Source organism: Colwellia sp. MB02u-10 (assembly GCF_014077185.1).
Lineage (GTDB): Bacteria > Pseudomonadota > Gammaproteobacteria > Enterobacterales > Alteromonadaceae > Cognaticolwellia.
The window spans coordinates 57,672-111,113 of the sequence record NZ_JACGVK010000138.1 but is presented as its reverse complement, the minus strand read 5'-3'; the positions used below and the strand labels follow the sequence as shown (position 1 = coordinate 111,113).

53 protein-coding genes (1 of these 53 cut by a window edge) are annotated in these 53,442 nt (G+C 39.2%); 29 read left to right on the top strand and 24 right to left on the bottom strand.

Going from position 1 to position 53,442, the window contains the following annotated elements; translation table 11 throughout:
- Positions 1 to 446 precede the first annotated feature (446 nt).
- Entirely contained in the window at positions 447 to 992 is a 546-nt protein-coding gene (locus H4J59_RS17710; protein WP_182241310.1) for a gamma carbonic anhydrase family protein, read from the top strand.
- A gap of 9 nt (positions 993 to 1,001) precedes the next feature.
- Here H4J59_RS17710 and H4J59_RS17705 read toward each other — a convergent pair whose 3' ends face one another.
- From H4J59_RS17705 to H4J59_RS17680, 6 genes are all read right to left on the bottom strand, one after another.
- Positions 1,002 to 1,235: a hypothetical protein gene (locus H4J59_RS17705; RefSeq protein ID WP_182136183.1), complete on the bottom strand. Its 234-nt coding sequence runs from the start codon at positions 1,233 to 1,235 to the stop codon at positions 1,002 to 1,004.
- A 21-nt stretch (positions 1,236 to 1,256) separates the two neighbouring features.
- On the bottom strand, positions 1,257 to 2,069 hold the full coding sequence (gene aroE / locus H4J59_RS17700) for a shikimate dehydrogenase (RefSeq protein WP_182241309.1): 813 nt from the start codon (positions 2,067 to 2,069) through the stop codon (positions 1,257 to 1,259).
- A gap of 127 nt (positions 2,070 to 2,196) precedes the next feature.
- Entirely contained in the window at positions 2,197 to 2,859 is a 663-nt protein-coding gene (locus H4J59_RS17695) for an OmpW family protein (protein ID WP_182241308.1), read from the bottom strand.
- Positions 2,860 to 3,104: 245 nt separating this feature from the next.
- On the bottom strand, positions 3,105 to 4,010 hold the full coding sequence (gene hemF, locus H4J59_RS17690) for an oxygen-dependent coproporphyrinogen oxidase (RefSeq protein ID WP_182241307.1): 906 nt from the start codon (positions 4,008 to 4,010) through the stop codon (positions 3,105 to 3,107).
- Positions 4,007 to 4,552 carry a Sua5/YciO/YrdC/YwlC family protein gene (locus tag H4J59_RS17685; protein ID WP_182241306.1) on the bottom strand — a complete coding sequence of 182 codons (546 nt, stop codon included), beginning with the start codon at positions 4,550 to 4,552 and terminating at the stop codon, positions 4,007 to 4,009. Before H4J59_RS17685 ends, hemF begins: the two co-directional genes overlap by 4 nt.
- Positions 4,553 to 4,699: 147 nt before the next feature.
- Positions 4,700 to 6,331 (bottom strand): acyl-CoA synthetase, encoded by a 1,632-nt coding sequence (locus H4J59_RS17680; RefSeq protein ID WP_182241305.1) that lies wholly within the window; start codon positions 6,329 to 6,331, stop codon positions 4,700 to 4,702.
- A 301-nt stretch (positions 6,332 to 6,632) separates the two neighbouring features.
- Between H4J59_RS17680 and purE the strand changes: the two genes are divergently transcribed.
- Both purE and H4J59_RS17670 read left to right on the top strand, forming a co-directional pair.
- On the top strand, positions 6,633 to 7,115 hold the full coding sequence (gene purE / locus H4J59_RS17675) for a 5-(carboxyamino)imidazole ribonucleotide mutase (RefSeq protein ID WP_182241304.1): 483 nt from the start codon (positions 6,633 to 6,635) through the stop codon (positions 7,113 to 7,115).
- A 9-nt stretch (positions 7,116 to 7,124) separates the two neighbouring features.
- Complete coding sequence (locus H4J59_RS17670; protein WP_182241303.1) at positions 7,125 to 8,279, top strand: 5-(carboxyamino)imidazole ribonucleotide synthase; 1,155 nt, start codon at positions 7,125 to 7,127, stop codon at positions 8,277 to 8,279.
- A 103-nt stretch (positions 8,280 to 8,382) separates the two neighbouring features.
- Here H4J59_RS17670 and H4J59_RS17665 read toward each other — a convergent pair whose 3' ends face one another.
- The 4 genes from H4J59_RS17665 to H4J59_RS17650 form a co-directional block, all read right to left on the bottom strand.
- Complete coding sequence (locus H4J59_RS17665; protein ID WP_182241302.1) at positions 8,383 to 8,949, bottom strand: topoisomerase DNA-binding C4 zinc finger domain-containing protein; 567 nt, start codon at positions 8,947 to 8,949, stop codon at positions 8,383 to 8,385.
- Between the two features lie 96 nt (positions 8,950 to 9,045).
- Positions 9,046 to 9,519 (bottom strand): DUF494 family protein, encoded by a 474-nt coding sequence (locus H4J59_RS17660; RefSeq protein ID WP_182186669.1) that lies wholly within the window; start codon positions 9,517 to 9,519, stop codon positions 9,046 to 9,048.
- 2 nt (positions 9,520 to 9,521) lie between these two features.
- Positions 9,522 to 10,658: a DNA-processing protein DprA gene (gene dprA / locus H4J59_RS17655; RefSeq protein WP_310733221.1), complete on the bottom strand. Its 1,137-nt coding sequence runs from the start codon at positions 10,656 to 10,658 to the stop codon at positions 9,522 to 9,524.
- A gap of 33 nt (positions 10,659 to 10,691) precedes the next feature.
- Positions 10,692 to 11,780, bottom strand: a complete 1,089-nt coding sequence (locus H4J59_RS17650) for a LysM peptidoglycan-binding domain-containing protein (protein WP_182241301.1) — start codon at positions 11,778 to 11,780, stop codon at positions 10,692 to 10,694.
- A 116-nt stretch (positions 11,781 to 11,896) separates the two neighbouring features.
- On the opposite strand from H4J59_RS17650, the gene def reads away from it, so the two are divergent.
- From def to trkA, 4 genes are all read left to right on the top strand, one after another.
- Complete coding sequence (def, locus tag H4J59_RS17645; protein WP_182136195.1) at positions 11,897 to 12,412, top strand: peptide deformylase; 516 nt, start codon at positions 11,897 to 11,899, stop codon at positions 12,410 to 12,412.
- Between the two features lie 93 nt (positions 12,413 to 12,505).
- Positions 12,506 to 13,507, top strand: coding sequence for a methionyl-tRNA formyltransferase (fmt, locus tag H4J59_RS17640; RefSeq protein ID WP_182241300.1), 1,002 nt, complete (start codon positions 12,506 to 12,508; stop codon positions 13,505 to 13,507).
- 2 nt (positions 13,508 to 13,509) lie between these two features.
- Complete coding sequence (gene rsmB, locus H4J59_RS17635; protein WP_182241299.1) at positions 13,510 to 14,826, top strand: 16S rRNA (cytosine(967)-C(5))-methyltransferase RsmB; 1,317 nt, start codon at positions 13,510 to 13,512, stop codon at positions 14,824 to 14,826.
- Positions 14,827 to 14,850: 24 nt separating this feature from the next.
- On the top strand, positions 14,851 to 16,230 hold the full coding sequence (gene trkA, locus H4J59_RS17630) for a Trk system potassium transporter TrkA (RefSeq protein WP_182241298.1): 1,380 nt from the start codon (positions 14,851 to 14,853) through the stop codon (positions 16,228 to 16,230).
- 48 nt (positions 16,231 to 16,278) lie between these two features.
- Here the strand turns inward: trkA and H4J59_RS17625 are convergent, their stop codons facing one another.
- The 4 genes from H4J59_RS17625 to H4J59_RS17610 all read right to left on the bottom strand — a co-directional run bounded on the left by H4J59_RS17625 (position 16,279) and on the right by H4J59_RS17610 (position 21,702).
- Entirely contained in the window at positions 16,279 to 17,745 is a 1,467-nt protein-coding gene (locus tag H4J59_RS17625; protein ID WP_182241297.1) for a TrkH family potassium uptake protein, read from the bottom strand.
- Positions 17,746 to 17,754: 9 nt separating this feature from the next.
- Positions 17,755 to 18,378, bottom strand: a complete 624-nt coding sequence (locus tag H4J59_RS17620) for a YigZ family protein (protein WP_182241296.1) — start codon at positions 18,376 to 18,378, stop codon at positions 17,755 to 17,757.
- Between the two features lie 12 nt (positions 18,379 to 18,390).
- The gene (gene pepQ, locus H4J59_RS17615; RefSeq protein WP_182241295.1) at positions 18,391 to 19,710 is read right to left on the bottom strand and encodes a Xaa-Pro dipeptidase; all 1,320 of its coding nucleotides are present in this window, start codon (positions 19,708 to 19,710) and stop codon (positions 18,391 to 18,393) included.
- 72 nt (positions 19,711 to 19,782) lie between these two features.
- Positions 19,783 to 21,702: a transglycosylase SLT domain-containing protein gene (locus H4J59_RS17610; RefSeq protein ID WP_182241294.1), complete on the bottom strand. Its 1,920-nt coding sequence runs from the start codon at positions 21,700 to 21,702 to the stop codon at positions 19,783 to 19,785.
- A gap of 225 nt (positions 21,703 to 21,927) precedes the next feature.
- On the opposite strand from H4J59_RS17610, the gene tusA reads away from it, so the two are divergent.
- Positions 21,928 to 22,176 (top strand): sulfurtransferase TusA, encoded by a 249-nt coding sequence (gene tusA / locus H4J59_RS17605; RefSeq protein WP_182136202.1) that lies wholly within the window; start codon positions 21,928 to 21,930, stop codon positions 22,174 to 22,176.
- On the opposite strand, the gene H4J59_RS17600 is transcribed toward tusA, so the two are convergent.
- From H4J59_RS17600 to dnaA, 8 genes are all read right to left on the bottom strand, one after another.
- Positions 22,171 to 22,560 (bottom strand): EAL domain-containing protein, encoded by a 390-nt coding sequence (locus H4J59_RS17600; RefSeq protein WP_220469875.1) that lies wholly within the window; start codon positions 22,558 to 22,560, stop codon positions 22,171 to 22,173. The two genes, tusA and H4J59_RS17600, sit on opposite strands and share 6 nt — an antisense overlap.
- A gap of 66 nt (positions 22,561 to 22,626) precedes the next feature.
- Positions 22,627 to 24,063 carry a M28 family peptidase gene (locus H4J59_RS17595; protein WP_182241293.1) on the bottom strand — a complete coding sequence of 479 codons (1,437 nt, stop codon included), beginning with the start codon at positions 24,061 to 24,063 and terminating at the stop codon, positions 22,627 to 22,629.
- A gap of 637 nt (positions 24,064 to 24,700) precedes the next feature.
- Positions 24,701 to 26,767, bottom strand: coding sequence for a glycine--tRNA ligase subunit beta (glyS, locus tag H4J59_RS17590; RefSeq protein ID WP_182241292.1), 2,067 nt, complete (start codon positions 26,765 to 26,767; stop codon positions 24,701 to 24,703).
- Positions 26,767 to 27,717, bottom strand: coding sequence for a glycine--tRNA ligase subunit alpha (glyQ, locus tag H4J59_RS17585; RefSeq protein ID WP_182241291.1), 951 nt, complete (start codon positions 27,715 to 27,717; stop codon positions 26,767 to 26,769). The genes glyS and glyQ overlap by 1 nt, the downstream gene beginning before the upstream one ends.
- Positions 27,718 to 28,058: 341 nt before the next feature.
- A complete protein-coding gene (gene gyrB / locus H4J59_RS17580) occupies positions 28,059 to 30,503 on the bottom strand; it encodes a DNA topoisomerase (ATP-hydrolyzing) subunit B (protein ID WP_220469874.1) in 2,445 nt (814 codons plus the stop codon).
- A 10-nt stretch (positions 30,504 to 30,513) separates the two neighbouring features.
- A complete protein-coding gene (recF, locus tag H4J59_RS17575; RefSeq protein WP_182241290.1) occupies positions 30,514 to 31,611 on the bottom strand; it encodes a DNA replication/repair protein RecF in 1,098 nt (365 codons plus the stop codon).
- 15 nt (positions 31,612 to 31,626) lie between these two features.
- The gene (dnaN, locus tag H4J59_RS17570) at positions 31,627 to 32,730 is read right to left on the bottom strand and encodes a DNA polymerase III subunit beta (protein WP_182241289.1); all 1,104 of its coding nucleotides are present in this window, start codon (positions 32,728 to 32,730) and stop codon (positions 31,627 to 31,629) included.
- A gap of 28 nt (positions 32,731 to 32,758) precedes the next feature.
- Positions 32,759 to 34,120, bottom strand: a complete 1,362-nt coding sequence (dnaA, locus tag H4J59_RS17565; RefSeq protein ID WP_182241288.1) for a chromosomal replication initiator protein DnaA — start codon at positions 34,118 to 34,120, stop codon at positions 32,759 to 32,761.
- A 479-nt stretch (positions 34,121 to 34,599) separates the two neighbouring features.
- Here dnaA and rpmH point away from each other — a divergent pair, with 479 nt between their 5' ends.
- From rpmH to H4J59_RS17460, 21 genes are all read left to right on the top strand, one after another.
- Positions 34,600 to 34,734 (top strand): 50S ribosomal protein L34, encoded by a 135-nt coding sequence (rpmH, locus tag H4J59_RS17560; RefSeq protein WP_070375296.1) that lies wholly within the window; start codon positions 34,600 to 34,602, stop codon positions 34,732 to 34,734.
- A 74-nt stretch (positions 34,735 to 34,808) separates the two neighbouring features.
- Positions 34,809 to 35,132, top strand: a complete 324-nt coding sequence (gene rnpA, locus H4J59_RS17555) for a ribonuclease P protein component (RefSeq protein WP_404852034.1) — start codon at positions 34,809 to 34,811, stop codon at positions 35,130 to 35,132.
- A complete protein-coding gene (gene yidD, locus H4J59_RS17550) occupies positions 35,099 to 35,347 on the top strand; it encodes a membrane protein insertion efficiency factor YidD (protein WP_182186645.1) in 249 nt (82 codons plus the stop codon). The genes rnpA and yidD overlap by 34 nt, the downstream gene beginning before the upstream one ends.
- Before the next feature lie 6 nt (positions 35,348 to 35,353).
- Positions 35,354 to 36,994 (top strand): membrane protein insertase YidC, encoded by a 1,641-nt coding sequence (gene yidC, locus H4J59_RS17545; protein WP_182241287.1) that lies wholly within the window; start codon positions 35,354 to 35,356, stop codon positions 36,992 to 36,994.
- Positions 36,995 to 37,523: 529 nt separating this feature from the next.
- Entirely contained in the window at positions 37,524 to 38,909 is a 1,386-nt protein-coding gene (mnmE, locus tag H4J59_RS17540) for a tRNA uridine-5-carboxymethylaminomethyl(34) synthesis GTPase MnmE (RefSeq protein WP_182241286.1), read from the top strand.
- 185 nt (positions 38,910 to 39,094) lie between these two features.
- Complete coding sequence (gene mioC / locus H4J59_RS17535; RefSeq protein WP_182241285.1) at positions 39,095 to 39,538, top strand: FMN-binding protein MioC; 444 nt, start codon at positions 39,095 to 39,097, stop codon at positions 39,536 to 39,538.
- 409 nt (positions 39,539 to 39,947) lie between these two features.
- Positions 39,948 to 41,837, top strand: a complete 1,890-nt coding sequence (mnmG, locus tag H4J59_RS17530; protein WP_182241284.1) for a tRNA uridine-5-carboxymethylaminomethyl(34) synthesis enzyme MnmG — start codon at positions 39,948 to 39,950, stop codon at positions 41,835 to 41,837.
- Positions 41,838 to 41,867: 30 nt separating this feature from the next.
- Positions 41,868 to 42,494, top strand: a complete 627-nt coding sequence (rsmG, locus tag H4J59_RS17525) for a 16S rRNA (guanine(527)-N(7))-methyltransferase RsmG (RefSeq protein WP_182241283.1) — start codon at positions 41,868 to 41,870, stop codon at positions 42,492 to 42,494.
- A gap of 38 nt (positions 42,495 to 42,532) precedes the next feature.
- Positions 42,533 to 43,333, top strand: a complete 801-nt coding sequence (locus H4J59_RS17520; protein WP_182241282.1) for a ParA family protein — start codon at positions 42,533 to 42,535, stop codon at positions 43,331 to 43,333.
- Between the two features lie 14 nt (positions 43,334 to 43,347).
- Positions 43,348 to 44,238: a ParB/RepB/Spo0J family partition protein gene (locus H4J59_RS17515; RefSeq protein WP_182241281.1), complete on the top strand. Its 891-nt coding sequence runs from the start codon at positions 43,348 to 43,350 to the stop codon at positions 44,236 to 44,238.
- 360 nt (positions 44,239 to 44,598) lie between these two features.
- The gene (locus tag H4J59_RS17510; RefSeq protein ID WP_310733220.1) at positions 44,599 to 44,991 is read left to right on the top strand and encodes an ATP synthase subunit I; all 393 of its coding nucleotides are present in this window, start codon (positions 44,599 to 44,601) and stop codon (positions 44,989 to 44,991) included.
- A 17-nt stretch (positions 44,992 to 45,008) separates the two neighbouring features.
- Complete coding sequence (atpB, locus tag H4J59_RS17505) at positions 45,009 to 45,794, top strand: F0F1 ATP synthase subunit A (RefSeq protein ID WP_182241280.1); 786 nt, start codon at positions 45,009 to 45,011, stop codon at positions 45,792 to 45,794.
- A 47-nt stretch (positions 45,795 to 45,841) separates the two neighbouring features.
- Positions 45,842 to 46,069, top strand: coding sequence for a F0F1 ATP synthase subunit C (gene atpE, locus H4J59_RS17500; RefSeq protein WP_182192460.1), 228 nt, complete (start codon positions 45,842 to 45,844; stop codon positions 46,067 to 46,069).
- Positions 46,070 to 46,102: 33 nt separating this feature from the next.
- Complete coding sequence (atpF, locus tag H4J59_RS17495) at positions 46,103 to 46,573, top strand: F0F1 ATP synthase subunit B (protein WP_182241279.1); 471 nt, start codon at positions 46,103 to 46,105, stop codon at positions 46,571 to 46,573.
- A gap of 14 nt (positions 46,574 to 46,587) precedes the next feature.
- Positions 46,588 to 47,121: a F0F1 ATP synthase subunit delta gene (gene atpH, locus H4J59_RS17490; protein WP_182241278.1), complete on the top strand. Its 534-nt coding sequence runs from the start codon at positions 46,588 to 46,590 to the stop codon at positions 47,119 to 47,121.
- Between the two features lie 13 nt (positions 47,122 to 47,134).
- Positions 47,135 to 48,676 carry a F0F1 ATP synthase subunit alpha gene (gene atpA / locus H4J59_RS17485; protein WP_182192457.1) on the top strand — a complete coding sequence of 514 codons (1,542 nt, stop codon included), beginning with the start codon at positions 47,135 to 47,137 and terminating at the stop codon, positions 48,674 to 48,676.
- A gap of 27 nt (positions 48,677 to 48,703) precedes the next feature.
- Entirely contained in the window at positions 48,704 to 49,564 is an 861-nt protein-coding gene (gene atpG, locus H4J59_RS17480) for a F0F1 ATP synthase subunit gamma (protein ID WP_182136223.1), read from the top strand.
- A gap of 58 nt (positions 49,565 to 49,622) precedes the next feature.
- The gene (gene atpD / locus H4J59_RS17475) at positions 49,623 to 51,008 is read left to right on the top strand and encodes a F0F1 ATP synthase subunit beta (protein ID WP_146878249.1); all 1,386 of its coding nucleotides are present in this window, start codon (positions 49,623 to 49,625) and stop codon (positions 51,006 to 51,008) included.
- Between the two features lie 46 nt (positions 51,009 to 51,054).
- A complete protein-coding gene (locus H4J59_RS17470) occupies positions 51,055 to 51,474 on the top strand; it encodes a F0F1 ATP synthase subunit epsilon (RefSeq protein ID WP_182241277.1) in 420 nt (139 codons plus the stop codon).
- A 352-nt stretch (positions 51,475 to 51,826) separates the two neighbouring features.
- Positions 51,827 to 52,192: a hypothetical protein gene (locus tag H4J59_RS17465; protein ID WP_259369587.1), complete on the top strand. Its 366-nt coding sequence runs from the start codon at positions 51,827 to 51,829 to the stop codon at positions 52,190 to 52,192.
- Positions 52,193 to 52,244: 52 nt separating this feature from the next.
- The gene (locus H4J59_RS17460; protein WP_182241276.1) at positions 52,245 to 52,991 is read left to right on the top strand and encodes a complement resistance protein TraT; all 747 of its coding nucleotides are present in this window, start codon (positions 52,245 to 52,247) and stop codon (positions 52,989 to 52,991) included.
- Positions 52,992 to 53,130: 139 nt separating this feature from the next.
- On the opposite strand, the gene H4J59_RS17455 is transcribed toward H4J59_RS17460, so the two are convergent.
- Together H4J59_RS17455 and H4J59_RS17450 are read right to left on the bottom strand one after the other, a co-directional pair.
- Complete coding sequence (locus H4J59_RS17455) at positions 53,131 to 53,385, bottom strand: YdcH family protein (protein WP_182241275.1); 255 nt, start codon at positions 53,383 to 53,385, stop codon at positions 53,131 to 53,133.
- A gap of 11 nt (positions 53,386 to 53,396) precedes the next feature.
- Positions 53,397 to 53,442 carry the end of a TraR/DksA family transcriptional regulator gene (locus H4J59_RS17450; RefSeq protein ID WP_182241274.1) on the bottom strand. It continues 266 nt past the right edge of the window, so the window shows 46 of its 312 coding nt (coding positions 267-312); its start codon lies beyond the right edge, outside the window; its stop codon occupies positions 53,397 to 53,399.

The window sequence follows — 53,442 nt, the reverse complement described above, 5'->3', positions numbered from 1 at the left end:
AAGCGAGATGCGCATTCTACGCACCTGGGTTTTAATGTCAACGTTTTATTTGGTTTTTTTAAACTTTCTTTTCAGAAGATTCAAACTCACTTTTAAAACGTTAAGTTAACTTAATCAGCTTAGACCGATTTAGGTAACTCATTGAAACCGTTCGTTTGGGTTACCCCTTGGAACTGGAGCGCATTCTAGAGATTTCTGGCTTCACGTCAACCCTTAATTGCCATTAATTTACAAATAAAGGTTTGTTTGCTCTTTATTTATACAACCCTTGCTGTGACTGGGTTTTTAATGCTCGATACGCTGAAAAATCACCCAGTTACATTGTGTCTTTGAAGTAACTTTGTCTTAACCGCTAAGTACCGGGAGTGACTCAGTGCATTGAAAAATGCTGTTTAATAGCTTTTTTTGCTAAGATAGCTATATCAGTCATCTAAAATCTCTTATTTATGCATAAAAATAATTTTCGAAGCTATCATGGCATTACTCCTATATTAGGTAATGCAGTTTATGTTGATGAAACGGCCGTACTTGTTGGTGACATTACCTTAGGTGATGATACTAGTGTTTGGCCTTTAGTTGCCGCTAGAGGTGATGTGAACAAAATTACCATTGGCGCTCGCACTAATATACAAGACGGTACGGTTTTACATGTCACACGCAAAAGTACCGGTAATCCCAATGGTAACCCTTTAGTTATTGGTGACGATGTTACGGTTGGTCATAAGTGTATGTTACACGGATGTGCTTTGGGTAACCGAATACTGGTTGGTATGGGCGCTATTATTATGGATGGTGTTATTGTTGAGGATGATGTGTTTATCGGTGCGGGTAGTTTAGTGCCGCCAAACAAAACACTTAAAAGCGGCTACTTGTATGTTGGTAACCCAGTTAAACAAGCGAGAGAGTTAAAGCAGAGTGAAGCTGATTTTCTCAAACAGTCTGCAATAAACTATGTTGAATTAAAAGCTGAGTACTTAGCTGATAACCATTAACCTTTGAGGTTACTCCAACTCTATATGTATTTCATTACCTTCTGGCTCGTTTTCCTCGAGCCAGCTTTCTGTTACTTCTTCTAAATCAAATTTAGTGCCATCATCAATTTCGGTTAATTTCTTTAGCTGCATAGAATGAAAATATAACCTTATACGCTGTCCTGAAACTTGTCCGGTAAAAGACCAAGCATCATGCTGCTGATCAAAATGTAGATCATCATTAAATAAAATTGCTTGGTTCATCTTATGCTCGCTTCACTTTCATTACTTTAACTGAGCTCTTAAGGAGACAAGTACAGGCTCTACTGCTGGGCTAACGGCTCTCCACAAATGAAAGCTTGCCGCAGCCTGCCCCACTAACATGCCTAAGCCATCAATAATATGTTCAACACCTAGCTGTTTTGCTTGTTTTAAAAATGCGGTTGGCTCTTTGCCATAGACCATGTCATAACAAACTGTTGAACTTTTAATTGTGTGATCTGATATCGGTAAGCTATCGCCGGATAGACCTGCTGATGTGGCATTGATGATGATATCAAATGCTAAGTTATTGGTCTCTGCAAAAGTAATAGCATCAATAACGTCATTAGGATACTGGCTAGTAATGGCCTGTGCTTTACTTAATGTTCTATTGGCAATAGTTAATGATTGAGGAGACTGCTCTAATATTGACTGCACAACGCCCTTTGCAGCTCCGCCAGCACCGAGTAATAACACCTTACTATCTCGCAGTTGCACTTGATGCCTGAGTAAGTCACTAACTAAGCCGACACCATCTGTAGTATCACCATAAATAATTCCATTAGAAAAAATTAAGGTGTTCACTGCGCCAGCTAACTTGGCTCTTTCACTCAACTCATGACACAGGGCAAATGCTTGTTCTTTAAATGGTGCGGTGACATTGGCGCCTTTGCCATTGTTAGCCATTAATTTTTTTACAGCGCTGTCGAATTGATCTAATGCAACCAACTGACTTTGGTAGTTCATTGTTTGCTTTGACTGTAGCGCAAACTGTTGGTGAATAAAGGGAGATTTTGATTGAGCAATAGGATTACCAAATACGCGATACTGATCCATAAGATTACTAGCTTAAATGTTTAGCGGTAGACTACCCTAGTTGTTAAACAATGAAAACAAAAAAGCAGTCACTAGGTAACTGCTTTTTTCATCACTTTGGCCCGTGATGAATAAGGTTAAAGTCTCTTTAAAATGTATAAGCTAACATCAGTGAATAAACCATGGGGTCTATTTCAACTTCAGCACTGCCATTAACACTACCACCTACTTTAAAACTGGTATCCGTATTAATATCAATATAACGAGCGGAAGCATTTAATGACCAGTTTTTGTCAAGTTGGTAATCAGCACCAAATTGAACAGAAAGTCCGAAAGACCCGTCTAAGTCTAAATCACTAAAACCCGCCTCTTTATAAGTTGAAGAAAACTTCTCATCAAAGAAAATTGTATAGTTGATACCCGCACCCACATAGGGCTTAAACGCTGAGTTAGTATCAAAGTAATACAGTGCACTTAATGTCGGTGGTAAATGAGATATTTTACCAAGCGTTGTGGTTGCACCATCGGCATGCAGTTTTATGTCATGAGAAAACGGGGTTGAGGCTAAGAGTTCAATAGCCCAGTTTTTATCATAAAAATACACAAAATTAAAACCAAGCTGAGTATCACCATCCGCTGATACATCTAAACCTGAATCAGCGCCATCGAGGAACACGTTAGCTTTATTACTTGCAGGATCAACCATAGTGGCGCCACCACGAACGACAAAGTCGCCAGCTTGGTTAGCAAGTGCAAGTGGAGATAATGTAAGAGCGGAGAGGATTAGTCCATTAATTACTGAGGTTTTCATTAGAGCGTTACCTTTTATAAATAGAAAAAATATTGAATTTGTTCACTAAGGTAATTTTACGCGTGCATGGTTTTAAACAGTTTGATCTAGCTCAAGCTTTATCATAAACCCTAAAAAAATAGGCTTTAATTGTCTTGAAATTAAAAAACTTAATTTGGGTAACTTAACGTAGCAACCACACCTACAGCGAAATTTTCTGTTGATGTGGATTGCTAGGTTAATAAACAACAAGCGATAATGCTAGGTTATAACCAATCTTGCGGTACTAAATAGTCTTGTAGTGCTGCTTCTGGGCTGCCAGCTTCCGGCTGAAAATTATATTCCCAACGTGCCAGTGGCGGCATTGACATCAAAATGGATTCTGTTCTGCCACCTGATTGCAAACCAAATAAGGTGCCGCGATCAAAAACTAAATTAAATTCAACGTAGCGGCCACGACGATAAAGTTGAAATTGACGATGGTTATCATCAAAGGGCGTTGCTTTACGCTTTTCTATTAAAGGTATGTAAGCATCAAGAAAGCCTTTTCCAACTGCTTTCATATAATCAAAGCAATTATCGAATTCCCATTTATTAAGATCATCAAAAAATAAGCCACCAACGCCACGAGTTTCATTGCGGTGTTTTAAATAGAAGTATTCATCACACCACTTTTTATATTTTGGATAAACATCGTCACCAAAAGGCTGACAAATATCTTTTGCCGTTTGATGCCAATGCACAACATCTTCTTTGAACGGGTAAAAAGGCGTGAGGTCAATACCGCCACCAAACCACCACACAGGTTCTTCACCTTCTTTTTCAGCAATAAAAAATCGGACATTGGCATGAGATGTCGGAATAAAAGGATTTTTAGGATGAATAACTAATGACACACCACAAGCTTGCCATTTACGGCCGGCCAACTCTGGACGATGTGCTGTTGCAGATGGTGGTAACTTATCACCAGAAACCACTGAAAAGTTGACGCCGCCTTGCTCAATAACGCTACCATTTGTGAGTACTCGGGTTCTGCCACCACCGCCCTCAGCGCGCTGCCAATTATCTTCAATAAATTTACCACTGCCGTCGGCAACCTCTAACGCGGAACAGATTTGGTCTTGCAACGATTTTAAAAATTCAACAACAACATTAATATTTATAGTGCTCATGAGCGAATAACATCTCCAGATAGTGCATCAATAATAGTAGAAGGCTGATCAAAGCCTAGAGTTTTTCCTTTAATAATAAAATCAATTTTATTGGCGAGTTCATTGGGAATTCCTTGCCATGTTTTGGCCGGAGGTTTACCACTTAAGTTGGCGCTCGTAGAAACAATCGGCTTATTAGTGGCGAGACAAAGTGCCACAACGTCTGGCTGGCTAGTAACACGCACAGCAATAGTGTCGAAGCGCCCTGTCAACAACCTAGAAGTGTTAGCATTTTTAGCCACGAGTTGGGTAATACCGTTGGGCCAGCGAGATAATATCGCCAGGCGTTTGTCTTGAGGTATTTTACACTCATCTATATAAGGTAAAAGTTGTCTATAGTCCCCCGCCAGCAATATTAAGCCTTTATCTACTGCACGTGACTTGATCATCAGCAGTTTTTCAATTGCCCCATCGTTATCAGGATCACAGCCTAAACCAAATACGGCCTCGGTTGGGTAAGCTAAAATCCCACCCTGTTGAAATGTTTCTAATGCTGTCGTCATGGCGTTTTATGATGGCGCTTAATAAAATTAATTTAATGATGATTATACGTTTTTTACTGACAAACAACATGGCTAGTAAAAAAAAACGGTAAGAGTCTGTAAACTCTTACCGTTTGGATTAAACCCCCGTTCAACACTAATAATAAATTAAGCTTCAAACAGCTCTTTAATTTTCTGCCTGAGCACGAACTTCTGTACTTTACCCGTTGAGGTTTTAGGCAACTCGCTAAAAACAATTGTTTTGGGTACTTTAAAGCCCGCCATATGTTCACGGCAATATTGAATTACCTCTTGTTCTGTCAGCATATGCCCGCGCTTCAGTGCTATAAATGCACAGGGAGTTTCACCCCATTTTTCATCTTTTTTGGCCACTACGGCGGCTTCTAAAATGGCTGGATGGGTATATAACACACCTTCAACTTCGACTGATGAAATATTTTCACCCCCCGAAATTATAATATCTTTTGAACGATCACGAATTTCAATATAACCATCTGGATGTTTAACCGCTAAGTCTCCTGAATGAAACCAACCATGAGCAAAAGCCTCTTCTGTGGCTTGTTCATTTTTCAAGTAGCCTTTCATCGTGCTATTACCCCGGAACATTATTTCACCCATAGTGATTCCATCTGGGCGAACAGGCTCCATAGTATCCGGATTTAGCACATCAACGTCTTCTTGCGTGATATAACGCACACCTTGGCGCGCTTTTAATGCTGCCCGTTCATCATCGCTGCGCTCATTCCATTCATCTTTCCACTCACTCACGACACAAGGCCCATAAACTTCAGTTAAGCCATAACTTTGCGTGATTTCAATGCCTAAGCTTTCAATGCCCTTAATAACCGCGGCAGGTGGCGGAGCACCAGCGGTCATCGCTTTAATATTTTTAGGTAATTGCGCCAGCAAGCTTTCATCAGCATTTAAAATCATATTAAGCACGATTGGTGCGCCACAAAAATGACTGACCTTATGCTCAATCATCGCATTAACGATAGCGCCTACTTCTACCTGCCTCAAACAAATTTGCGTACCGCCAACAGCCACTATTGTCCAAGGAAAACACCAACCATTGCAATGGAACATCGGCAAAGTCCACAGATAATTGGTCTTGCTGTCTGTCGGCCAAACAAAGTTATGGCCAAGAGAATTCAAGTAAGCACCACGATGTGAGTAAACTACACCTTTAGGATTACCCGTAGTGCCTGAGGTATAATTTAGCGCCAAAGCTTGCCATTCATCATGAATCAATGAGCCAGTGAAATTTTCATCCCCTTGAGCCAGTAACTCTTGATATTCCATGGTACCAAGGCGCTCCCCCCCTGGTCCTTCTGGATCGTCAATATCAATCACCAAAGGTTTACGCTTTGACAGTGCTAATGCTTGTTTAATCACACCGGAAAATGCGGTATCCGTAAACAGTACATCGCATTCGGCGTGATCAAGAATAAAAGCGATATTTTCCGCATCGAGGCGAATATTAATAGCGTTAAGCACCGCACCCGTTAGTGGCACACCATAATGGGCATCCAAAAATGCCGGTATATTAGCGGCCATGATACTGACGGTTTGCCCTGGATTTACCCCATTTTTAATGAGGCTTGAGGCGAGTCGACGGACATTTTTACGATATTCTTGATAGGTAAATTTTTGCTGACCATGGATAATTGCAATTTTGTCTGGATAGACATCAGCGCTACGATTTAAAAAGTTTATTGGTGTTAGCGGCTGACTGTTAGCAGCAATCTTGTCTAAACTTTGGCTATAAATGTTACTCATTCCTTTCCTCATTTATTTTACCGAAGCGACGCTTAATACTAATTAAATGAGTATTAAGCAGTGATTTTATATCATGTTCGGCTTTGCAATATGAGAATAATCATACGCCAATAATTAAATTAAAAAATTATCCTTTGGTCTATACCCGCTCTACATCAAAGAAAATTATAAATGCTATGAAAGAATTGTCATTTCAGAATATTTTCAAACACGTTATAATATGGCATTAAATTTCACCTAACATTACCGCCTTAAGCATAACGTTAGGTTTCAAATCACCTCATCAAAAGGCACTACGCGTATGAAAGTTGGGATTATTATGGGGTCAAAGTCAGATTGGCCAACCATGCAGCACGCTGCTGAAATGTTAGATCTATTTAATGTACCTTATGAAACAAAAGTTGTTTCTGCACATAGAACACCTCATTTACTGGCTGAGTATGCACAAGGCGCTAAAGAACGTGGCATTCAAGTTATCATTGGTGGCGCAGGTGGCGCAGCGCATTTACCTGGTATGACTGCTGCTTATACGAGCTTGCCAGTTTTGGGTGTGCCCGTGCAATCAAAAGCCTTAAATGGTCAAGACTCGTTACTCTCTATTGTACAAATGCCAAAAGGCATTGCTGTTGGTACATTAGCCATTGGCACGGCAGGTGCGGCCAATGCGGGTTTATTAGCCGCTCAAATTATTGGTCTTTCTGACCCAGCGGTACAAGCAGCAGTCGAGCAATTTAGAGCAGAGCAAACACAAACAATTCTTGATAACCCAAACCCTGCAGAATAGGCTAGCTAAATGAATGTTTTAGTATTAGGTGCTGGCCAACTGGCTCGTATGATGGCCTTGGCGGTTAAGCCTTTAAATATCAATATACGCGCTTTTGATGTTGGCTCAGACACTGTAGTTGATCCACTTTCAACTGACGTTGCTTTTGGTGGATTAACACAAGGTATTGAGTTCGCTGACTTTATCACGGCTGAGTTTGAGCATATTGATCACCAAACACTTGCACTTTGCCAAGCGTCTGGAAAACTACGCCCGAGCAGCCAAGCCATTAAAGTCGGCGGCGATAGAAGATTAGAAAAAGATCTGCTCATCAAGTGCGGTGTGGCCAATGCCCAACACCAAATTATTGCGAGCAAAGCAGACTTTGACCAAGCTTTAAATAACCTGTCTATGCCATTAATTTTAAAAAGCGCTTTAGCGGGTTATGATGGTAAAGGTCAATGGCGATTAAAAGATAAAACACAAGCCGAAGACATTTGGCTTGATATTAAAGCTTTTTTCGATGGTGGCGTACAAGGCCTTCAACATGCGGTAGTGGCCGAACAAATGGTGCCTTTTGATCGCGAAGTCTCTTTAGTTGGCGCGCGTGACAGTCAAGGTAATACGGTAGTTTACCCCTTAACGCAAAACCATCACACCAACGGCGTGCTGAGTGTCTCAATTGCCATCCAAATAGATGAAGCGCTACAAGCACAAGCAAAACAAGTGTTTGATAGCATAGCAAAAGAGTTAGATTACATTGGTATATTAGCCATTGAATTTTTCCAAATTGGCCAGCAATTATTGGTCAATGAAATTGCTCCTCGCGTACACAACTCAGGTCATTGGACCCAACAAGGTGCAGATACTTGTCAATTTGAAAACCATTTACGTGCGGTATGTGATTTACCGCTTGGCAGTACTGAGTTAATTCGTCCATCAGCCATGATTAATATATTGGGTGAAGATGAAGTACCCAATGAAATTTTAAGTGTGGCGAGTACCACTTTACATTGGTATGGAAAAAGCAAGCGCCCAGGCCGTAAAATGGGGCATATTAATGTCTCAGGCAATGATGAAAAACAATTAGCCGAGCGATTAAGCTTATTAGCTGACATGCTACCAGAAGCAGCATTTAATGAACTTAAGCCTTATGTCGCCAGTTACAAAAAACAACTGAGTTAACACTAAATTAGTGATTACAGAGCCAGTGATGCCTTACGGATAAGTCACTGGCTTTTTTATACCTTAATTCCTAGCTCAATGTATATCTCGATTTATAAGAAAATTAGTGCGGTTGAAAGTGACTGCAAGGTTTAGACGCGCATTGTAACTTTTCACCTGCTGCCATCTGTCTTTTTAGTAATAAAGCAAAGCCACATTTTTCACATTCACCCACAACTGGCTCATGATTCACAACAAACTTACATTTTGGATAGTGATCACAAGAATAGAATGTTTTACCAAAACGGCTGATTTTTGATTGTAGTTGGCCCTTTTTACACTGTGGACAACTGACATTTTGTTGCTCAAGTTCATTGTGATCTTGCGCCACGATGTAAGAACAGTCAGGGTAGTTTGTACAGCCAATAAACATACCATATCGACCTTGTTTGACCGCCAATTCTTGATTGCATTCAGGGCATTCACTACCGGCCAGTATTTTGTCATCAACGCGCTCATGTTCGACAACCGCTCGAGTGTATTGGCAGTTAGGATAGGTAACACAACCAAAAAATGAGCCTGACTTACCATGCTTAATGGTGAGCTGCGAAGCACAGTCAGGACAAATTTCAGTGGTTTTTTCTAAGGCATGTTCATGACGTGAAAACAGGGGTTTTTCGGAGTTTGACATAGTAATGCACCTAAAATATTAGGTACCTATTATGCCATATTTTTACCATATTAACGTGGCTATTTTTCGTGCACTTTTTGTCTTAGACAAAAAAAGCTAATGCAACGGGCCTTCTTGCTCATCAAAAATCAGGTCTTCCATTTGAGAGTAGGCACTTTCTTTACCTGGCACATTAAACAGCACCATCAACACAACCCACTTTAAATCATCAATAGAGAAAAATTTAGTGTCTAGTTCCATAACTCGGTCAATAACCATTTCACGGGTAGTAAAGTCTAATAAATTAACCTGCTCTAAAAACATCAGAAAACCACGACATTCTACATCAAGAATTTGGCTTTCTTGTGCCGTATAAATTCGAATAGATTGGTTACCTACTCGTGTTAAATAAGGATAAGCCTCTGTGTCCTGTAAGGCGGTAAGTTTTTCCAGCCAAGCAAGCGCTTTATAAATTTCATCTTGGTGAAAACCAGCACGCGTTAATTCATCAGTAAGTAGTTCATGATCGACCATGACTTCGGCTTCACTATGAATATAGTTTTCAAAAAGGTACATCAAGATATCAAACATCACTAGCCCCTATTTAATTTAAGGTAACCCCCTGGCACAGCAGACACCAGACCTCTAAGTTCAAGCACGGTTAATCGAGTTAGCACTTCGTCTATCGGTAGTTTACTGCGCGAAACGACTAAATCTACGGGCGTAATTTCATAGCCCACACTAGCTAACATTGGATCGTTACACAAGTGCTGTTTTTCACTTTTTTCTGCTAAATTATCTTTCGCTTTGTTTCTACTTAAGTTTATATTATTTGTAACGAACTCTTCAAACTCGTCCACTATGTCGGCCGTGTCTTCGACAAGCTTAGCGCCTTGTTTAATTAACCAATGACAACCTTTCGCCTGCACATTATAAATTGAGCTAGGTATAGCAAATACTTCTCGACCTTGTTCTAAGGCACAACGCGCCGTGATCAACGAACCACTTTTTAAAGACGCCTCAACGACCAAAACCCCCAAACTTAAACCGCTTATTAAACGATTTCGCTTTGGAAAGTGTCCCGCCTTAGGTGCAATACCCGGGGCAAACTCGCTAATGATTAGACCCTTGTTTTCAACAATATCTTTTTGTAATTTTTTATGTCGAGCGGGATAGGTTATATCTAGTCCTGTTGCTACCACTGCAATAGTATAGCCCTGCTGATGCAAGGCCCCTAAATGGGCTTGCGCGTCGATGCCTAATGCTAAACCACTAGTAACAACGAATTGACTTGTTAACTGACCCGATAAATTATAAGCAATCTCTCTACCTGATATACTGGCATTGCGGCTACCCACAATGGCAATTTTAGGTAATAACAATAAATCCACATTACCACGGACAAAAAGCACTAGCGGTGGATCATAAATTTCCTTTAATAATTGTGGGTATAGGGGATCATCAAAGGCAATAATTTCGCTGTGACAGTGGCTTGAATCAGAGATTATTTTTGTTAACGAATCCCAGGCAGGAGAAGTTATTGCAGCACGCTGTGGATTGGTGAGGCCTGACAAGGTTAAGTCAGTCTTCGCCGCAAATAAAGCCGTTAAACCAAACTTTTCGACTAAGGCGATTTTTTTATGACTGGCTAACCGTGGAATAGCTTTCACTGCTAGCCAATAATGCGTTAAAGTTAACTCTAACGTGAGTATATTGCTGGTATTTACCACTTGCTTCTCCTTAAGCGTGGCCCAATTTTAGAGCTAGGGTGCCGTAACTCCATCAAGGATTCGTAATGGCTTTTCAGCATTAAGAATCAAGGCCATACTGACCTTGTCATAAACTTTAAAGACCATCACTTTGCCGATTACTTCGGTTGGCATATCGTAATCTGAATAGCTGTTATTGGTTATTTTGTTCCAATGAGAAGTGTCTTTACTGTATTGCGGTCCATGGTCGGTTTCAATAACGCCGGGGCTTTTTCGGCTAACCGTTAACACATCGCCAACTTGTAAGGCTTGGCTATTGCCTTTATTAATCATTATCACGTCAAATTTAGCAAATTCACGTAGTTTGGTCACCGAGCTAATAATTAAACCGTCAGTGCTTTTAGCACCTGCTCGCATGGTAAAAATAGCGGGGTAATCTTGCTCGTCATTGACTGGCATAACATAAGCACCCGAACGAATTTCGCGTTTTGCACCCTCAACAAAAATAGTGCTTGGCTGCTGCTGACTCATATTGCCACTTTGTAGTGCCTTGCCGGTACCAATAAGTCGAATATTATAACCCAAATTTTGCTGTGTTTCGGGATCAACAATGGCATCCGCTTTATGGTAAATACCATAACTTTGACCAACAATGAGGTCACTATTAACATAAACTTTAAAGCCATCAACACTTGATTTATAGCCATCCTCACTGCCAATAACATGAGGTAAGTCAGTTAACTCAGCTAAACTTCTCACGGTATCGTAGCGAATATAGGGCGCAATAACGTGCAAAGGTAGTGTACTAACCGGTTTTTGGTCTTTTAATTGTTTTCTTACTTTGGGTGACCATTTAAGTTCAGGCTTACCTTTAACCAGCATGGGTTGGCCTTGGGCATCAAATACTAGCCGCAACTCATCCCCGGGGTAAATTAAATGTGGGTTATTAATATCAGGGTTAAGACGCCATAACTTAGGCCACAACCAAGGTTGGTTGAGAAATATACCTGATATATCCCACAAGGTATCGCCTTTCTTAACGATATAAGATTTTGGAGCATCTGGCTTTAATACTAACTCATTTGCCATTAAAGATACTGACAGAGCAATGCCAAATAGCAACGATAAAACTCTTATTAGCATGTTAATTTCCCTATTATTAGAGGTTTTATCCTAAACCACTATGATTAACTATAATTAATGGCTAAAATTGAAACATAACACTCTATGCGACATTTCGCGAACTCTTTTGATAAATTATGGCTATTTTACCTGTATTACGATTTCCTGATGAGAGATTAAGAACAAAAGCGCAACCTGTAACTGAAGTTAACGATGAAATTCGTACTATTATCAGTAACATGTTTGAAACCATGTATGATGAAAATGGTGTTGGTTTGGCGGCAACTCAAGTTGATATTCACCAACGAATTGTCGTTATTGATGTTTCAGAAAATAAAGAACACCCTTACGTGTTAATAAATCCTGAAATCACCCGCAAAAGTGATGACACCATTATTAATGAAGAAGGTTGTTTATCGGTACCCGGCTGTTATGCCAAAGTTGACCGTAGTATTGATGTCACAGTTACCGCCCTTGATGAAAATGGCAAAGCCTTTACTTTAGACGGTGAAGAGCTATTAGCTATTTGTATTCAGCATGAATTGGATCATCTTAATGGCATCTTATTTGTTGATTATTTGTCACCACTTAAACGCCAGCGATTCAAAAAGAAATTAGAAAAAGAAGCGCGTTTGGATAATGCCAACGCTTAAGTGTCATCGCTCTTTTATAACTCATACCAATTAAATTAAGTAAATGAGCGATTATTTATTTCAATTGGTATCAATTGCATTTTGGAAACTCCTTTGCCCAATGCCGTAACTACACCATTAAATATCATTTTTGCTGGTACCCCTGACTTTGCCGCGCAACATTTAGCGGCGCTAATTCACTCAGAGCATAACATTGTTGCGGTTTATTGCCCGCCCGATAAACCGGCTGGCCGCGGTAAAAAGCTCACGGCTTGTGCAACTAAATTATTAGCCCTAGCGCACGACATTCCAGTTCAGCAGCCGGTGAATTTTAAAGCTGAACAAACACAGTTAACGCTGGAAAATTACCAAGCAGATGTCATGGTAGTGGTGGCTTATGGTTTATTATTGCCGACGGTGATTTTACAGACACCCAGATTAGGCTGTATTAATGTTCATGGTTCTATTTTGCCTAAATGGCGTGGTGCTGCACCGATTCAACGTGCTTTAGAAGCGGGTGACTCACAAACTGGCGTTACTATAATGCAAATGGATAAAGGCCTAGATACCGGTGATATGATATTAACCGCAACGTGTGACATTACCCTAAAAGACACGAGCGCGAGTTTATACGACAAGTTAGCTGAACTAGGTCCAAAAGCATTATTAAACACCTTAGCCTTGATGACTTTAGGCAAATATCAACGCCAACCACAGAATAATCTACAAGCCACTCACGCGGCCAAACTTGATAAAGCAGATGCTGAGTTAGACTGGCAACAACCCGCGAGCATACTTGATCGGAAAATCAGAGCCTACATACCATGGCCAGTGGCGCAATTTACCTTTGATGACAACAGTCAACAACACCGTATTCGGGTTTGGCAAGCTAGCGTTATTGAACTTGAGCATCAGCACCTGCCTGGCACTATCATAAGCTGTGATAAACAAGGTATTGTGGTCGCCACAACAGCCAATGCTCTACGGCTTGAAATATTACAACTGCCAGGCAAAAAAGCTTTAGCCGTGGCTGACATAATCAATGGCAAAGCAGATTGGTTTACCCAAGGCCAATCAATCAATAGGCTAATACAGCCTCAACAAGAGTTAACTTAATTATGGCCGCTAACCTTAGAGCACTGGCTGCTCGCTGTACCTTTGCCGTTGTTGATAAAGGCCGTAGTTTGTCAGACGAACTACCACAACAAATCGCAAAAATAGATATTAAAGATAAAGGGCTATTACAAGAGCTTTGCTATGGCGTATTAAGACATTTACCTGAGCTTGAACATGATGTTCGTGACTTCATTAAAAAACCCTTTAGCGGCAAACAACGCGTTGGTCACTTTTTATTACTGGTTGGGATTTATCAAATAAAGTATACCCGCATACCAGATCACGCCGCATTTAATGAAACCGTTTCCGCCTGTAAACCCTTAAAATGCGACCATTTAAAAGGCGTGATTAATGGCGTATTAAGAAATTTCCAACGCCAGCAAACACAATTAGCAGATAAAAGCCTAGCCGCTGAACCTAGCAAGCTACCGGAAGCCATCGCCTTTAACCACCCCTCTTGGTTTATTAAAAAACTACAAAGTGGTTACCCTGATAGTTGGCAAGATATTCTCAAAGCGAATATGCAAAGACCGCCGATGTGGTTGCGAGTTAATGTCCTACACCATAGTATTGATGAATATCTAGCTTTATTAGTGGCTGAAAACATTGATTATGCCTATATCGATGAAAAGTCATCTGCGATACGTTTAACTGACGCCATCGATGTCAATAAGTTGCCTGGATTTCAGCTAGGTTGGGTATCAATTCAAGACGGCGCCGCACAACAAGCTGCACTTTTACTTGATTGCCAGCCAGATGACAATGTACTTGATTGTTGTGCCGCGCCAGGTGGAAAAACCTGTCATATACTTGAATATAGTCCAAAAATAAAAGCGCTAACCGCCATTGATATTGAAGAGTCGCGCTTGCTGAGAGTGCATGAAAACCTACAACGTCTGAACCTACAAGCAAAGGTGATTACCGCTGATGCCGCCACACCAGACAAGTGGTGGAATGGAGAACTATTTGACCGTATTTTACTTGACGCTCCGTGTTCTGGTACCGGTGTCATACGCAGACACCCTGATATTAAATGGCTGCGTAAAAGCCAAGACATTGCGGTATTAACTGATTTACAACAAGATATATTAAAAAATGTATGGTCTTTATTAAAACCCGGTGGTACTTTGCTGTATGCAACATGCAGTGTATTACCAGAAGAAAATAGTCAGCAAGTTCAACGTTTTGTTGCTGAAAATTCAGATGTGGAACATATCGCGATAACCAATAATGCACATGATATTGGTTGGCAGATACTGTCTAACGACAATTCGATGGACGGTTTTTACTACGCCAAACTCATTAAAAAATCACAGTAAAAACAACAATAAAAGCAATCTTAAATGAAAATTATAATTATTGGTGCTGGACAGGTTGGTGGAACATTAGCAGAAAACCTTGTTGGCGAAAAAAACGAAATTACGCTAATAGACACTAACAGTGAAACCTTGCGTGAATTACAAGACAAAATGGATTTACGCGTTGTTGTTGGTCACGGCTCTCACCCTGATATACTAAAACAAGCTGGCGCAGAAGACGCTGAACTCGTTGTTGCAGTAACCAACGACGATGCTACCAACATGATTGCTTGCCAAATTTGTTATTCGCTATTTAATACCGCCAATAAAATTGCCCGAATTCGCTCTAGTCAAATTCTCAAATATCAAAAAGAACTCTTTCAAAATAAAAATATTCCGGTAGATCATATTATTGCACCAGAGCAACTGGTGACCCGAGATATTGCCCGACTTATTGATTACCCAGGTGCACTACAAGTATTAGAATTTGCTGAAGGTAAGGTCAGTTTAGTTGCCGTTAAAGCTTATTACGGGGGCTTATTGGTGGGCCATGCCCTATCTACTTTGCGCGAACACATTCCGAATATTGATACCCGGGTGGCGGCTATTTATCGTAATGGCAAACCTATTCGACCGCTGGGCACTACCGTTATTGAAGCCGATGACGAAGTATTCTTTATTGCCGCCTCAATTCATATTCGCGCGGTAATGAACGAACTACAAAAGTTGGAAGCGCCTTATAAAAAAATCATGATCGCCGGTGGTGGTAATATCGGCTCAGGTTTGGCGCGCTTGTTAGAGAAAAACCACCAAGTAAAATTAATCGAACATTCGGCTAAACGGGCAGCCTATTTAGCCTCTGAGCTAAACGACACCTTAGTGTTTACCGGTGATTCTTCTGATCAAGAGTTGCTGTTAGAAGAACACATAGATCAATTTGACGTTTTTATTGCTGTCACCAACGATGACGAAGCCAACATTATGTCATCGTTATTAGCAAAACGCTTAGGGGTACGCAAAGCTATGGTATTAATCCAGCGCAGTGCTTACATTGATTTAGTCCATGGTAGTGATATAGATATTGCCGTTTCACCGCAACACGCCACTATTTCCGCCTTATTAACCCACGTGCGCCGTGGTAATATTAATAATGTTTATAGCTTGCGTGGTGGCGCAGCAGAAGCAATAGAAATTGTCGCTAAAGGTGATGAAAAATCATCTAAAGTGGTGGGTAAAACTATCCAACAGATTCGGTTACCACCCGGCACAACTATTGGTGCCATCGTGCGTGGCGAAGAAGTCTTAATTGCCCATTCAGATACCCGAATTCAAGCAGAAGACCATGTGGTGTTATTTTTAGTTAACAAACGCTATATCAGTGACGTTGAAGCTTTATTTCAACTGGATGCCATAGCGTTTTTCTAAGCGATTTGTTCTAAGCAATAATGTGTTAAGTACTATCAGAAAAATATATTAGGTTCGCCAAAATGCTGGTGTCATTAGTACCAGCAAAGTAAATATCTCTAAACGGCCAAACAGCATGGCAACAACCAAAACCCATTTACTAAAATCATTTATTTCTGCATAGTTTGACGCAACCTGCCCCAAACCTGGGCCCAAATTATTCAAACAGGCAGCCACGGCGGTAAAGGCTGAAATATCATCCATTCCGCCCGCTAATAACAACAACATACAAACAACAAACACAGCCGCATAAGCCGAGAAAAACCCCCATATAGCTTCTACCACACGATTTGGTAGTGCTTTTTTACCTAACTTAATAGTAAAAACGGCTTTAGGATGTACTAATCTATTTAATTCTCGCACGCCTTGTAAATAAAGCAGTAATACCCGAATGACTTTCATGCCACCACCGGTACTGCCAGCGCAACCACCAATAAAACTGGCAAATATTAATAAAATGGGCAGCAGCGTTGGCCAGTTAGCAAAAGCGACTTCGCCTGAAGATGTTGTTGAAAAGCCGGCAGTCGTACTAATTGAAACGGCATGAAACATCGCTTGTTCAAAGTTGTCAAAACCTGACTGGTAAACATTAAAACTCATTAGCACAATAAAACACACTAAGATCAAAACAGCTTGAATACCCAAAAACACTTTAAATTCTGAATCATAAAAATAACTACGCAATGATCGGCTGTTCACTACCGCAAAATGCAAAGCAAAGTTCACACCGGCAACCAGTAAGAAAAATACACAGATAAAATTGATCAACGGACTATCAAAATAGCCCATGCTTAAATCGTGAGTTGAGAAGCCACCAATCGCAATAGTAGAGAAAGAATGGCAAATAGCGTCAAATAAATTCATCCCCGCCGCCCAATAACTCATGGCACAAGCAAGGGTTAAGGTGACATAAATTAGCCACAAATGCTTAGCCGTATCGGCAATGCGCGGGGTCATTTTTGAATCTTTCACCGGCCCTGGAGTTTCAGCGCGATATAACTGCATACCACCTATGCCTAGCATAGGTAAAATAGCCACGGCTAACACAATTATCCCCATACCACCCAACCACTGTAGTTGTTGTCGATACCAAAGTACCGCGTGTGGTAGTCCGTCAATCTGCGTTAATATGGTTGCGCCTGTCGTAGTAAGACCCGAAAAAGACTCAAAAAATGCATCGGCAACGCTAAGGTTAGGTTGATCTAATAATAATAAAGGCACCGCTGAGAAACTCGCCAAAACGGTCCAAAACAACACCACAATTAAAAATCCTTCTCGTGCCCTTAAATCGCTCTTTTCGTCTCGATAAGGATACCAAGATAAAAGCCCCGCGATTAAACAAAAAAGAAATGACATTAAGAAAGAAACACCACCACCATCTCGATAAACCAGAGAAATAAAAGCAGGCGGCAGCATAGTTACGCTTAGTAAGGCGACTAATAACCCTAATATTCGGATGATATTTTTAAATTGCACGGTAGTTTATTATTGCTTTTTAGTTATAGGTTGAAGTGTTAACTGTCCCGCAGACATGGTTTGCAATTGCTGTTGGAAAAGCTCAAGTTTTTCATCAGGTAATGCAAGTATCAGAACAACATTTTCATGGTAGTCTTGCTGGATAATTTCGCCACCCATTTGATCAACAAAATACAAAACATCATTTACTTGTGCATATTGACACGCTAGTGTTTTGCGTACCATAGGAATTTTCAATTTTGTCGGTAAATTCGCCAGTGCTTGCTTAACGCTGCCGCCATAAGCGCGTTGTAATCCACCGGGTCCAAGCTTAGTACCACCAAAATATCGTACAACAACAGCACAAAGCTCGCCAAGATTACTGCCCATTAACATATTAAGCATAGGTTTACCGGCAGTGCCTGACGGCTCCCCGTCATCAGAAAAACCATATAATTGGCTATTTTCAGGCCGACCAGCAATAAAGGCATAACAGTGATGATTAGCTTGTGGATGTAATACTTGTAAGCTTTTAATAAACGCTTTGGCATCAGCAGCACTAGTGCAAGGTTTAAGGTAACAAATAAAGCGGCTACGCGTGACTATGGTTTCATCAATAATCGCTTGGGCCGCTATCTCGTATGGTCTAGACACAAATATTTTCGCTTAGTTTAAGTCAGAATCTCGTGTCATATTTTCATTATGCGACTGGTGAACAATGACATTATCTTCTATTCTGATACCACCAAATGGCCGCATAGCATCAACCTCTGACCAATTAACCATTTTACCATGGGCAGATTTTTTTAAGTCAGCTAGCAAAGAATTGATAAAATATAAGCCAGGTTCAATAGTAAAAACTTGATTGCTTTCTATCACGCGCGACGTCCGTAAAAAAGCATGTTGCTCTGGGGTATTAACCTGAGTACCACGTTCGTCTGCCATAAAACTGCCAACATCGTGCACTTGTAAGCCTAAGTGATGACCTAAGCCATGTGGGAAAAAGGTAGAAATAATACCGCTTTCAACCGCCGTATCGACATCAACATTAATAAAGTTAAACTCTCGTAAAACCTTACCTATTTCGCGATAAGTAGCAATATGTAGGTCAACATAACTCAGCCCTGGCTTTAAGGCGTCAACTGCATTCAACATTAGAATATCCATGCGCGCAATTAACTCAGCAAAGCGATCACGCTTAAAAGAATAGGTGCGAGTAATATCCGCGGCATAACCATTAAAATTAGCGCCGGCATCCAGTAAAAAAGAACGATGGGCTTGTGGTACGCCGCGATCTAAAGCGGTGTAATGTAAAATAGCGGTGTTTTCATTTAACGCGACAATATTACCATAAGGTGTTTCACTTTCAACTTGTTGCGTTGCTTTAAGAAAAGCATGTTGAATATCGTACTCTGATGCACCATCAAAAAAAGCGGCTTTGGCTGCTTTATGGCCCTTAACCGCAATCTCATTTGAACGGCGCAAACACGTTTGTTCGTAAGAAGTTTTATAAGCACGGTGAAAATGAAAATAGTTAATCAATGGCTCGGGATTGATATGATCAAAGCCTAACGCTTTCGCCACTTCAATATGAGCACCAATATAGGCAAAGGCTTTTTTATCATAAGGCAGTAACTTATCGACGTCACTGGCTTTAGCTAAAATTTTTATATCAAAAAATTCATGCCAATAATCATCCGCCAAACCGATAACTTTATGCCAAAAATCAACTGGTTGATAGTAAATCAGTGTGGGTTTATCTGTACCGTTAACCAATAGCCAACAGTTAGCAACATCAACTAAAGGTAACCAGGCTTTAAAGTGTGGGTTAACGCGAAATGGATAGCTGTTATCGTCTAAGAAGGCTTTAATTTCTTGACCAGAGTGAATGACTAAACCTTCAAGATTTTCTCTTGCTAATACGGCTTTAGTTCGTTTTTGTAACTCAGCTACATGAGCTGGGTATTGGCTAGCTAGTGTATTCATCTGGTAACTCTCTAAATTTCTTTGGTGTTAATTATACCTTGTTTAGCCTGATATTATAATGCAAGCGTGATGCTATTCGTTTATATTCATTGCAATGATCTGGTCAAACAAAGAAGCCGCTTGTCCTACTTTGTGTTGATATATTTGCTGATAAGCTAAAACGCTTTTAACATATTCTCGGGTTTCTTTGAACGGAATGGTTTCAATCCAAACATCAGCAGGTAAAGACTCAGCGTTTTTTAACCAACTTTTTACCCGATAAGGGCCGGCATTATAAGCCGCGGTAGCCAGTACCTGATTGCCATCATGACGGTCGAGTAAATCACGTAAATATTTTGTGCCTAATTTAATATTATTTTTAGCTTTGAATAAATATCGATTAGAGACTTTTTGGCGTGCCAGCTGTTTTGCTGTACCCGGCATAATTTGCATTAAACCTTTAGCGCCTGCTGGAGAATTAGCATCAGACATAAATGAGCTTTCACGACGCGTGATAGCAAACGCCCAAGCTGGATTAATGTTTTGCTGGCCCGCATAGTGCTTAATTTCACTTTCAAAGCCCAGTGGAAAACGCAAACCTACATCGTTAAGATAACCCACTTTAGCTAAGGTAAATATCGCCCTGTCATACCATTGCATTTCATTAGCAACTTTAGAGGCAACTAACTTGTCGCGATTACTGAGTTTTGACAACCAATAATTCCATTCCTTACGGGCGTGATAAAACCGACCAATGGCAAACAGCTCAATGGCTCTTTTTGCTTCAGGACTTTTAGTCACTAAGGCTCTTTCATCTGCGCTAACCACGAGCGGTATATTCTGAAAATTAGCCGGTTTATTTAAATAACTCGCGGCTAAAAAACCATAATAATGTCGGCTTAGCGCCAACTTATTTAAGCGTAAATTTCCTGCCACTAATTCATCAGTGGCCAACAAGCTTCTGCCATACCAGTACTGCCACTGCAGGCTTTTTTGTGCTATCTCAGGTAATTTTAACAGCTTAGCTTTGATGTTTTGCCAATTTTGATCACGCAGAGCGTCGGTTATATACCACTGGGTTAAGTTACTAGTAAATAAGTTTTCATCAACTTTCGCTAACCATATGGCCGCATCAAGATGATTCTTACTGGCTAACGCTAGGGCAAATTTTAACGTAATTTGTTGCTGTTGCTGCACGGAAAAAGGTAACAACGACTGGGCTAATTTATAGGTTTCAAGTGCTTGTTTTGGATCACGCCATATGAGGCGCTTCAAACCATAAGTGACTATTTCCGCCTCTCTCTGGGTTTTATTTTTAAATTTTGATAAGTGTTTGGTGTATGACGGATTGCGACGTACTTGATGCCAAAGCTGAGCTAAATATTGCTCATTCTCTGGTAATAACCGAGTTAAATACGGTATTAAAGTATGTTTACCGCCATCCGCTGATAATACGATACGTTGCCATATCAACTCATTGGTTCTATACCCTGCTTGCTGCCACTGCTTAAACAAAGGGTCACAAACTTTAGGTTGCGACTTACCTACTAGCCAAAGCGAGCTTACTTTTGGCAATACTTTCTTTGGTGACACACCAGATTTCAGTTGAAAGCGATAATGCTGACAAGTTAGCTCAACGTCACTAGTGGCTTCGAAAAAGTTTTGAAAGAGTACCCTCTGCTTACGTTTGGCTAAATAAGTTAGCCATTTATTTCTTAAAGGCCAATCCAATGGTGTGCCTTTATACTTTGCTAAAAAGTCCCTTATCTTTGGCGCTGATGACAACTTCATGTTGGTCATTAAGCGTTTCTGATCCAAATAAGGTTGCAGCGGATAATAATGTAGTTGGTTATATAGGTTTTGATAACTAGCAGAGTTGTGATTCCAAGTTTGCTTTTCGGCTTGCAAGAAATTTTTTCGCTGCTGGCTTTCATCATTAGCGAAAGTTGCTGCACTCACTAATAGCGCACTTAAGATGGCGGTTTTAAACAATCGGAAACTAGCTAGCGGCATTAGAAGACCTTGGAGAAATAAGCATGGATCAATTATTCACCTCTAACGTGACAAAGCAAGCTTATTACAGACAATTATTAGCTTAATTATCAATATTTGCTCTTAAAGTCAGTTTTAGATGCTTAAAAATCCATTGAAAAAAACAATCAAGGTAAGTTTATTGTTGCGTCATGGTAAATAGGCTTTAAAATTAGCGCCAAATCATATTCCCTAGCAAGGTAAAGCATGACCGATTGCCCTTTTTCAGCTCCAGATCACCAATTAGATGCCATTGGGCTCCGCTGCCCCGAGCCGGTAATGATGCTTCGGCTAAAAATACGAAAAATGGCCGAAGGTGAAACCCTCCTTGTGAGCGCTGATGACCCGTCAACTGCAAGAGATATCCCCAGCTTTTGTCGATTTATGGATCATCAACTTATTAGTCAACAAGTAAAAAAAATACCTTTTCAATACGTTATTAAGAAAGGGTTATGACACTAAGGTGATAGTTAAGGTGTGTAGCAAAGCGCTATCAGGCTGCCAACTATCCAGCCGGATTAGAATATCACTCGAAGGCTTCGGCCTTGAAATGCCATAATCTTGCGCTAATTTACAACCCAGTTGTAATAATTCAGTGCCATGACCCACAATTTTTACTCCTTCTGCAATCACCTCAAGCTGGAAAGCTTTCGCCAAACTAACAACGCCCATAACAATGGCTAAATCGTGCGGGTCAGTGAGCATGTCGCGTATAAAACTCTGATCTATTTTAATCAGGCTAGCGGGCAAGCGTTTGAGGTAAGTTAGGATGATAATATTAATACGGGGGAAATCTGTATCCGTGTGTGCAAACTTGTTACAAAATCTTATGACAAACAATGTAACTTTGGCTCCAATTATTACTTATCAGTGAATAATAGTTGAAGCCAAATAGTTTTTAAACTGTTATTCATAACCCCCAAAAGAGCCTGCAGGACCGGGAAAAACCACTGGGCTTTCAAAACCATCTTTTGCAACACTGCTAACACCGAAAAAATAGTTATCGATTACAATATTTTTTAACTCAAATTCAGTAACATCGCCGACATATTGACTATTTGTCCATGTTGGCTCTGTGGTTAATCGCCAATGCACACGGTAACCCGCTAAGTTATTTGCCATAGTCCCTGCTGGACGCTGCCACTTTAAACTTGTTGAGGCTTTAACTGCCCCTGAAATTTCAGTATTGGCTGGCGGTGGTGGTGCCCAAGCCATAGCGGCTATAGTAACGGCGTTTAACGAGGTTAATTTCGCAGTAAAAGCAAAATCTACACCAGAAATAACGTCACCGAACGCTCGACCATTTTCGCTTCGAAGGTCTTGATGCTGACGATCGTAGTGCTCATTAGTTTCCATAATACGTACGGCAGGATAACCAACTGCATTAAAGGGTCTATGATGTCCGCCTCGACCAAACCTGTCCAATCTATATATCATCATAACGTCTAAGTTAGGGATGTATTGGTCGGCAATTTGATCAATATAGCGAGCTAAATTTCGTGAAGGCGAATCTACTTCTCCACCGGTAAATCTGCGTTTTTTAGCTTCTGCTGGTGTTTCAACATAGCGAACGCCTTCGGAAAAAACTCTTGCTGTTGTATTGTTGATAACGCCATTGATACCTGAAATATTACCAATCATGTCGTTATTAATAACCGCTTCCACACGCCAAGCTTCTTTCTTGGCAATACCTGCCATTATTTTTCCACCAAACAATCCCTGTTCTTCTCCTGATAAGGCGGCATAAACTACAGTACCGGCAAATTTATGTTGGGACAGCACTCTAGCGGCTTCGATAACTCCGGCAACACCTGAAGCATTATCATTGGCTCCTGGAGAGGCACTGGTGTAATCAAGCGGGTCTGACACACGTGAGTCTATATCACCAGACATCACGATATAGCGATTGGGATCGAGTTGGCCGCGCTGAATAGCGATAACATTGATCACTTCAGTCGGTTCAGGAATTCGCTTTTCTCCTGAAAAGGTCTGTTTTTGATAAACAACTTCTAAACAGCCTCCACATTGTGCTGAAATTTTATCAAATTCTGACTTAATCCAACGACGTGCCGCGCCAATGCCTTGGCTATCTGATTTTGTCTCTGACAAGGTATGCCTGGTACCAAAGCCAACTAATGTAGTGACATCTTTTTTCAGTCTCTCTGCACTTACTTCTTGCTGTATCTCACGCAATACCAACTGCTCATTCGGTGGCACCACTGTAGTAGCGTAAACAGGGACAGCGGTGGCAAATGCACATAACGCCCCAACAGTCTTTCGAAAAAAAGCATTGAACGATGGAGTAAGTGCGATACTCTTCACTTGAGAAAAATGTATAAACATAACGACAACCTAATATTATTGTGATTATTACTTTGGTAAAAGATTAGCACATTTAATAAGCTTAACGGGTTCATCCATCCTATTAATAATTCAATTCAACGCACGGTTAAATTCACTATCGAACTCTCTATTGAACTCACAATTAAATGATCAATTGCTCAGGGTTAGATGGGTCACAAAACTATATCAAGCTAAAATAACAGCTTTAAATACGGTCAAGTTTGCCATACTTAACTCTGCTGATTAACATTAGCTAGGCTTATAAGACTAGGTTTAGGTTTAGATTTTACTTTAGAAAACACTGAAAGTGTTGTGCTTGACGCTTTGCAAACTCAAGAGCAGAAAAACACTTACACAGTTCGCAAAATGTCTATTTTGTTCTTAAAACAGCTTGTTGATATATTATTTTATATTAAAAAATACGCTTCTGAACGGCGCAAGTAGTTACCATTTTCCAGTTGAGTTAACTAAATCGACTTAATCAACAGAATCACCATTGAGTAAGAATCGGAATTTTTTATTGTTCGAGCTAAATACCTCTTGGCAAAATTAATCTCGGTGTAAGCAAGATTTAATAATAAAAAAAAGGAATGCCTTAGCATTCCTTTGAGTTTTTAATACGCTACAACCAAAAATATTACTGTAATAAAGAAATATCCGCTATCGCAAGAAAACTATTACGAATTTCGTTTAGTAAGGTCAAGCGATTGGTTTTAACTTGTTCATCATCAGCCATCACCATGACATGATCAAAAAAGTTATCAATGGGCTGCTTTAACGCCGCTAATTCAGTTAATGCACTTTGATAATCTTTTGTCGCCATTAATGGTGCTATTTTAGTATTAACCACTGAAAAAGCTGAGGCCAACTCTGCTTCAGCCGCTTCTGTCGCTAAATCAGCTTTAAAAGTGTTAAAAAGCTCACCTTTAAATTTAACTAAAATATTACCCACACGCTTGTTAGCGGCGGCTAACGTAGCCGCTTCACCTAAGGTTTTAAAGTGTGTTACCGCATGAATACGCTTGTCAAAATCCAATGGTGAAGACGGAGCATTAGCTAGCACAGCTTGTATGACATCAACCGTAATATTTTGATCTTGATAATAAGCACGGTAGCGACCAAAAACAAATTCAAGTACTTGCTGAGTCACGTCTTGATTGCTTAATTTATCTTGATAAAGCTCAACACTTTTTGCCACTAAATCCGCAATATCTAAATTAAGATCTTTCTCAATGATGATACGGATCAAGCCAATAGCCGCACGGCGCAAAGCAAATGGGTCTTTATCACCCTTAGGCGCTTGGTTAATGCCAAAAATGCCGACTAAGGTATCGACTTTATCAGCAATAGCAACGGCGCAACCTATGGTTTGTTCAGGTAATACATCACCCGCGAAACGAGGTCGATATTGATCTTCTAAGGCCTGTGCAACGGCTGCAGGTTCACCATCATGCTGAGCATAATACTTACCCATGGTGCCTTGAACTTGTGGAAATTCAAGCACCATATCTGACATTAAATCTGTTTTGCTCAGTAAACCTGCGCGATAGGCTATAGCGGTATCATCGCCAGTTTTATCCGCAACGAACTCACTTAAACTAGCAATACGTTCAGACTTAGCTTTCACTGTGCCTAATTGCTTTTGAAACAACATTGACTCTAAACCTTGCAGCCTTGACTCAAGTGATTGTTTTTTATCTGTTTTAAAGAAAAATTCCGCATCAGCTAAACGTGGTCGAATAACCTTCTCATTTCCTTTAATAACCTGACTTGGATCTTTGCTATCAATATTTGATACAAAGATGAATTTATTCAATAAGTTACCTTCGCTATCGGTGACAGGAAAGTATTTTTGATGATCTTTCATCGAATAAATTAAGGGTTCAGCAGGTACATTCAAAAACTCTTTGTCGAAGCTGCCGGTTAATACTACTGGCCATTCAACTAATGAAGTCACTTCTTCTAGTAACTCGTCATCCGGTAAAACGAAACCACCAATGGCTATCGCCGCGGCATTAATTTGCTGTTGAATAGTGTCTTTACGTGCTTGATAGTCAACCACAACATGTGCTGCTTTTAATGCGCTTTCATAGTCATCGGCATGTGCTAACGCAACTAAGCCATGATGATGAAATCGGTGACCGGTCACTAAGTTATTAGAACAAATGTTTAACGATTCTCCAGCAATAACACTTGCGCCATAAAGTAGTGTTAGCGTATGCACAGGACGAATAAATTGTGTTCTACCTGAGCCCCAACGCATAGGTTTGGGTACAGGTAACTTTGCAATAGCTAGGTTAACCATGTCAGGAATTAACTGCTCAACATGTTTGCCTTGCTCGATAGTTTTGTAAAGTAACCATTCACCTTTATCTGTTACCAAACGTTCTGCTTGAGCAACAGTGATGCCATTTGAGCGCGCCCAACCTTCAGCAGCTTTACTTGGCTTACCTGCAGCATCAAAGGCTACGCTAACCGCAGGACCACGTTTTTCAATGGCTTTGTCAGCTTGGTTAGCGACTAAGTTGTCAACCTTTACCGCTAAACGTCTTGGCGTCGCATACCAATAAATATCAGAATAAGAAAGTTTTGCTTCATCTAGTTGTAATTTAATTTGCTCAAAAAACGTTGTGGCTAAAGTTCTCAACGACTTGGGTGGTAACTCTTCAGTACCGAGTTCAATCAATAGTGTTTCTGTTGTCATTATGACTGTCCCTTGGCTGAGTTATTATTGCTCGAGTTATCATTGGCTAAATTATTTTTACAAAGCGGAAAGCCAAGCTCTTCACGTTTGGCGTAATAGGCTTGTGCACAAGCTTTTGATAAAGCTCTTACTCTCAATATATAGCGTTGGCGTTCTGTTACCGATATGGCGTGTCGAGCATCCAGTAAGTTAAAGGCATGAGAAGCTTTCATCACTTGTTCGTATGCCGGTAAAGCTAAACCTGCTTGGATCAGTTTTTCACTGTCTTTTTCACACTGATCAAAGGTGTTAAATAAGGCATCAACGTCAGCATATTCAAAGTTATAAGTTGATTGTTCAACTTCATTTTGATGGAATACATCGCCATAAAGTATTTTACCCATAGGACCATCAGTCCAAACCAGATCATAAATACTATCTACGTTTTGAATATACATGGCTAAGCGTTCTAAGCCATAGGTTATTTCACCCGTAACAGGTGCACACTCTATACCGCCAACTTGTTGAAAGTAAGTGAATTGCGTAACCTCCATGCCGTTTAGCCAGATTTCCCAACCTAAACCCCAAGCGCCTAAGGTGGGTGATTCCCAGTTGTCTTCTACAAAGCGAATATCGTGCACGAGTGGATCAATGCCCATCTCTTTTAACGAGTCAAGGTAAAGCTCTTGAATATTATCTGGAGAAGGCTTTAGCATGACTTGAAACTGATAATAGTGTTGTAAGCGATTTGGATTTTCACCGTAGCGACCATCGGTTGGACGTCGACATGGTTGCACATAAGCACTACTCATTGGCTCAGGACCAATAGAACGTAAAAATGTCATCGGGTGAAATGTGCCGGCCCCAACTTCTAAATCTAATGGCTGAACTATTACACAGCCTTGGCGTGACCAATAATCTTGCAACTGCAATATTAGTCCTTGAAAGGTCTTTATATTAAACGTACTCATAACATTCCGAATCTATAGTTATATGGGGTTAAATAAGGCTAATTATACCGTTTGTCGCTTTATTAGCCTAGTGTCCTTATCGCAATTTAATTAATTAAGTGATCTAATTTTTTATCAAATAAAATGGCTAAAAACAAGGTGTAAAATTTATCAGTCATTGACTGATAAATTTATAACCCTGTATTTAGCCATTTTAAGCATTAAGGATAAGCAGATAATTAATCAATGGTATTACTAAATATTAGCACTAGATGTTAGCTATTTTTTATCTATAAATACCTGCTTAGAAACAAAAATGCCCGATTTGATGATCGGGCATTATTATCTCTACAGTTTAAAGGCTAAACATCTAGGTTAGCTACTTTAAGCGCGTTTTCTTCAATGAAGTGTCTACGCGGTTCAACATGATCACCCATCAGGGTAGTAAACAATTGATCAGCTGCAATAGCGTCTTCAATAGTTACCTGTAACATTCTGCGTGAATCTGGATCCATGGTAGTTTCCCATAATTGATTGGGATTCATTTCACCTAGACCTTTATAACGTTGAATATATTGGCCACGTTTAGATTCAGCCATTAACCAATTTAATGCTTCGTCAAACTCAGTTATTTGCTTAATTTTTTCGCCACGTTTAACGTAAGCACCTTCTTCCATTAAGCCATTCACTGCTTTATTTAGACTTTGAATTGAGGCAAACTCTTTTGAGTCAAAAAATTCATAGTCACAATCATAAACCGTATCAATACCATGTTTACGGACATTAAAGCTTGGGTAATAAACATCGCGTTCTTGGTCATGCTTAACTTCAACAGTATAGATAGAGCCATTACCATCTTGCTCAGAAAGCTGTTTTAGTAGATCAGCGGTCCAAGACTCAACGTTGGCTTTAGTTTTAAATTCTTCAGTGCTAATTAGTTCACCGTAGATCATCTTCTCTAGAATATCAGCAGGAATTAAACGCGATACGCGCTTAATAGTTTCATGAGTTTTACGGAACTGTTTGACTAAATTTTCTAAAGATAAGCCTGATAAAGCCGGTGCAGATTCGTTAACATGAATTTCTGCATTCTCTAACGCCAGTGATGTTAAATACTCAACTAAGCCATTTTCATCTTTGATGTAACGTTCTTGCTTACCTTTTTTCACTTTATAAAGTGGTGGTTGAGCAATATAAATATAGCCACGTTCCATTATTTCAGGCATTTGACGATAGAAAAATGTCAGTAATAATGTTCGGATGTGTGAACCATCGACATCAGCATCGGTCATAATGATAATACTGTGATAACGCAGTTTTTCTGGATTATATTCATCACGACCAATACCACAACCTAACGCTGTGATTAACGTACCAACTTCTTGAGAAGATATCATTTTATCAAAACGCGCTTTTTCTACGTTAAGAATTTTACCTTTCAATGGCAATATAGCCTGATTTTTGCGGTTTCTTCCCTGCTTAGCAGAGCCACCAGCAGAGTCCCCTTCCACAATGTAGAGTTCAGATAGTGCTGGATCTTTTTCCTGACAATCAGCTAACTTGCCCGGTAAACCTGCAATATCTAACACCCCTTTGCGGCGAGTCATTTCTCTTGCTTTACGCGCCGCTTCACGAGCACGAGCGGCATCAACAATTTTCATTATGATAGTGCGAGCAACTGAAGGCTTTTCTAATAGGTATTCACCTAATTTTTCGCCCATAGCTTGTTCTACTGCGGTTTTAACTTCAGAAGAAACAAGTTTATCTTTCGTTTGAGAAGAGAACTTAGGATCAGGTACTTTAACTGAAATTACCGCCGTTAAACCTTCACGAGCGTCATCACCAGAGGCACTGGTTTCAGTACTGCCACCTTTTTTAGTTTTGTTTAAACCTTCTTTAACCATGTAGCTATTAAGCGTACGAGTTAATGCGGTACGAAAACCACTTAAGTGAGTACCACCGTCGCGTTGTGGAATATTATTAGTGAAGCAATGAATACTTTCTTGGAAGCCATCGTTCCACTGCATTGCCACTTCAACTACAATGCCATCTTCTCGTTCTAAATCGAAGTAAAAAATCTCTTCATTAACTGGCGTTTTATTGGTATTTAAATAATCAACAAAGGCTTGAATACCACCATCAAATTGAAAGTGATCTGACTTACCTTCTTCACGTTCATCAATAAGTCTAATTGATATACCTGAATTCAAAAATGATAATTCACGAATTCTTTTTACCAGTAAGTCATAGTGAAATAGCACATCGGTGAAGGTCTCTTCACTAGGCCAAAATCTGACTTCTGTCCCCGTTTTATCACTTTCGCCAACCTGTTTCATAGGCTCTTGTGGTATGCCGTGGTGATAAAATTGTTCGAATAACTTACCCGCTCGACGAATATTTAGTTTCAATTTACTACTGAGGGCATTTACTACTGAAATACCAACACCGTGTAAACCACCCGAAACTTTATAGCCTGAGTCTTCACCACCGAACTTACCACCAGCATGCAATACTGTCATGATAACTTCAGCGGCAGAAATACCTTCTTCTGGATGAATTTCTGTTGGAATTCCACGACCGTCATCCTTTACAGATACCGAGCCATCTAAGTGAATTTTAACAATAATATCAGTACAGTGACCTGCAAGAGCTTCATCAATTGAGTTATCCAACACCTCAAATACCATGTGATGAAGGCCTGTGCCATCATCGGTATCACCTATATACATCCCTGGTCTTTTACGAACTGCATCTAAGCCTTTTAGTACTTTTATACTAGCCGAGTCATATTCATTTTCTATTGTCATAGCTTGTAGCCTACTCACTCATTACTGATAGTTTGCCATGTTTCACGTGAAACATTTTATAGTTTTCTTTCTGTGGAACGAGTTGTTCCACTGCTGTTTTATCTATTGCGGTTACAATTACCTGACATTCAATTCCTGCTATTGCATTATTTAATAACGCTCTAGAGTGAATGTCTAATTCTGCACCTACATCATCAATTAATAAAATTGGTTTTACTAGATTAACTCTTTCTATTAGTTTTGCTTGAGCAAAAGTTAACGCCAGTAAAAACAACTTCTGTTGCCCACGTGACAATTGGTTATCGACTGATGCACCTCTTAATAAAAAACGAACATCAAATTTTTGTGCGCCAAATAAGCTATAACCATAAGCTAATTCTTTTTCTTTATATTGTTGTAAAACATCGTACAAATTTTTCTTACTATTCCAGCCTTGTAAATATTGAATAACAATATCATCTGATACTGAAGGTAACATTATTTTCAACCAATAACTTAATTCATTAGTCAGCTCTTCAACATAACTGGCTCGTAAATTAGCTATTATTTGCGAGCTATCAATAAAGACATCGGTCCAATAGTTTAACGTGCTACCCGAAGTTTTACTGCGTAAACAGGCATTACGCTGTTTAAGGATTCGTGAAAATTCTCTCCAATGATCTGAAAATGAATGTTTCACGTGAAACAATCCTAAATCAATAAATCTTCTTCTCTGCTTTGGGCCACCAAAAAATATTTTAAAACTTTCTGGCGTGATTACTTGCACAGCGATATTTTTGGCTAGCACAGAGAACTTTCTTTCTTTTTCACCATTTATGCGTATTTCAGTATGAGCTGTACTTTGTCCATTAAAAAGTTTTCGTACACCCATCTGGCAATCTTTATGAGTTTTAGCACTGACAGTAAAACTTCGCTTAGTATGCTGAAGCAAGTTTTCTACTTTTGAACTACGAAATGACTTTCCGTGCCCCAAATAGAAAATAGCCTCTAATATACTACTTTTACCACTACCATTATCACCGATAATAAAATTGAGATCTGGATGTAATTCAACCGATACACTTTCAATATTTCGTAAATCTTGAATAATTAATTTGCCAATACTCATTATAATAGGTCGTTGTTACAGGCGCATTGGCATAACAACATACAAAGCTTCTCCAGATTCTCCACCTTCAATAACCACACTACTGTTAGCATCAGCTAAGGTAAATTTAACATCATTTTCTTTAATAGCATTGAGTACGTCTAAAACATAGCTAACATTAAAACCGATTTCAACTTCCTCATAAGGAAAGTCAATTTCAATCACCTCTTCAGCTTGTTCTTGCTCAGGGTTGTTCGCAGTTATCTTTAGCTCTGTACGACCAAAATTAAGACGAACGCCTTTAAATTTCTCGTTAGATAAAATAGAAGCACGAGACAGTACTTGCCTAAGTACATCTTTATTGGCATTAAGAATTTTATCACCGTTACGTGGTAATACACGGCGATAGTCAGGAAAGCGGCCATCAACCAGTTTACTGGTAAATGAAAATTCGCTATCAATAATACGTATGTGATTAGAGCCTAGAAAAACCTGCACACCTTCATCAACTGGGTCGAGTAAACGAATAATCTCTAAAATACCTTTGCGCGGTACAATCACTTGTCGAGCCGGAAGTTCAAGCGCTTGGTTAGATATTTTGCAGATAGCTAAACGGTGGCCGTCGGTAGCAACAGAGCGTATTTCGTGACCTTCTGTTTCTATCGACATACCATTGAGATAATAGCGCACGTCTTGGTTTGCCATTGAAAAATGGGTGCTTTCAATTAAGCGTAACAATTCAGACTTTAATAAACTAAATTCTACGTCACCTTGCCATTGTTCAATGTTAGGAAAGTCACTGGCTGGTAAGGTTGAAAGTGAATACTTACTACGACCTGTGCTAATTTTTATCACATCGTTATCAGATTCAAAGGTCAGCATAGAATCATCGGGTAAACTTTTACAAATATCAAGTAACTTACGAGCAGGAATGGTAACTTTTCCATCTTCTGCTTGATTATCTACACTTGCATAAGCAACCATCTCCAGCTCTAAATCAGTAGCTGTTAATGTAAGTGACTGCCCACTTACATCAAAGAGTATATTGCCTAAAATAGGTAACGTACTTTTTCGCTCTACAGCACCAGAAACCAATAACAAAGGTTTCAGCAGTAATTCTCTACTCAATGAAAATTTCATTTCTGACTCACTTGTAACTTACTTATTATTATGATGACAATGTTCTGGTTAAATTTGAATAATCTTCTTTAATATCATGAGACTCTTCACGTAAAGATTTTACCTTACGACAGGCATGTAATACAGTCGTATGATCACGACCACCAAAGGCATCACCAATTTCAGGTAAACTATGGTTTGTTAACTCTTTAGATAATGCCATGGCAATTTGACGCGGTCTAGCTACTGAGCGATTTCTTCGTTTAGACAGTAAATCTGCTACCTTAATCTTATAATATTCTGCAACCGTACGCTGGATATTATCAATAGTGACCAGCTTGTCTTGTAAAGCTAATAAGTCGCGCAAAGCCTCTCTAACAAAATCAATCGTGATGGCTCGCCCCGTAAAGTTAGCATTTGCTATTACCCTATTCAAAGCGCCTTCTAATTCACGAACATTTGAGCGCAAACGTTTAGCAATAAAAAAGGCAACTTCGTCGGCTAAATTGATATGACTTTCTTGTGCTTTGCGTTTTAATATGGCGACACGAGTTTCTAATTCTGGTGGTTCAATGGCGATGGTTAACCCCCAACCAAAGCGCGATTTTAAACGATCTTCAACATCCACTTCTTTTGGATAGCGATCACTGGTCAAAATTATTTGTTGATTACCTTCAAGTAAGGCATTAAAAGTATGAAAAAACTCTTCTTGCGTACGATCTTTACCGGCAAAAAATTGAATATCATCAATAAGCAAAGCATCAACTGAACGGTAATATTGTTTAAATTTTTCCATAGCGTTGTTTTGTAACGCTCGCACCATATCTTGCACAAACCGCTCTGAATGCATGTAGGCAATTTTTGCATTGGGTTTATTAAGTAAAATACCATTACCGACCGCATGCAGTAAATGTGTTTTACCTAGGCCTGTACCACCATAAATAAATAAAGGGTTATAAGCCGCGCCTGGATTATCAGCCACTTGTGACGCCGCAGCGCGGGCCAATTGATTTGATTTACCTTCAACAAAATTATCAAAGGTATATTTAACTCTGATATTGGTTGTTTTTGGTAAATTACTTTCTGGTGGTGGAGTATCTCTATTTGGCGTTCGAATATTGGGTTGCAATTGGTTAATACTATTTTGGACATTAGTCTTTTGTGCTGGGATACTACCCACATCAAAACGCAATAATGGCGGGTTTGCACTGTCTTGCATTCCCACAAGTTCATTAATGCGATTAACATACTTATCTCTAACCCAGTCCAAAACAAAGCGGTTTGGCGCATATAACGTCATAATATTGTCTGTGACCACGCATTGTAGCGGACGTATCCACATACTAAATTGTTGTGCGGGCAATTCTTCTTGAAGAACAGATAAACATTTTTGCCAAAGTGTATGATCCAACAACCAACTCCTGATAAATATTATTCTCCCTGCGTTTAATAACCGATAAAAATTGCTGGTAAAAAGGCAGAAGAGTAAAAAAATTAATTTTTATAATTACCCTATTATCTCTATAGTTATCCACAACATCAATATTGACTTTTCAATAAATGGCTTTTATTTTCAGTTATTTTTAGGAAACTCAGTTAAATTAGGCTTCCTGCCTATTTTTAATTGCAAATTAGTGTTAAAAAATATTTCAATATACTATTTAATTATTACTGAATATGGCCAAGTTACTTGCAGCGAAAAAGCTAAATTGTGATAAAACTGTGGATATATTTGTGATCCGGACGATCCATAGACGATCATTTAAAAATAGCTAGTGAATAAGCATTGACAAAGTTTCGTTCTCTATATAGAATTTCGCTTCATTTTTAGACCCAGTGTGCTCATGAAGGCTGTTTTGCCAGGGCAACAACAACAGACGGATTAGCGTAATGAAAAGAACATTTCAACCTAGTGTATTAAAACGTAAGCGCAACCATGGCTTCCGTGCTCGTATGGCTACGAAAAACGGACGTGCTGTAATTTCACGTCGTCGTGCTAAAGGCCGTAAAAGCCTTAGTGCTTAATCTTTCAACTTGAAACTTAAGTTAAAAGAACAGTGACCGCTATGGTTACTTATGAATTTAATCGGGAGTCACGTTTGTTGACTCCCGGTCAATTTCAAGCTGTATTCGCCAAACCTCTTCGTTTTGGCTCTAGCCACATCACCATACTCGTCACTCCAAATTCTGATAGTAATAACCGTCTCGGTCTAGCCATTGCTAAAAAACGCGTTAAACTAGCTGTTCAACGAAATCGTATCAAACGACAAATTCGCGAGAGCTTCCGTTTAAATCAACATAACCTTCCCTTTGTCGATATAGTCGTTATGGTAAAATCTGGCACTGACAAGCTCGAAAATAAAGAAATTAATCAGCAATTGGAAAAAATATGGCGAAAAATAATTCAACGCCACAAAAAGTAGCTATTACACTAGTAAAAGCCTACCAGCGCTGGCTTAGCCCATTACTTGGACCCCATTGTAGATTTAATCCAACATGCTCTTTTTACGCGATAGAAGCAATTAATCGCTTTGGTGTGATAAAAGGTTGTTGGTTAGCAGGCAAACGTATACTAAGATGCCACCCACTCAATGCGGGAGGACTTGATCCCGTGCCACTATCAAAAAAAGAGAAATAAGACATTATGGAATCCCAACGCAGTTTTCTTTTTATTGCGCTTATGGTTGTTACCTATTTGCTATTTAACCAATGGCAAACAGACAAAGCTCCAATTCTTGAGCAACCAGCAGTAACTCAACAAACAACGCCAAGTACTAGTAACGGCGAATTTGTTCCTGAGTCATCAGCTACAGCAACGTCTATCAGCAATGAAACAAAAGAAGTTAGTGCCACACTAATTTCAGTAAAAAATGATGTTTTATCACTAAAAATTGATACTAACGGCGGCGACATTGTTGAAGCTAAATTACTTAAGTTCGATACCGAACAAGGTAATGGCATACCCTTTACTATATTGCGCAACGACCGTGACCGCTATGTAGCGCAAAGTGGTTTAACTGGCGCACAAGGTTTAGACCGTGTTATTCCTGGTCGACCTATTTATCAAACATCAGCCACTTCTTATCAAGCAAACCCTGGTGAGCCGCTAGTAATTGATTTAAATTATCTTGATGACGCCGGTTTGTCTGTTACTAAGCGATTCACGCTCAATGACGACAGCTATGCCATTAATGTTGAATATATCATTGCCAATAACGCTACAAGCCCTGCAAGCGTGCAAATGTATGCACAATTAAAGCAAACCACTTTAATTGATAGCTCAAGCGGTTTAATTCCAACTTATGTCGGTGCTGCCTATTCAACAACTGAAGATATATACGAAAAATATGACTTTGATGATATCGCAGAAGCTAACCTGAATGTTTCGACTCAAGGTGGTTGGGTTGCTATGTTGCAACACTATTTTGTATCATCTTGGGTACCAGAAAAAACCTCAGATAATCAATTATATACAAGATACGCTAATAACAAAGACGCAGTGATCGGCTTTAAAGCTCCAGCAATAACGATTGAGCCTAACAGCACAGCAACCACGTCAGCAATTTTTTATGTCGGTCCAAAAGACCAAGATGTATTAGAAAGTATTGAAGATAACCTTGATCTAACAATTGATTACGGATTTTTATTCATGATCAGCCAGCCATTATTCTGGTTGCTTATCAAAATTCAATCTGTTGTGATTAACTGGGGTGTAGCGATAATTATCATTACTCTTATCGTTAAAGGTGGTATGTATCCATTAACGAAAGCGCAATATACCTCAATGGCTAAGATGCGAGCACTACAACCTAAAATGGCGCAGCTAAAAGAGCGTTTAGGCGATGACAAACAAAAAATGTCGCAAGCCATGATGGAACTTTATCGTAAAGAAAAAGTAAATCCTGCTGGTGGTTGTTTACCCTTAATTATTCAAATGCCTATTTTCCTAGCACTATACTGGGTATTTTTGGAAAGTGTTGAATTACGTCATGCACCCTTTATGTTGTGGATACAGGATCTATCAGCACAGGACCCCTTCTACATCTTGCCGGTATTAATGGGTATCAGTATGTTCATTATGCAAAAAATGCAGCCAATGACAGTGCAAGATCCTATGCAACAAAAAATAATGCAGTATATGCCAGTCATGTTTACGGTATTCTTTTTCTGGTTCCCATCAGGCTTAGTACTTTACTGGTTAGTCAGTAACATTATTTCAATTGTACAAATGAAGATAATATTCTCGGGCATCGAAAAGGCCAAAGAGAAAGAAAAAGCCAAATAAGGTTATTTCTTATCGACTAAAAAGGTAGCTCAGGCTACCTTTTTTTATAACTTAAATTTGAGGTTATTAAACTTTGCTTGAATATTTTGAAAAAATAATTAACGAGGATGTATAGTTAGCGCAATTTTATTAATTATCTAGTTACTTTAAAGCTAAGTAAAAGCGCTAAACACGTGGCGTTTTTTGATATTTAACTTTTTATCAAAACCTTGAAGTATATTTGAATGAATGACAGTGCTCAGATGACTTTAGTTTTCCATAAAATAGTGAGCTTAGTTATCCCTCCTTCTTTTCTCATTGTTTCCTCCCTGTAAATAACACACCGAAAACAGTAATGCCGATTATAGAAGACCACATACGATAAATAACATTAACTAGGCACTATTCACCGATACCAAGACTGATATCAAGCGCTTATGCCGTTCAAAGCAGAATAAATTGCACAATAGCTCAGTGTACATTTGCAGCCGGTAATTAAGGCTTTATAATATCGTTAATTAAAGCCTAAACCGTTAACTGAGAAACTAACATGACCGACCTAGCTTTTACATCAGGCCAAAAAGAAACCATAGCAGCACAAGCTACAGCTCCAGGCAGAGGTGGTGTTGGTATCATCAGGGTTTCAGGGCCTGAAGTTAAAAATGTCGCTCAAGCCATATTAGGTAAAGTGCCTGAATTGCGCAAAGCCGAATATTTAACCTTTAAAGATCATAAAGGCCAAGCACTAGACCAGGGTATAGCGCTGTATTTTAAAGGCCCTAATTCCTTTACCGGTGAAGATATTCTAGAACTGCAGGGCCACGGAGGCCCAGTTATTTTAGACATGCTGCTCAAAGAGATTTTAACGCTACCTAAGGTGCGCATGGCCGGCCCTGGTGAGTTTAGTGAACAAGCATTTCTTAATGATAAACTTGATTTAACCCAAGCAGAAGCTATAGCAGATTTAATTAATTCAAGCTCAGAACAAGCTGCCCGCTGTGCTTTACATTCGTTACAAGGCGATTTTTCTAAACTGGTCCATCAGATGGTAAACGACACTATACATTTACGTATGTATGTGGAAGCTGCGATAGACTTTCCAGAAGAAGAAATAGATTTTCTTGCCGACAAAAAAGTGCTCAATGACTTAAAGGCCATCATTACCCAAGTCGCAGAGGTAAAAAATAAAGCACAGCAAGGCAGTATTATTCGTGAAGGCATGCGGGTGGTTATTGCCGGTCGACCTAACGCCGGTAAGTCAAGCTTACTTAATGCTCTTAGTGGTAAAGAAAGCGCCATAGTCACTGACATTGAAGGCACCACGCGTGATGTATTATCTGAACAAATACACATTGATGGTATGCCACTACATATTATTGATACAGCAGGGTTAAGAGAAAGTGTCGATGAAGTAGAGAAAATAGGTATTGAAAGGGCTTGGCGAGAGATCAAACAAGCTGACCGTGTCTTGCTAATGATTGACTCTGCACAAGATGAAACCGAGGATCCAAAAGCAGCATGGCCAGAGTTTTTTGAAAAGTTACCTGTTAATATCGGCTTAACTATTATTAGAAACAAAGCTGATATTAACCCTGTAAAAACCGGTTATAGTGAACTCAATGCCACACCGACAATAACCTTGTCGGCCAAAACAGGTGCAGGCGTTACAGAGCTAACTGAGCACCTAAAACATATCATGGGTTACCAAGGTAGCACCGAAGGAGGTTTTATGGCCAGACGACGTCACTTGGTCGCTCTTGAACAAGCCCACCAACACTTAATTATTGGCTTAGAGCAACTTGAATCATATGTTGCGGGTGAAATTCTGGCTGAAGAACTACGTTTTTGTCAGCAAGAACTCAATAAGATCACCGGTGAATTTACCAATGATGATTTATTAAGTGAAATATTTTCATCCTTTTGTATTGGTAAATAACTAATGGGATTATGCATCTTTATTCCCAAGTAAATTTTTTATTTTTTATTTAATTATGATAACTATTTTGATATTTCAATATTTTTTTAATTGTAATAATGTGTTATTTGTAACTTTATAATATATAAAAAACATATAAAAAATTTAATATAAAACAAGATAAAGCACTTTAATAGGAAGAGTAAATGAGCTCATTTCAAGTCATTGTTGGCAGTATGTTAGGCGGCTCAGAATATGTCGCAGAAGCCTGTGAAGAAACATTAACCGCGCTCGGTCATCAAGTTGAACTACATTTGCAACCTGATTTTGCACAAATATTAAGCGAAAAACAAACTTGGTTAATTTGTACCTCGACACATGGTGCTGGCGACTATCCCGATAATATTCAAGCATTCGTGACAGATCTTAAAAATAGCGATCAAGATCTATCCTCAGTTAAGTTTATAACGATCGGTCTGGGTGATTCAAATTATGATACTTTTTGCTACGCAGCAAAAAATATAAATAAACTATTATTATCAAAAGGTTGTAATGAAAAACTACCTTTGATCACACTAGATATGAGTCAAGATATAGATCCAGAAGAACGATCTCAAACTTGGTTATATGAAAATAAAGATCATTTATAACCAACTTACCCATAAGTTATTAACAATTATAGCCCAGCAAAAAGCCTACTGTGGATAACTCTGGGTAAAAGCTATTAATTTTCTATTATTATTCAGTGTATAGAAATGGAATTAAATCTCCCTGTGGATAAGTAGCTGTTTTGATCAGAGCTTATAAGTGACTTGATCAAAGCTTGATCACAAGAATACATGACTATTAATATATTGTTTTATATCAATAAAAACGACTTATCAACAGAAAAAGGCGACCTTAATAAGTAATAATAATAAGATCTTTAAAGAGATCTTTATATATTACTTAAGGATCAAGCTTAGATCTTTTCCGAAATTAGATCATTCCCCTGAGGCGAAAAAGGCGCTAAAATACCGCTCTTAAAAATTAAATAGCAAAAACTAAGGTCAGTAATTTATGTGGTATCAAGAGTCTTATGACGTAATTGTTGTTGGTGGCGGTCATGCTGGAACAGAAGCGTCACTTGCAGCAGCTCGCATGGGCTGTAAAACATTATTGTTAACCCATAACATTGACACCCTTGGTCAAATGTCCTGCAACCCAGCGATAGGTGGGATTGGCAAAGGTCATTTGGTTAAAGAAATTGACGCCCTCGGTGGCATAATGGCAACCGCAGCTGACCATGCTGCAATACAATTTAGAACCTTAAATGCCAGCAAAGGCCCTGCTGTAAGGGCTACTCGGATACAAGCTGATAGAAATTTATATCGGAACTTTGTCCGAAACTATCTAGAAAACCAAGAAAATTTAACTATATTTCAACAACCCTGTGACGATCTTATTCTAGAAAATAATAAGATCGTAGGTGTTTCTACTCAAATGGGTTTGAAATTTAAAGCTAAAAGCGTTGTGCTAACGGTTGGTACTTTTCTAGCAGGCCAGATCCATATTGGTCTAAATAATTATCAAGGCGGAAGAGCCGGTGATCCCGCCAGTGTAAACCTTGCGGATCGTTTACGTGATATGCCCTTTAGAATTGATCGCTTAAAAACGGGAACACCGCCACGCTTAGACGGCAGAACCCTTGATTTTTCTGTTATGGCAGAACAACCAGGTGACGATCCTAGACCGGTATTTTCTTACATGGGTTCAGGAGAGGATCATCCAAGACAAGTTTCATGTTTTATTACCCATACCAATCAAAAAACCCATGATATTATTAAATCTGGTTTAGACCGCTCACCCATGTATACCGGTGTTATTGAAGGCGTTGGACCACGTTATTGCCCATCAATTGAAGACAAAATACACCGTTTTGCCGATAAAGACAGTCATCAAATATTTGTCGAGCCTGAAGGCTTAAATACCCATGAAATTTATCCCAATGGTATTTCTACTAGTTTACCATTTGATGTGCAAATGGATCTTGTTAGATCGATCAAAGGTTTTGAAAACGCCCATATCACTCGACCAGGTTATGCGATCGAATATGACTTTTTCGATCCTCGCGATTTAAAGCAAACGCTAGAAAGTAAATTTGTTGAAAACCTTTATTTTGCTGGCCAAATTAATGGCACTACCGGTTATGAAGAAGCAGGTGCTCAAGGGCTTGTTGCAGCAACTAATGCCGCGGCGAGAGTGCAAGGCAAAGAAGAACTCGTACTAACCAGAGATCAAGCTTACATGGGCGTGCTAATTGATGACCTAGCCACCTTAGGCACCAAAGAACCTTATCGTATGTTCACCTCACGAGCTGAGTATCGCTTATTGTTACGCGAAGATAATGCTGATATACGCTTAACAGAAAAAGGTCGTGCTTTAGGTTTGGTTGACGATCAACGTTGGCAACGATTTAATGAGAAAATGGAAAATGTTGAGCTTGAACGTCAACGTTTACGTTCAACGTGGTTACAAAAGGATCATCCAGCCGTTGATCAAGTGAATACCTTATTGAAAACGCCTTTAAGTCGCGAGAACAATTTAGAAGATCTGCTGCGACGTCCAGAAGTTCGATATGACGATCTAGTCGCTATTGAAGGTCTTGGACCTAAACTCGCAGACAAACAAGCTGCAGAGCAAATTGAAATTCAAATAAAGTATGCCGGTTATATTGACCGACAACTGGATGAAATAGCGAAAAAGAAGCGCCATGAAAACACATTAATCCCAGTAGACTACGATTTTAGCCAGATATCAGGCTTGTCAAATGAGGTTGTTGCAAAGCTTTCAGACGCGCGCCCTGAAACTATTGGTAAAGCATCGCGTATTTCTGGTATTACTCCAGCAGCAATTTCGTTATTATTAGTTTATCTGAAAAAACATGGCTTATTACGCAAAAGTGCTTAAATAGTCAGCATAAACGAAAGATTCCACCTTATGACATTATCTGACCAACTTGTTGCTCTGATCAAGGAAACCTCGCTTGAGGTTTCAATAGAGCAAATTTCTTTAATTATCCAGTACGTTGAATTATTAAACAAATGGAATAAAGCCTACAATCTAACCTCAGTACGCGATCCTAAAGATATGATGATAAAACACATCATGGATAGTTTGATGGTGGGTCCGCATCTTAAAGGTCAGTCATTTATTGATGTTGGCACTGGGCCAGGTTTACCAGGCATTCCGCTTGCTATCTTGTATCCTGAGCGTAATTTTGTATTATTAGACAGTTTAGGCAAAAGAATTACCTTTTTAAGGCAAGTCGTTTTCCAATTAAAGCTTAATAATGTCACACCCGTTAAATCACGTGTTGAACAATATCGCCCAGAGCACCTTTTTGATGGCGTATTAAGTCGGGCATTTTCATCGCTAAACGATATGGTAACTTGGTGTGAACATTTAGTCAGTGTTGAACACGGCCGATTCTTAGCATTAAAAGGTATTTATCCTAGTGATGAAATTGCGGCTTTACCGAGTAATATAGCGGTTGCAAATAGTTATGCTATTGCCGTTCCTCAATTAGACGGCGAACGCCATTTGATTGAATTAGTTAAATCATAAATAATAATAAACTTGAGCAGAAAAGTATTGAGGATCCTGTGGGAAAAATAATCGCGGTTGCAAATCAAAAAGGTGGTGTCGGTAAAACAACCACCTCAGTCAATCTTGCTGCTTCGCTTGCGGCAACTAAACGTAAAGTTTTACTGGTCGATCTTGATCCCCAAGGTAATGCTACTATGGGTAGCGGTATAGATAAATATGAAGTTCCAGCAACATGCTACGAATTACTTATTGAAGAGCGTCCATTTGAAGACGTAGTTTGTAGAAATACAGCGGGTATTTATGATCTTATTGCCGCAAATAGTGATGTAACTGCAGCTGAAATTAGATTGATGGAGGTTTATTCTCGAGAGCATCGTCTGAAAAACGCTTTATCAAAAGTAAGTCAAGACTACGACTATATTATTATTGATTGTCCACCGTCATTAAATATGTTGACGGTTAACGCAATGACAGCAGCGGATTCGGTATTAGTGCCGATGCAATGTGAGTATTATGCTTTAGAAGGTTTAACCGCTTTAATGGATACCATTTCACAATTAACCTCAGTCGTTAATAGTAAACTCCATATTGAAGGTATTTTACGTACCATGTACGACCCTCGTAACCGTTTAGCGAATGATGTTTCTGAGCAATTAAAACGTCATTTTGGTGATAAAGTTTATCGTACCGTTATTCCGCGTAATGTGCGTTTAGCAGAAGCACCAAGTTTTGGTGCTCCAGTGATGTACTACGATAAATCATCTACAGGTGCAAAAGCTTATCTTGCCTTGGCGGGTGAAATATTACGTCGTGCAGAACCCAAAACACCATCTACACCGCAAGTCACTACAGAATAATAATAAGGAATATTATGAGTCAAACTAAACGCAGAGGTCTAGGTCGCGGTCTTGATGCCTTATTAACAAAACCATCAGTAGATTTAACCGGTAATCTAGGTGATAAAACAGATACGCCCAGCAAAAATGCTGAATTACATAATTTACCAATAGAACAATTGCATCCTGGTAAGTATCAACCGCGCAAAGATATGTCGGCAGAAGCCTTAGATGACTTAGCTAACTCCATTAAATCGCAAGGTATTATTCAGCCTATTATTGTCCGGCCAGTTAGTGAACACAGTTATGAAATTATAGCCGGTGAACGTCGTTGGCGTGCAGCTCAAATAGCCGCATTGGATACTGTGCCTTGTTTAATAAAACATGTGCCCGATGAAGCGGCAGTGGCTATTGCTTTAATAGAAAATATTCAACGTGAAGACTTAAATGCGATGGAAGAAGCTATCGCATTAGAACGATTGCTCATTGAGTTTGAATTGACCCATCAAGAAGTTGCCGATGCTGTTGGCAAGTCAAGAACGGCGGTAAGTAACTTATTACGCTTAAATAATCTTAACAGTGAAGTTAAAACCTTGCTTGAGCACGGCGATATCGAAATGGGCCATGCTAGAGCACTATTAGCTTTAGATAATGACATTCAAACAAATACAGCACGTATTGTAGTAGCGAAAGAATTAAACGTGCGCGAAACAGAAGCATTAATTAAAAAATTACAACAACCAGCGAAAGAAATAGTCACCAAGTCGGTAGATCCTAATACTAAGGCATTAGAGCAAAACTTATCTGAAAAATTGGGCTCACATGTTGCGATAAATCACAATAAACAAGGCAAAGGAAAATTAGTAATATCTTACAGTGATCTATCAGAACTTGATGGTATTGTCTCACGCTTTAATTCTTTTTAGCGCACCTGAAAATGAGCCGCTAAAATTGACAAGGTTTACTAACCTAGATCCAAATAATAAAAACCGTTAAATAGCCATTTTTGATCGACTGAAAAATGGCTATTTATTTGCTGTTTTCTCTTTTGCTTTTATAATTCATTAATAATGTTTTAATCTCGGATTACACCTTAGTAGTACTGGGATTATACCTTAGTCGTAATTTATTCATTTAGTGGCAAATTTTGCAGAAAATGTTACCAATGAGCGGCCTATCTTGTTGCATTAGTGCTGTAATTCAGTATACTTGCGACGGCTTTTTAGAGATGGGAAATTATCTTTAAAAAACTGCAAGTATTACGAAAAATATCGTAGGAGTCTCTAGTGAGTTTATTTATTCACAATGAGTTAGCTAGGCCAGGAAGAGAATTTGCTTTTAAGCAAATATTAGTCTCGATAGTCATTGTTTTACTTTGCAGTGTAGCAACATATTTTGTTTGGGGACTATCGTTTGCACACTCAGTATTAAGTGGTGGCGCAATCAGCATAATCCCTAATTTTTTCTTTGCTCATAAAGCATTTAAATATGCCGGAGCAAGATCGTCAGAAAAGGTCTTAGATGCCTTTTATAGTGGCGAAAAATTGAAAATAGTATTAACGGCCATTTTGTTTGCGCTAGCCTTTAAGTTTTTAGCGATAGAGCCCATAGCTTTTTTCAGCAGTTTTTGTTTAGTAGTGGCTTTGCCATTATTAACACCATTTTTGTTTAAACTTTAATCATTGGGATCATTAATATGTCTGCAAGTGCTGAATTAACCAGCCAAGATTATATCAAACATCATTTAACTAATTTGTCGACTGGTGAAGGGTTTATGACCGTTCATTGGGATACTCTTGGTTGGTCGGTGTTTTTGGGCTTAGTATTTCTTTTTATCTTTCGTTCTGTTGCCGCTAAAGCAACTACTGGTGTTCCCGGTAAGTTACAATGTGCAGTTGAAATGATTGTTGAATTTGTTGGTGATAGTGTTAAAAGCACTTTTCACGGCCACAATCCTTTAATTGCGCCACTAGCATTAACTATTTTTGTTTGGGTTCTATTGATGAACTCAATGGATTGGGTACCTGTTGATCTATTACCTTGGATTATTAGTTTGGTATCAGGTATCGAAATGTCTAATGTGTATATGAGAGCAGTACCTACCACAGATCCGAACATGACCTTTGCTTTAGCAATAGGTGTGTTTATATTAATTATTTACTATTCAATTAAAATTAAAGGTGTTGGCGGATTCATCAAAGAATTAACCACTCAACCTTTTGGTCATTGGTCTTTATATCCAGTGAACTTTATTCTTGAAATGGTCACCATGTTAGCTCGTCCTTTATCTTTAGCGTTACGTTTATTCGGTAACCTATATGCAGGTGAGTTAATATTTTTACTCATTGCGACCATTGGTTTATACCAATTGCCAGTACACTTTTTATGGGCTGCATTCCACTTATTAATCATCCCATTACAAGCGTTTATTTTCATGATGTTAACTATTGTATATCTTAGTTTAGCTCACGAAGATCACTAATTTTCAACTTAACTTTAACTTTAACTTTAAAATAACCGGAGATAAATATGTTATATATCGCTGTTGCTCTACTAATCGGTCTTGGTGCTTTAGGTACTGCGATTGGTTTTGGTCTTCTAGGTGGCAAATTCTTAGAATCAGCTGCTCGTCAACCTGAACTTGCACCGCAACTTCAAGTGAAAATGTTCATCGTAGCGGGTCTTATCGATGCTATTGCTATGATCGGTGTTGCTATCGGCCTATACCTATTATTCGTTGTTGGCGTTCCAGCTTAATTAAAACCGCGAATTTAAATAGGAGGTACGCAAATGAATATTAATATGACCTTAATCGGTGAGTTAATTGCATTTGTAGTATTCGTAATTTTTTGTATGAAGTTTGTATGGCCACCGATTACGGCTGCCATCGAAGCTCGTCAAGCAACTATTGCTGACGGACTTGCTGCTTCAGACCGTGCCGCTAAAGATCTTGAGCTTGCTCAAGAGAAAGCTACAGCACAATTAAAAGAAGCTAAAGCGCAAGCGGCAGGCATTGTAGAAGCTGCTAAAAAGCGTGAAGTTCAGATAATTGAAGAAGCTGCAGTTAAAGCACATGCTGAAAAAGATAAAATCTTAGCTTCAGGTCATGCAGAAATTGATACTGAACGTAACCAAGCTAAAGAAGAATTGCGCCAACAGGTGGCTATTCTTGCTGTAGCGGGTGCCGAGAGAATTCTTGAGCGTTCAATCGATGCCGCTGTACATAGCGACATTTTAGATAAACTTGTAGCTGAACTTTAGAGGGAAATGAGCTTATGTCTGAATTGACAACCATCGCTCGTCCCTACGCTAAAGCGGCGTTTGATTTTGCTATCGAAGCGAATACAGTTGAAAACTGGTTAGAAATGCTAGTTTTCGCTGCACAAGTTGCTAACGACACTACTATAAAGAGTTATCTTTCTGGTGGCGCGTCAGTAGAACAAGCACAAGACATATTTTTGAAAGTCTGTGATGTTCAACTCGATAGTAATGGCCAAAACTTAATTAAAGTGATGGCTGAAAATCAACGTTTATTGGTGCTACCACAAGTTGTTACTCAGTTTCGTGAATTAAAAGCGGAACATGAGAAAACAGTTTCTGTGGATGTAACGTCTGCTGTTGAATTAACAGCAGAACAAAAAACTACATTATGCGCTGCGCTTGAAAAGCGTTTGGCTCGAAAAGTAAAACTTAATTGTAATATTGATGCAAACGTAGTCTCTGGCTTAGTAATAAAAGCTGGTGACATGGTAATAGATGGTTCAGTACGAGGTAAATTGAGCCGCTTAGCAACAATAATGCAATCCTAACGGGGAACAGAGTATGCAACTGAATTCCACTGAAATCGCTGAACTGATCAAGAGTCGTATTGAACAGTTTGACGTAGTTAGTGAAGCTCGTAATGAAGGTACAATCGTTTCTGTAACTGACGGTATCATTCGTATTCATGGTCTTGCAGACGTAATGCAAGGTGAGATGATTGAACTTCCTGGCAATCGCTTTGCTATCGCTTTAAACCTTGACCGTGACTCGGTCGGTGCGGTAGTTATGGGTCCTTATGCGGATCTAGCTGAAGGCGTTAAAGTAAAATGTACTGGTCGTATTTTAGAAGTACCAGTAGGACGTGGCTTATTAGGTCGCGTTGTTAACACACTGGGTGAGCCAATTGACGGTAAAGGACCTATCGAAAACGATGGTTTTGCACCAGTTGAAATGGTAGCACCAGGTGTAATCGATCGTAAGTCTGTTGATCAACCTGTACAAACAGGTATTAAATCAATCGATTCAATGATTCCAATTGGACGTGGTCAACGTGAACTTATCATTGGTGACCGTCAAATTGGTAAATCTGCAATCGCATTAGATGCAATTATCAACCAGAAAGACACAGGTATTAAGTGTGTATACGTAGCTATTGGCCAAAAAGCCTCTACGGTTGCTAACTTAGTTCGCTCATTAGAAGAACACGGCGCGTTAGATAATACTATCGTTGTTGTAGCTGGCGCTTCTGAAGCGGCCGCACTTCAGTACTTGTCAGCATATTCTGGCTGTACTATGGGTGAATACTTCCGAGATCGTGGTGAAGATGCATTAATCGTATATGATGATTTGTCTAAGCAAGCAGTTGCTTATCGTCAAATTTCATTACTTTTACGTCGTCCGCCAGGCCGTGAAGCTTACCCAGGTGACGTTTTCTATCTTCACAGTCGTTTACTTGAACGTGCTGCTCGTGTAAACGAAGCATACGTTGAACGTTTCACAAATGGTGCTGTAAAAGGTAAAACAGGTTCTTTAACTGCTTTGCCTATCATTGAAACGCAAGCGGGTGATGTATCTGCATTCGTACCTACTAACGTAATCTCAATTACCGATGGTCAGATTTTCTTAGAATCTAACCTATTTAACTCAGGTATTCGTCCTGCTGTTAACGCTGGTATTTCTGTGTCACGTGTTGGTGGTGCTGCTCAAACTAAAATCATCAAGAAATTAGGTGGTGGTATTCGTTTAGCATTAGCACAATATGCTGAATTAGCAGCGTTTGCTCAATTTGCCTCAGATTTAGATGACGCTACACGTGCTCAACTAGAGCATGGTCAACGCGTTACTGAATTGATGAAGCAAAAGCAATACAGCCCATTGTCAATTGCTGAAACAGCTGTATCTTTATTTGCCGCAGAAAAAGGCTTTTTAAATGATATAGCTATCAACAAAGTTGTTGATTTTGAAGATGCATTACGTTTATACGTAAACAATGATCACGCTGAGTTGATGGCTACTATCAATGAAAAAGGCGACTATAACAAAGATATCGAGTCTGGTTTAGCGAAAGCGATTGAAGCTTTCAAAGCCACTCAAACTTGGTAATTTAGTTAACCTTTTCGGAGAATAGTCATGGCCGGTGGTAAAGAGATAAAATCGAAGATCGGAAGTGTAAAAAATACACAGAAGATCACCAGCGCAATGGAAATGGTTGCAGCAAGCAAAATGCGTAAAGCGCAAGAAAGCATGGCTGCCTCTCGTCCATACGCTGAAAATATGCGAAATGTGATCGGTCACATCGCGCTTGGTAATTTAGAATTTCGTCATCCATATATGGTTGAACGTGAAGCTAAGCGCGTAGGTTATATCGTTGTCTCAACAGACCGTGGTTTGTGTGGTGGTTTAAATATTAATTTATTTAAACAAGTACTTGCTGATGCAGGTAAACACCAAACAGCTGGTGCCGAAGTTGAATTTGCCGTAGTGGGTTCTAAAGCTACGTCATTTTTCAACAATATGGGTGCTAAAGTTGTTTCACAAATTTCAGGATTAGGTGATAGCCCATCGCTAACCGATTTAATCGGTAGTGTGAAGGTTATGCTAAATGCCTATGATAATGGTGAGATAGACAGATTGTTCATTGTATATAACAAGTTTGTTAATACCATGACGCAAAAGCCGACAATCGATCAACTTTTACCTTTGCCTAAGTCAGATGATGACGCTATTAAGCATCGCTGGGATTATATATACGAACCTGATGCTCAAGCAATACTTGAACATTTATTGGTACGTTATACAGAATCTCAAGTATATCAAGGTGTGGTTGAAAACCTCGCATGTGAACAAGCCGCTCGTATGGTTGCAATGAAATCTGCAACTGATAATGCGGGTGACCTAATTGATGATTTACAATTGGTATACAACAAAGCGCGTCAAGCAAGTATTACTCAAGAATTGGGTGAAATTTGTGCTGGTGCAGCAGCGGTATAAGCAAAGGTTCTTTGTTTATTTTATTAGTAAATAAGAGCACAAGATTAGAGGATTAAACATGAGTACAGGTAAAGTCGTCCAAATCATTGGCGCAGTTGTGGATGTAGAATTTCCACAAGATGCTGTACCTCAGGTATATGACGCGTTAAATGTAACTGAAGGTGACCTTTCAGGCTTAGTACTAGAAGTACAACAGCAATTAGGTGGTGGTGTAGTTCGTACTATCGCCATGGGTTCATCAGATGGTTTGCGTCGTGGTCTGAACGTAGAAAACACAGGTAATAACATCCAAGTACCAGTAGGTGTATGTACATTGGGTCGCATTATGAACGTATTGGGTGAGCCTATCGATGAAGCTGGCCCAATCGGCGAAGAAGAAAAGTGGTCAATTCACCGTCAAGCGCCAGCCTATGCTGACCAGGCGTTGTCAAATGAACTACTTGAAACTGGTATCAAAGTAATAGATTTAGTTTGTCCATTCGCTAAGGGTGGTAAAGTAGGTTTATTCGGTGGTGCTGGTGTTGGTAAAACCGTTAACATGATGGAACTTATTCGTAATATTGCGATCGAGCATAGCGGCTACTCAGTATTTGCTGGTGTAGGCGAGCGTACTCGTGAAGGTAACGATTTCTATCATGAAATGAACGATTCAAATGTACTTGATAAAGTATCACTTGTTTACGGTCAAATGAATGAGCCTCCAGGAAACCGTTTACGTGTTGCCTTTACTGGTTTGACAATGGCTGAAAAATTCCGTGATGAAGGTCGTGACGTATTATTCTTTGTTGATAATATTTACCGTTACACCTTAGCTGGTACTGAAGTATCTGCATTGCTAGGCCGTATGCCATCAGCGGTTGGTTATCAACCAACACTTGCTGAAGAAATGGGCGTATTGCAAGAGCGTATTACTTCAACGAAGAAAGGTTCAATCACTTCAATCCAAGCGGTATACGTACCAGCAGATGATTTGACTGATCCCTCTCCAGCTACTACTTTTGCTCACTTAGATGCAACAGTTGTATTGAGTCGTGATATTGCTTCGCAAGGTATTTACCCTGCAATTGACCCACTAGATTCTACTTCGCGTCAATTAGACCCGTTAGTAGTTGGTGCTGAGCATTATGAAACAGCTCGTGGCGTTCAATCAACATTACAACGTTACAAAGAACTTAAAGATATCATCGCCATATTAGGTATGGATGAGTTATCTGAAGAAGATAAATTATCGGTGAATCGCGCACGTAAGATTCAACGTTTCTTATCTCAACCGTTCTTTGTTGCTGAAGTATTCACCGGCTCTCCTGGTAAGTATGTATCACTTAAAGACACAATTAGTGGCTTTAAAGGACTACTTGCAGGTGAGTATGATGATTTACCTGAGCAAGCTTTTTATATGGTTGGTTCTATTGAAGAAGCAGCTGAAAAAGCTAAAAACATGTAATGAAGGCTGGTGATTAACATAAGTTAGTCACCTATTAGGAGGTCACATGGCATTATTTTCTGTAAATCTGAATGTTGTTAGCGCTGAAGAAAGTTTATTTTCGGGTAGCATTGAATCATTACAGATCACAGGTAGCGAAGGTGAACTAGGCATTATGCCTGGTCACGCACCTTTGCTGACCTCACTAAAACCTGGTATGGCAAGAATCGTTAAAAAAGGTGGTGATGAAGAAATCATTTATCTTTCTGGCGGTATGCTAGAAGTTCAACCAAATAACGTTACTGTATTAGCGGATATCGCGGTACGTGGCGCTGATTTAGATGAACAAGCTGCACTACAGGCTAAAGAACGCGCAGAGAAACACTTGAATGAACATGGTAATGATGTTGATTACGCAGAAGCCGCAGCTGAACTAGCTCGTGCTGTTGCGAAATTACGTGTTATCCAAGCGATAAGTAAAAAATAACCTCCGCGTTTAACATTAAGTTTTAGTGATAAAAAAAAGCGACTTTTACTTCGGTAAATAGTCGCTTTTTTATTACTGTTGAAAAAATACTTACTTGACTACTCTACTTAGCTGCTTAATTCATCCCGTCCTACTATTATTTTAACCCTAGATCACTGTTTGAAGACAAAAATTGCTAGCTTAAATAAGAAAAAAATTATAGAAAAATTTAAAATTGGCTAGAGCCATAGGGGGGCATCTAACTATAAATATTTTTTGAAAAGTTGAATTTGTACGAAGAAAGTACTATATAGGTATGTAGTAAATAGGTATGTAGTAAAATCATAGTGTTGACATTATTTAAGGGGTAAATATGTATCACAAGCGTATATTTTCACTTCCACAATATTTTTTTAAGGCTTTGAAATATTTGGTCTTTGTCTTAATTTTTACGTTCACTGCTACTGCTACTGCTACTGCTAGTGAAGAAGACGATGCTTTAGCAAAAGCACAAGCAGATATGAACGCAGAGGTTTTCTCTAAACCTTTTCTTGCTGAACGACCAGAAGAAGTCAACTCCTATATCAAAAGCATGTTGGAAAAAAAGCTTAAACCGCCTGAGTATAGTGGCAAATATTGGCGTCGAGGTTACACATGTAGAGATTTATTACGTCATAACTGGACCCAATATAGAAACTGTCAATATTACTATCGTTATCATGGTCGTTATTATTATTAGAAAAATTGCATTTATAACAGAGCTGTAAATTTAACTATATTAAGGAAATATTATGAAAAAATGGAAGATGTTGCTCAAATTCAGTTTTGTAGGTTTAATTATTATCACACTGGCGAGTTGCTCGGCAATCCATACCTCAGTGGCTAAAAGAAACTTAGATGTACAAACAAAAATAAGTACATCTATATTTGTTGATCCTGTACCAGCAAATAAAAGAAAAATTTATCTAGAGGTTAGGAGCGCGGTAATGGAGTTTGACCGTGTTTCATTTCGAAAAGCACTTTCTAACCAATTAGTTAATAGTGGTAATGGCTATACTTTGACAGATAACCCTGAGAAATCTCAGTATAGGATGAGTGTTTTTGTCAGAAACTTAGAGAAAACTACACCTGAAGCGGCAGCATCAGCATTAGGTGCTGGTTTTCAAGGTGCAAGTATAGGTGCGGTAGCATCAGCAGCTACGGGTGGATCATATCGAGATGCAGCAGCAGCAGGTCTTGTTGTTGGGTTAGCTTCAACGGTTGCCAACGCTTTTGTGCAAGATGTGGTGTATTTACTTGTTGCTGACATACAAATTAAAGAGCGTGCTAAAAAAGGCATTATTGTTCGTCGTGACTCAAAAGTGAATATTAAAATATCTGAAGATGGCGCAACCACTCAAACTTACTCTGAGGCAACAAATCTGAAAGAGTATAGAACTAGAGTGGTGACTACAGCAAATAAAGCTAATTTAGAACTTGAAGAGGCGCAGCCATTAATGTTTGATAAAACAGCTTATGCAATGTCGGCATTCTTTTAATGGTTGAGCCGGTATAAACTAGTTATATCGATAAGGACCCTGTAAAAAAATCTGTTACAGGGTCTTGATAAACCAAAATTCTTTTGAAGCGTTGTGGCTTTTTATGACTTAACTATAATTTACTACGATTTAACTATAACTAAATTTTTGCTGACAATTGTACTTTTTTTAGTAAAGTATATAAATCGTCTTTTAAATGTAAACGAGCTAGTTTTTGTTGTTCTAAATAGGCATCTGATGTTGGCTCAACACCAACTTCTATACGGTGAACTTCTTGATCTAACTGATGATAATCTTTAAATAAACGGGCAAAATGTGCATCGTTAATTTTTAAGTGATGGATTTCTTTTTCTAACTCTGGAAATTCATGGTGTAAGTCGTGTTTTTCTATCATTAGGGTTGCTCCTATTTAGCACAATTAATACAAGTATCGATATAAGGTAATATTTTC

Excerpts from the sequence above, each read along its gene's own strand:
- H4J59_RS17710 (WP_182241310.1), top strand. The coding sequence starts at position 447 with ATGCATAAAAATAATTTTCGAAGCTATCATGGCATTACTCCTATATTA.
- H4J59_RS17705 (WP_182136183.1), bottom strand. The coding sequence starts at position 1,235 with ATGAACCAAGCAATTTTATTTAATGATGATCTACATTTTGATCAGCAG.
- aroE (WP_182241309.1), bottom strand. The coding sequence starts at position 2,069 with ATGGATCAGTATCGCGTATTTGGTAATCCTATTGCTCAATCAAAATCT.
- H4J59_RS17695 (WP_182241308.1), bottom strand. The coding sequence starts at position 2,859 with ATGAAAACCTCAGTAATTAATGGACTAATCCTCTCCGCTCTTACATTA.
- hemF (WP_182241307.1), bottom strand. The coding sequence starts at position 4,010 with ATGAGCACTATAAATATTAATGTTGTTGTTGAATTTTTAAAATCGTTG.
- H4J59_RS17685 (WP_182241306.1), bottom strand. The coding sequence starts at position 4,552 with ATGACGACAGCATTAGAAACATTTCAACAGGGTGGGATTTTAGCTTAC.
- H4J59_RS17680 (WP_182241305.1), bottom strand. The coding sequence starts at position 6,331 with ATGAGTAACATTTATAGCCAAAGTTTAGACAAGATTGCTGCTAACAGT.
- purE (WP_182241304.1), top strand. The coding sequence starts at position 6,633 with ATGAAAGTTGGGATTATTATGGGGTCAAAGTCAGATTGGCCAACCATG.
- H4J59_RS17670 (WP_182241303.1), top strand. The coding sequence starts at position 7,125 with ATGAATGTTTTAGTATTAGGTGCTGGCCAACTGGCTCGTATGATGGCC.
- H4J59_RS17665 (WP_182241302.1), bottom strand. The coding sequence starts at position 8,949 with ATGTCAAACTCCGAAAAACCCCTGTTTTCACGTCATGAACATGCCTTA.
- H4J59_RS17660 (WP_182186669.1), bottom strand. The coding sequence starts at position 9,519 with ATGTTTGATATCTTGATGTACCTTTTTGAAAACTATATTCATAGTGAA.
- H4J59_RS17650 (WP_182241301.1), bottom strand. The coding sequence starts at position 11,780 with ATGCTAATAAGAGTTTTATCGTTGCTATTTGGCATTGCTCTGTCAGTA.
- def (WP_182136195.1), top strand. The coding sequence starts at position 11,897 with ATGGCTATTTTACCTGTATTACGATTTCCTGATGAGAGATTAAGAACA.
- rsmB (WP_182241299.1), top strand. The coding sequence starts at position 13,510 with ATGGCCGCTAACCTTAGAGCACTGGCTGCTCGCTGTACCTTTGCCGTT.
- trkA (WP_182241298.1), top strand. The coding sequence starts at position 14,851 with ATGAAAATTATAATTATTGGTGCTGGACAGGTTGGTGGAACATTAGCA.
- pepQ (WP_182241295.1), bottom strand. The coding sequence starts at position 19,710 with ATGAATACACTAGCTAGCCAATACCCAGCTCATGTAGCTGAGTTACAA.
- H4J59_RS17610 (WP_182241294.1), bottom strand. The coding sequence starts at position 21,702 with ATGCCGCTAGCTAGTTTCCGATTGTTTAAAACCGCCATCTTAAGTGCG.
- tusA (WP_182136202.1), top strand. The coding sequence starts at position 21,928 with ATGACCGATTGCCCTTTTTCAGCTCCAGATCACCAATTAGATGCCATT.
- H4J59_RS17595 (WP_182241293.1), bottom strand. The coding sequence starts at position 24,063 with ATGTTTATACATTTTTCTCAAGTGAAGAGTATCGCACTTACTCCATCG.
- glyS (WP_182241292.1), bottom strand. The coding sequence starts at position 26,767 with ATGACAACAGAAACACTATTGATTGAACTCGGTACTGAAGAGTTACCA.
- glyQ (WP_182241291.1), bottom strand. The coding sequence starts at position 27,717 with ATGAGTACGTTTAATATAAAGACCTTTCAAGGACTAATATTGCAGTTG.
- gyrB (WP_220469874.1), bottom strand. The coding sequence starts at position 30,503 with ATGACAATAGAAAATGAATATGACTCGGCTAGTATAAAAGTACTAAAA.
- recF (WP_182241290.1), bottom strand. The coding sequence starts at position 31,611 with ATGAGTATTGGCAAATTAATTATTCAAGATTTACGAAATATTGAAAGT.
- dnaN (WP_182241289.1), bottom strand. The coding sequence starts at position 32,730 with ATGAAATTTTCATTGAGTAGAGAATTACTGCTGAAACCTTTGTTATTG.
- rpmH (WP_070375296.1), top strand. The coding sequence starts at position 34,600 with ATGAAAAGAACATTTCAACCTAGTGTATTAAAACGTAAGCGCAACCAT.
- yidD (WP_182186645.1), top strand. The coding sequence starts at position 35,099 with ATGGCGAAAAATAATTCAACGCCACAAAAAGTAGCTATTACACTAGTA.
- yidC (WP_182241287.1), top strand. The coding sequence starts at position 35,354 with ATGGAATCCCAACGCAGTTTTCTTTTTATTGCGCTTATGGTTGTTACC.
- mnmE (WP_182241286.1), top strand. The coding sequence starts at position 37,524 with ATGACCGACCTAGCTTTTACATCAGGCCAAAAAGAAACCATAGCAGCA.
- mioC (WP_182241285.1), top strand. The coding sequence starts at position 39,095 with ATGAGCTCATTTCAAGTCATTGTTGGCAGTATGTTAGGCGGCTCAGAA.
- mnmG (WP_182241284.1), top strand. The coding sequence starts at position 39,948 with ATGTGGTATCAAGAGTCTTATGACGTAATTGTTGTTGGTGGCGGTCAT.
- rsmG (WP_182241283.1), top strand. The coding sequence starts at position 41,868 with ATGACATTATCTGACCAACTTGTTGCTCTGATCAAGGAAACCTCGCTT.
- H4J59_RS17515 (WP_182241281.1), top strand. The coding sequence starts at position 43,348 with ATGAGTCAAACTAAACGCAGAGGTCTAGGTCGCGGTCTTGATGCCTTA.
- atpB (WP_182241280.1), top strand. The coding sequence starts at position 45,009 with ATGTCTGCAAGTGCTGAATTAACCAGCCAAGATTATATCAAACATCAT.
- atpE (WP_182192460.1), top strand. The coding sequence starts at position 45,842 with ATGTTATATATCGCTGTTGCTCTACTAATCGGTCTTGGTGCTTTAGGT.
- atpF (WP_182241279.1), top strand. The coding sequence starts at position 46,103 with ATGAATATTAATATGACCTTAATCGGTGAGTTAATTGCATTTGTAGTA.
- atpH (WP_182241278.1), top strand. The coding sequence starts at position 46,588 with ATGTCTGAATTGACAACCATCGCTCGTCCCTACGCTAAAGCGGCGTTT.
- atpA (WP_182192457.1), top strand. The coding sequence starts at position 47,135 with ATGCAACTGAATTCCACTGAAATCGCTGAACTGATCAAGAGTCGTATT.
- atpG (WP_182136223.1), top strand. The coding sequence starts at position 48,704 with ATGGCCGGTGGTAAAGAGATAAAATCGAAGATCGGAAGTGTAAAAAAT.
- atpD (WP_146878249.1), top strand. The coding sequence starts at position 49,623 with ATGAGTACAGGTAAAGTCGTCCAAATCATTGGCGCAGTTGTGGATGTA.
- H4J59_RS17470 (WP_182241277.1), top strand. The coding sequence starts at position 51,055 with ATGGCATTATTTTCTGTAAATCTGAATGTTGTTAGCGCTGAAGAAAGT.
- H4J59_RS17465 (WP_259369587.1), top strand. The coding sequence starts at position 51,827 with ATGTATCACAAGCGTATATTTTCACTTCCACAATATTTTTTTAAGGCT.
- H4J59_RS17460 (WP_182241276.1), top strand. The coding sequence starts at position 52,245 with ATGAAAAAATGGAAGATGTTGCTCAAATTCAGTTTTGTAGGTTTAATT.
- H4J59_RS17455 (WP_182241275.1), bottom strand. The coding sequence starts at position 53,385 with ATGATAGAAAAACACGACTTACACCATGAATTTCCAGAGTTAGAAAAA.